Here is a 57,671-nt window from a genome sequence, read left to right as displayed (position 1 = left end):
TTTCTTCTATGATGCCCGCCGTAACCCAAATGATTTATGATATGGGTTTAGAACACATGCTAAACGGAATTACTTTTGAGTGTCCGCAACAAGCTTTGCAAGAAAAAGAGGTAATGGTGCGTTGTGTTTTAGAAGATAAAGAATATACAAGTGATGAAATAAATACGTTGTTTTCTGAAAGCAAAGCTACCGGAAAAAGTTTGTATTATGTAGATGAAGAAATAATGCATAAGATAAATCCGTCTTTAGTTTTTACACAAGATGTTTGTGATGTATGCCAAATTGATACAGAAAGTGCAGAAAGATCTTTGTCTAAGTTGCCGGTAGTTCCTAAAACAATTTCTATTACTCCACAATCTTTAAACGATGTATTTAACGATGCCATAACAATTGCAACCGCCATGGGGTTTCCAGAAAAAGGGGAGGCTTACGTATTGCGTTTACAAGATGAAATTAAAAATATAGTAGATGTTTTAAGAGCAGGACTAACCTTGTCTAAAAGTGTAATGTTGTTAGAGTGGATAGATCCATTGTTTAACTGTGGACACTGGATTCCTCATCAAATAGGATATGCAGGTGGGGTAGATTTGTTGTCACACCCATCTGGAAATAGTATTGTGATAGATTGGGATAAAATTGTAAAATACAATCCCGAGGTATTGGTGATTGCTCCTTGTGGATACAATCAAAAAAGAACTTTGGACGATATGAAGTTTTTAGAAGCAAAACCAGAGTGGAAAAACTTAAGAGCTGTGCAAAACAAGCAAGTGTATATTGCAGATTTTGATTTGTTTACGCAATCTTCTGCAGGTACTTTGGTAGATGGTATTAAAGTTTTAGCTAAAATATTTCATCCAGAACTATTTACAGAATCAATAGGTTTAGAGCATAAGTATTGTGCTTATTTTAAGTAATTAAAAAAAATATTTGTAATCAAAAAATAAGGTGTAGTTTTGCATCGATTTTGGTTTTTATGCTATTCAATGTAAGTTGAACCGTAAAATTAAAAGGGAATCTTGTTAAAATCAAGAACTGTACCCGCAACTGTAAGCTTAGCCGTAAAAGGTGCTTATTACATTCTTAAACCACTGTTTTAAATAATAGTAAAAACGGGAAGGTAGTAATAAGACGTAAGTCAGGAGACCTGCCAGATTCATAATATAAATTCTTTCGGGAGTAAAGGAAATTTATGATGAAACTATGTAAAGCGTTTTTTTTAATAAGCATATTTTGTTGTGCCAGAACTGTAGCTCAAAATGATTCTATCAATCGTTTAGAGAAAGTGGTCTTGTTGGCTGATGTAACTAAGAAACAAGAAGATTTAGGTTCCAAAAAAATAACGTTATCAGTAGAGCAAGTTGTAAAAAATCCAACAAATTTCACAGAATTATTAAGGTACAATAGTCCTATTGCTTTTAAAGATTATGGGAACGGAGGAGCTAGTTCTGCAAGATTTAGAGGTACTTCGGCAACCAATACATTGGTGTTGTGGAATGGAATCAGTATCAATGCTATAGGTAATGGTCAGGTAGATTTTAATGCCATATCTGCTAGTACTACAGATCAAATTGTGGTAAAAAGCGGAGGAGGAAGTGTGCAATTTGGTTCTGGTGCCATTGGAGGTGTTGTTCAGTTAAATGATGTACTCTCTTTTAAAAAGCATGAAAATTTTGATTTGTTTACCAGTTATGGTAGTTACAATACAAGTTCTAATTTTTTTAAAGCTAATATAGGTACAGGAAAATGGGCAATAAAGCTATCTTCTACCTATAATAGTTCGGATAATGATTATGTTTATTTAGACAAGAGATATAAAGATGAAAACGGAAACTTGTTGTATAATGAAAATGGGAACTATAAAAATTATGGAATAGATTTTAGTTTGGGATATCAATTTTCTAGAAGAAACAAACTTTATTTTTATACCACTAAATATTATGGAGATCGTCTTTTTTCTGATGGAATTCCCAATCCATCTAATGCAAATGAACGCAATGAAAATTTTAATCAACGTAATTTATTAAAATGGAATTTCTCATCTGGTGCTTTTCAACAATCTTTAAAATTAGCATATTTAACTCAGGAATTTAGGTATTATAGTAACAAAGCTTTTCAAAATTTTGGTTACGGAAAATCAAATAAAAAGTTAGTAGACTATGATGCTTCATATCGGTTTTCAAATGTTTTAAATGTGAAGTATTTGATGATGTATGAATCTACAGATGGTTCAACAGATCAAATTCAATCAAGAAATAGAGAAGCATTTTCTTTTGGAGGGATGATATTCTATATGCCTACTGCTTCATTATCTACCTCTTTTAATATTCGTAAAGAGTTTAATTCTAACTTTTCAGTTCCTATGTCTGTATCGTTAGCTGCAGAACAAAAATTAAATAAAAATATCATTTTAAAAACCAATTTATCTACCAATTATAGAGTACCCACATATAATGAATTGTATTGGCCTATAGTAGGAAATTTAAATTTGGTGCCAGAAAAATCAAAGCAGTTAGAGTTGGGAGCAGATATAGACATTCATCAATTACATGTCTCAGCTACTTATTTTTATATAGATATAAAAGATAAAATTATTTGGTTACCTACAGGAGGTACCAATTTGTGGCGACCTAAAAACATACAACATGTAGCCAATCAAGGAATTGAGGGAGCTTTGTCTTACAAAGTATTGCTGCCTAAAGAACAAAAACTTTTACTTACTGGTAATTATACGTTTACAAGTGCTTTTAACAAAAAAACAAATGCTTCTTTGCCTTTTGTACCACAGCATTTGCTCAATTATAATTTATCTTATACGTATAAAAGGTTAAGTGTGTATTTACAAGGCCTGCACCAAAGCAAAGTATACACAACAGAAGATACATTAAGCAATTATTCTATAGCTAAGGTTACAGTGTTTAATTGTGGAGTTAATTATAGTTTGTTAAATAAAAAACATCATAAATTAATTTTAGGCGGTAAAGTAAATAATGTTGGTAATAATCTATACTACTTTACCAATTTACGACCTATGCCCGGACGAAACTTTAATATAAATATTCACTATAAATTTTAAACTAAAAAAAATGAAAAAATACTCAATCTTTAAATTGCTAATACTGCTAAGTGTTGTTTTTGTTTCTTGTGTAAAAGAAGAAACTATTGTTCAAAATGTTTTTGAAGCAGTAGATACCAACATAATTGTTAGTTCTGAGGGAAACTTAGATGCAAAAGATGGTTCTGTGTCCTATTTCGGTAAAAATGATTCTGATATATTTTATTATGAAAATGTAAATGGAGCAAAAGTAGCAGGCTTAATTCAGTCTATTTGTTTTGGAATAGAAGATGCATATATTATCTTAAATGATGTAAGTCAAATTATAGTTGTTGATAAATACACTTTTAAGAAAAAAGCCATTGTACAAACAGGATTAGGGTTGCCAAGATATATGACAATTGTTGGAAGTAAAGGATATATTACCAATTGGGGAGATGGTACAGATGAAACAGATGACTATCTTGCAGTTTTAGATTTAGCAACAAATAAAATAGTTGAATCGGAAAAAATAGCAATGGCTAATGGTGTAGAAAGAATATTAGTTAAAGACAATAAATTATATGTGTCTCATAAAGGAGGGTATTCGTCTAACAATATTGTTTCTGTAGTAGATTTGTCTGATGCAAATAAAATAACAACTATAACTGTAAAAGACAATCCAGACGAAATGTTTTTTAACAATGCAGGAGAGTTGGTTGTATTGTGTCAAGGAAAACCTTTAAGTTATGGTAGTACTCCACCATATCCGGCATTAACAAACACACTGTCTTCTATAACTTTTATAAATACAGCTGATAATAGCATTAACAAAGAATTGGTTTTTGCAGAAAATACTAGAGCTACTTTAATGGATTATGACAATGGAAATATTTATTATTATAAAGATGATAAAGTTTTTACAATTAAAGATGATGCTACTAAGATTTCAACTACAAACGGTATTACTGTAGGATCAATTTATGGAATGAGTACCAAAGACAATCATTTGTTTACCGTCTCTTACTCATTTACATCATTGTGTAAATTAAAAGTGATAAACATATCGGATAAAACAACAGAATATACTAGCGCTGTAGGTTTAGGAGCTGCTAAAATATACTTTATAGAATAAGAAGTATAGTTGCTGTGAAGAAGAGAAAAGCCGATGCAAAATTTTGTATCGGCTTTTTAAATTAAAATAATTGATGAACTTCTTGTTGAATAAACTGTTGTGCAATTGTTGTTGGAGAGTCTGAATTGCTCATTTTTAACAGAGCTATTTGTAATTCTTTTCCAGAATTTATTTCTTCTTTCATACTATGTGCTGTAATAGTGTTTAAGGTAGTTTGTTTGGCATTTTTAATTAGTTTCCAACTATCTTCACTTATGTATATTTGTTGTACTAAATTGTGCTCAAATTCTGCATTAATCTGTGTAATTAATAATTTTGCATACTCAATTTTGTTGCTGTTAAGAGGTTCTATTCTGTTTAAAAGATTTGTCAATTCAATTCGTTCTAAAAACAAGGTCATTCTTTCATATGCTTGTAATCTAATAGGCAAACTTTGTTTTTTCTTTTCTTTAAAAGCGTTAAATTTTCTTTTATTGCTTTCGTTGGCTAATATTTGTTTAAAGAAATAAGCTGCTACACCACCTGTAACTATAGAGGGGATGGTATATTTTAAAAGTTCTATAAATTCGTTCATTCTAAAAGATTTTTAGCGAATATAAATCTTAGTTTTTTGCTGTCAAAATAAGAGTTTCTTTAAAAATGATTACTTTTAGGCAACTATACATAAATACAAGTCTGTGTTCCAATTTTTAGAGTTTAGTTTTATAGATGTTTTAGATATTCTTCTGGTTGCTTTTTTACTATTTAACGTATACAAGCTGCTAAAAGGTACGGTGGCTATTAATATTTTTATAGGTATTGCTATTGTTTTTTTAATTTACAAAGTAACAGCAGCACTACACATGGAAATGTTTAGCTCTTTGTTGGGAAATTTAATTAGTGGTGGTGCTATTGCATTGATTATTATTTTTCATCCTGAGATGCGAAAGTTTTTGTTAATGTTAGGGTCTACCAATTTTAAAACTAAAAGGAATTTTATCAAGCAACTAAAGTTTTTAAAAGCAGAAATTTCTATCGATTTAGATGTAGAGGCTTTGGTAAATGTTTGTGAAAAATTTGAAGTAAGTAGAACAGGAGCTTTAATTGTAATAGAAAGAAATAGCAATCTTGAGTTTTTAACAGAAAGAGGTGATGCTATGAATATTCAAATAAACGGACCTATTTTAGAAAGTATTTTTTATAAAAATAGCCCTTTACACGATGGTGCTATTGTAGTAAAAGAAAATCATATTATAGCGACTAGAGTGGTGCTTCCTTTGTCGGATAGTAAATTGCCAAGCAGATTTGGACTAAGGCACAGAGCTGCTATTGGAATTACAGAAAAAACAGATGCTATGTGTTTAGTGGTTTCTGAAGAAACAGGAGAAATTTCTTTTATTATTGATGGAGCGTTTGAGTTGTATAACTCCTACAACGAACTACAAGAAAAAATAAGAATGTATTTGTCTTAATTAAAAGTCTCTGTTAGTAGCTCTTTTATCCCACTTTAAATCGCTTAATACAGAAGATTTAACCCCTATAAAAAAGTAATAAGAACTGTTGGTTCCTAAAGGGACCCAGTTAAAGTTCATACTCCAACTACTAAGATCTCTTGTGAAATTTAAGGTGGTGTATGTAAAACCGTTGTTTACAAAATCGTATCCAGAAGAGGCTCCTACTTTCCAACCTGGACTTAATTCTACATCTCCAGAAAACACTAAAGAGTTAGAACTTACTTTTCCTTTTCCAGTAGATTGAATTACAGAATAATTAGTTGAATAAGAAAAACGAATATTCCAAGGCATTGATGAGATGTATTGAGGAAGTGATTTGCTTTCTTTTTTAGAGTCGTCTTTTTCTTCTGGTTTGTTTTGAATATCGTTTGTGTTTTGGAACCCTTGTCCAAACATATTTTGGTCATATGCTGTGCTTTCTTCTTCTTTGTCGTCTTTTTCTCCGTTTTTCTTTTTATCAAAATCTTTGCTAGAAAAAGAATAATCTGTACGAAAACGAGCACTTGTTAACCTAGCAATAGGACCGCCGTTGGTGTAGCTTAAAGTATTAATTCTTTTAAAAGTTCCAGTACCATCATCTTGCAAAGCATAAGGGTCAAATGTAGCACCAAAGTTTAAATTCATCTTCTTAAAAATAGTGGTTCCTGCAGTAAGGTTTATGTTAGATAATTTAAACTCATCTTTGGTAAAATCATACCCAGTACTTAGGTTAAAGGAGTTTAAAATAGTAATTTTTTTATCTTCTCCATCAGGATCTTCTTTGTTAGCAACTTTACCCTCTAAGGTGTTGGCTAAACTAAAACTTAAGGCATTAGAAACACCTCTTGTAGGACTTCCATAAATACCTGTTTCAAAAGGAGAGTAGGTAGTAGTATTACCATCAATGTCATTTTGAACTTCTTTGTAATAAGAACCAAAATCAGGTCTATAGCTATAACTAACAGAAGGTCTCATGGTATGTCTAATGGCTTTTAAGTTTTTTCCTTTAAACTTAAACATACCATAAACTGTGGTACCTAAAGAAGTAGATAAGCTATAATCTCTAAAAGTAGAAAAACCAGAAATGGTATCGGTTACTACATCATCATCAGTAGCATTGTATTCTTTGTTCACTTTTTCGGTATACCAAACTTCTCTATAGCTAGCACTAGGTGATAAAGAGAAATATTTTAAAACTTTCATGTTAGTACTTAAACTTACGTTGTGTTTGGCACCGTTTCTAGCATCTTCAAAAATTTCACCAGCAAAAAACTTTTCTTCTGTAGTTTCTACTTGATTTTTGGCTTCAAAAGAGTAGGTAAGTCCTATGTTTTGAAAAGCATTCTTTTTACTTCCACTTTTAGGAGCAAACGGATAAAGTCTATCCATATTTAATCTTAAAGATGGCAGTGTTGCGGTTACAACTTCTGTATTTGTGTTTTGTTGGTGATTGGCAGACACAGTCATGTTAAAAGGAGTGTCTACAAATTTTTTGTAATAGTTAATAGAAGAACTTAAAGTGTTTTGTAATCCTAAACCTGTGTTAGATTCGTTAACAGATTGTTTAAAATATTGACTACTACCAATGTTTACAGAAGAAGAAAATCTGCTATTAGGTGAGCCTTTACTGTCTTGATTGTGTGACCATCTAAGGTTAAAGTTTTTACGAACACTATAATCAGAAAAACCTTCAATACCACTAATAAGATTATCATAGTTAAAGGTAAAGTTTCCGCTAAATTTATATCTAACTTTATAGCTAGAGGCTGCATTTATACCCCAACTACTGTTAGAATAAATATCTCCTGTTAACTTTAAATCAAAATAATCACTAATCGCAAAATAGTATCCCCCGTTTTGTAAAAAGAATCCCTGACTAAAAGACTCTCCATATGTAGGAAAAATAATACCCGAAGTTCTGTTTTTAGTTAAAGGAAAATAAGCAAAAGGAAAAATTGCAGGTGTAGGAACATCAGCAATAACCAAATTGGTAGGTCCTGTAATAATTTTTTTTCCAGGAACAATTTTTGCTTTGGTAGTTTTTAAATAGTAATCAGGATGTTTAGTGTCTGAAGTTGTAAAAATTATGTTTCTTACAAATATGGTAGAATCGTTTACTCTCTTTGTTTTTTCTCCTAAAGTATTAATTCCGTCTTGTTCCGTTTCTAAACCATAAATAATGGCTTTTTTAGTTTTGTAATTAAAAATTAAGGAGTCTTGCGTGGTTTCGTTTGCTTTTGTTTTAAAAACAGGTAGTTGAGAATATTTTCCATCTTCATCTGGAATTCCTCTAGCTTCAACAGTATTGGTGCTGTAGTCAATTAGCATTTGTCCGGCTGTAATATCATATTCATCATATATTACATGTGCCTCGTTGTACAGTTTTACTTTTTTATTTACTACGTCTTCTAGAATATAATCTTCGGCACTGTGTTCTATAATATACTGAACAGCTGCTTTGTTTTTTTTAACTGGAGGAATGCTATCGTTTTGTACAATAGAATCGTTTGCTACCGTTATATTGTTAGCATTGTCTTTTTTATCTTGAGCAGTCACAGTTAAACTGCTTATGCACAAGAATAAAACTGAGAAAAGAAATTGAAGTCTATTTGTTTGCAATGCTTTTAGTCCTATTTTTGTATAGTCAATGTAGGCAACAAAATAGATGCCAGTTTGAAAGCCCAAAAATAATTAAATTTTATAGATGAAATTGATTCCCGTATTTAAATGTCATAAGTTTTCCTTACTATTTTTAACCGTCTTAATTTTATCACTTACAAATCTAGGGTTTACTAGGGTTTATGCTCAAAAAAACAAACCCTTTATAGTTGTCTTAGATGCTGGTCATGGAGGGAAAGATCCAGGTAAAGTTGGTTATAAAGGTGCAAAAGAAAAAGATGTAGCGCTTAATATTGTATTAAGCACGGGTAATGCTTTGTCTAAAATTCCCGGAATTAAGGTAATGTATACTCGTAAAACCGATGTTTTTGTGGATTTATGGAAGCGTGGAGATATTGCCAATGATGCTGATGCCGACTTATTTGTATCAGTACACTGTAATGCACACACGAGTCAGGCTATTGGAGCAGAAACATGGGTGTTAGGATTACATGCAAATGAAAGAAACTTTAGAGTTGCTAAAGCAGAAAACGAAGTAATACTACAAGAGGAAAATCATCAAGAACGTTACCAAGGTTTTGATCCTAAATCTCCTACTTCAGTCATTGGATTGTCTTTAGAACAGGAAGAGTATTTAGATCAGAGTTTATTGTTAGCTAGTTTAATTCAGCAAGAGTTCGAAAAAACATTAAAAAGAGTTAACAGAGGGGTTAAACAAGCTGGTTTTGTGGTTTTGTATCAAACCTATATGCCAAGTGTGTTAATAGAAACAGGTTTTTTAACCAACAGAATAGAAGGAAAGTATTTGTATTCTAAAGCAGGACAAGCACAAATGTCTAAATCTATAGCCAAGTCTATTTTAGATTATTACAAAAGACAGCAAATGAATGTGGCCGAAAGTGGATATACTCCTACTCCAGATGTAATTGCTTATAAAGATGTAGATGAAGTTTCTGTAAGTAGTGGTTCTACTTATAATAATGGTGTTGCTTATTATAAAGTTCAGATAGCTTCTGGTAGAAGTAGAATAAGTACCTCTTCTTATAATTTTAAGGGGTTTAAAAATGTAGAAAGAGTACAAGTAGAAAAGTTCTATAAATATTATTTAGGAAAATATATGTCTAGATACGAGGCTAATCAAGCATTGGCTAAAGCCAAAGCTAAAGGATATACTTCGGCATTTATAGTTCCTTTTACAAGTAATGGAGATTTGGCAACAGCTACAGCATCAAAAGTTGTTAGCGTTAAAAAAGAAGTTAAGGAGGTTTCTAATGTTTATTATAAAGTTCAAATAGCATCATCTGCCAAAAAAGTAAGTACATCACCTGCAAATTTTAAAGGATTAAACGAGGTAGAAGCTGTAAAAGTGGGAGTTTATTACAAGTACTACTTAGGGAAAACAAACAGTTATAGTAAGGCTAAAGAATATTTAGCAGCTGCAAAAAATAAAAAGTACAAATCGGCTTTTGTTGTAGCGTTTCTAAATAATAAAAGAATCACCTTAAAAGAAGCCTTGAAAAGACAAACAAATTAAATATTTTGTATTTTCGTTCCATGATAAAAATTTCAAAAGAATTTAAGGCAGGAATCGTTGCTTTACTAGTGTTAGGTCTTTTTTACTGGGGATTTAGTTACCTTAAAGGTAAGAACTTGTTAAAAGGAGGTTTAAGTAGTTATTATACGACGTATCAAAACATCAACGGTTTAAGAAAATCGAGTCCAGTTACCGTAAATGGTTTTGCTGTTGGATCGGTGATTGATATTTACTTTAGCAAGGATCCCGCAAAAAAAGGAGAATTGGTTGTAGAATTTACCATTAAAGAAGATTTTTCGTTTTCTAAAAAAAGTATCGCCAAAATATACAGTGCAGGTTTAATGGGAGGAAAATCCTTAGCAATTGTACCTGCTTATGATGGAGAATTTGCAGAACCTGGAGATTTTATTAAAGGAGAAGTAGAGTCAGACATGCTTTCTTCTTTAACCAATAAATTAAATCCATTACAGTCTAAAATAGAAAGTGCTATTACCAATATAGATTCTGTAGCGCATAGTGTAAATGTTTTGTTAAGTGATGATATGATTGTTGATATGCAACAAAGTATAGAAAACATCAATCAGATTTTAGGGACTTTAAAAAACACATCTGCAACAATTGATCATGTAATTTCTAAAAACGAAAAAAACTTAGATGCTACTTTAAAAAGTATGAATGCGACTACACAAAATTTAAAAGTGTTTTCTGATTCTTTAGCTCAAGTTAAAATTTTATCAATCTCTAAAAAGATTAACAATACTGCTGCAAGTTTAGATAGTATTACTGCTGGAATTCAAGCAGGAAACGGAACCATTGGAAAGTTAGCTAAAGACGAAAGTCTTTATAATAACCTAGAAGCTGCTAGCAAAGAATTAGAGGAGTTGTTAAGAGACATGAAAGAGCATCCTAAAAGATTTGTTCACTTTTCTTTATTTGGAAAAAAAGAAAAGCCTTATAAAGAAAACACTGATAAATAAGAATTATGCAATATATTCCAAACCTTATTTTTGCCCTATTATTAGTGGCTGGAGTTTATTTTTTTGTAGGTAATGTAAAACGAATAATTCGTAACATTAAACTAGGGAAAGATGTAGATAGATCAGATCAGAAATCTGAAAGATGGGCAAACATGGCACGCATTGCTTTAGGGCAATCTAAAATGGTAAGAAGACCTGTTTCAGGATTGTTGCATATTATTGTATATGCCGGTTTTATTATTATAAATGTTGAGGTTTTAGAAATAATTCTAGACGGGTTGTTAGGAACACACCGTTTGTTTTTACCTATACTTGGTAACGGATTCTATGGATTTTTAATTGGTACTTTTGAGGTGTTAGCTTTATTAGTATTGGTAGCTGTAATAGTTTTCTGGATTCGAAGAAATGTAATTAAAATAAAACGTTTTTTAAATAAAGAAATGACAGGTTGGCCAAAGAACGATGGAAACTTTATTCTTTATTTTGAAATGGTCTTAATGTCTTTATTCTTAATCATGAACGCTACAGATGCACATTTGCAAGCAGCAGGAATAGGGAACATAGTTAGTCAATTTATAGCTCCATTGTTTTCAGGAATATCACCAGAAGGGTTGCATACAATAGAGCGTGTTTCTTGGTGGATTCATATTACAGGAATTTTAGTATTCTTAAATTATTTATACTACTCTAAGCACCTACATATTTTATTAGCATTTCCAAATACGTTTTACGCAAATTTAAAAGCTAAAGGACAGTTTTCTAATAACAAGAACGTTACTAAAGAGGTACAGTTAATGATGGATCCCAATGCAGATCCTTATGCAGCTCCTGCCGAAGATGAAGGAGAACCAGAAAAATTTGGAGCTAGTGATGTTACCGATTTAAACTGGGTGCAATTAATGAATGCTTATACCTGTACAGAATGTGGACGTTGTACTTCTGTGTGTCCAGCTAATTTAACAGGGAAAGAATTATCACCTAGAGCTATTATGATGAAAACTCGTGATCGTTTGCAAGAGGTAGGAAAAAATATAGAAGCTAACAATGGAACTTTTCAAGATGATGGAAAGCAGTTGTTAGGAGATGATTATATTACTCAAGAAGAAATTTGGGCTTGTACAAGTTGTAATGCATGTGTAGAAGAATGTCCTGTAAATATTGATCCATTGTCTATTATTATGGATATGAGACAATATTTAGTGATGGAACAATCTGCAGCTCCACAAGAGCTAAATGCTATGATGCAGAATGTAGAAAACAACGGAGCTCCTTGGCCATATAGCCAAATGGATAGGTTGAATTGGGTAAACGAAGAATAAATACAAACAAAAAATTATGAGTTTAATAGTTCCAGTAATTGCAGATTTGTTTGCTCAAGGAAAAGAACCCGATATTTTATTTTGGGTTGGTTCTGCGGGAAGTTTTGATGATAGAGCTAAAAAAATTACAAGAGCTTTTGTAAAAATTTTAAACAAAGCTAACGTGAATTTTGCTGTGTTGGGAACCGAAGAAAGTTCTAGTGGTGATGCTGCTAAAAGAGCTGGAAACGAATTCTTATTTCAAATGCAGGCCATAACCAACATAGAGGTGATGAATATGTACAATGTTAAAAAAATTGTAACAGCTTGCCCTCACTCATTCAATACAATTAAAAATGAGTATCCAGAATTAGGAGGAAACTATGAGGTTTTTCATCACACTCAATTTATTCAACAATTGGTAGAGAATGGAGAGTTAGATTTGTCTAATGCAAAATTAGATGCAGCTACTATTACATTTCACGATCCTTGTTATTTAGGAAGAGCCAATAATGAATATGATGCTCCAAGGTTTTTATTAAAAGCATTAGGAGGAACTAACTTGGTAGAAATGAAAAGGTCTAAAAAAGATTCTTTGTGTTGTGGTGCAGGTGGTGCTCAAATGTTTAAAGAGCCAGAAAAAGGAACAATGGATGTAAATGATTTACGTACTCAAGATGCCTTAGAAACTAATCCTAATGTAATTGCTACAGGATGTCCGTTTTGTAATACCATGTTAACAGACGGAATTAAAAACAAGAAAAAAGAAGCTGAAGTTCAAGTAAAAGATGTGGCCGAGTTGGTTGCAGAGGCTTTAGGATTGTAATTAAAAAAATCAAAAAATATAAAAGTGACTATGCAGTACTTGTTTAAGTGGAATAGTCACTTTTTTTATGTTTAAAAATATGAAACATTGGATACAAGCAGCAAGATTAAGAACCTTGCCTTTATCGCTATCGGGTATTATTGTAGGTAGTTTTTTAGCGGCATCAAAAGGAATGTTTCGTTGGGATATTTGTGCATTGGCTTTGTTAACCACGGTAGGTTTTCAGGTGCTTTCTAATTTTGCCAATGATTACGGTGATGGTGTAAAAGGAACTGATAATGAAAATAGAGTAGGGCCACAGAGAGCTTTGCAAAGTGGTGCTATTAGCCCACAGCAAATGTTAAAAGGAATTTATATTACCATTTTAATTACCTTACTTATTGCTATAGGTTTAATTTATGTTTCTTTTGGTAGTGAGAATTTTGTGCTTTCTATTGTTTTTTTCGTGCTAGGATTGGCATCTATTGGAGCAGCAATTAAATATACCATGGGTAAAAAAGCATATGGTTATTCTGGTTTTGGAGATGTATTTGTCTTTTTGTTTTTTGGATTGTTAGGAGTTGTAGGTTGTGAATTCTTATTTATTCAAAAAGTAGATGTATTGTCTTTTTTACCAGCCATTAGTATTGGATTGTTTAGTGTAGCCGTTCTAAATTTAAACAATATGAGAGATAGAGCTTCGGATATTTTAGCCAATAAAAATACTTTGGCAGTTAAGTTGGGGGTGCAAAAAGCAAAAATTTATCATTACTTTTTAATTTTTGGAGGAATGCTAACTGTTATAACTTATACTGTTTTAAATACCGGTTCTTATCAAGAGTTTTTATTTTTAGTAGCTTTTATTCCTTTAGCAAAACACATAAAAGTAGTAATGCATAATAATGAAGCTGTATTAGATCCAGAATTAAAAAAAGTAGCGTTAAGTACGTTTCTCTTTGCTATTTTATTTGGAATAGGTTTATTATAGAATTTTATATCTCATCAATAGAATAACAGGAAGCCTAGGTTTAAATACAGAAAAAGAGATTATTTTTTTATCTTAGATTAACAATTAAAAGAAGAATATTATGAAAAAGTTTTTCCTATACGGATCAGTAGTAATTATAGTTGCCATTATCATTGTAGGAATTATGGCTCCAAAAGAAACAACAGTACAACGCTCTGTAGTTATAGAAAAACCTGTAGATGTGGTGTTTGATTATTTTTTGTCTTTGCAAAACATGGAAGAATATTCTCCTTGGCAAGCAAGAGATCCTAAAACTGTTCACGAATATAGAGGAGCAGGAAATACTGTAGGTTCTGTACACAGATGGGTTTCTACACACAAAGAAGTGGGAACTGGTGAGCAAGAGATTACAGATATTAAGCAAAATAAAGAAATTATATCTGAATTAAGATTTGAAGAACCTTTTGAATCTACCTCTCAAGGATTTTTAAAGTTTAAATCCGTGCCAAATGGTACAGAAGTTATATGGGGATACAATGGAAATCTTGGTTTTTTAGAAAGCATTTTTATGATGTTTGTAGATATGGACAAGATTTTAGGGGATGATTTTACAAAGGGTCTAACCACAGCAAAATCTAATTTAGAAAACTAAGAAGAGTAACAAATAAAATAGAAGCCTTTTGATGAAAGTCAAAAGGTTTTTTTAGTGTATGAAAGCAAGCTATAAAAAATATATTTTAAATTTTAAGCAAGCCTCAGGAACCTCAAGAGGAGTGTTAAGAACCAAAGAAACTTATTTTATCATTTTAGAAAATGAAGGAAAAATAGGTTATGGTGAAACAGGATTGTTTAGAGGCTTAAGTGCTGATGATAGACCAGATTACGAAGCTAAACTTGTCTGGGCATGTAATCATATTCATTTAGGACTTTCGGAGTTATTAGTGCAATTAATAGAATTTCCATCCATCCAATTTGGATTGGAGCAGGCTTTTTTGTCTTTAGGCAGTACTACAGGTTTTGATTTGTTTCCATCGGATTTTACCAAAAAAAAAGCAAGTATTCCTATTAACGGTTTGGTTTGGATGGGAAGTGAAACTTTTATGCAAGAGCAAATAGCATCAAAATTAAAAGCAGGATTCACCACTATAAAAATGAAAATTGGTGCCATTGATTTTGAAACAGAACTTAAATTATTAAAAGCAATAAGAAATCAATACTCATCAAAAGAAATTACTTTAAGAGTTGATGCTAATGGAGCTTTTACTCCAGAAAATGCCCTAACCAAGTTAGAGTCTTTGGCCAATTTAGAAATCCATTCAATAGAACAACCCATTAAACATGGGCAGTTAAAAGCCATGAAAGAATTGTGTAAGCAGACTCCTGTTCCTATTGCTTTAGATGAAGAGTTGATTGGAGTTTTTAATGCTGAAGTCAAACAACAAATAATAGAAGAAATAAACCCTCAGTACATTATTCTAAAACCAAGTTTGGTTGGAGGAATTAAAGGAAGTAATGAGTGGATTGATTTAGCGAATAAACAGAATATTCCTTACTGGATCACATCTGCCTTAGAGAGCAATATAGGGTTAAATGCAATTAGTCAGTATACCTATACTTTGGGGGTTACATTGCCACAAGGTTTAGGAACCGGAAGTTTGTATACCAATAATATTCAGAGTCCTCTAGAAGTTGTTCATGGAAACATTCAATACAATACTAGCAAAGCATGGAAAATAAATATATAACACAAGCAGGTAAAGGAAAAACACATCCGTTACTATATATTGCTGGAATTGTAATTGTAGTAATTGTTACAGGTTTGTTCTCTTTACCTTATAATTTAGTAATCGCATCCAAAGTAAATACAGGTGAAGCTGATGGTTCTAGAATAGAAGATTTTACTTATTTAATGACCTTGTTAGATAGCAATGTAAGTTTAATTTACATGATGTTACCTTTTGTAGGAGGTCTTTTGGCTTTGTATTTTGTAGTGACTAAAATACATAAACTTAATTGGTCTCTGTTTAGTACAAGTAGACCTAAAATTGATGTGAAAAGAATTCAGTTTTCTTTTTTATTGTGGGGTTTTATAAGTGCTGTCATTATATTGTTAGGAGTGTTTTTAAGTCCGGAAGAGGTTGTACTAAACTTTAAACCTGTAAAATTTGTCATTCTTTTTTGTGTAGCTATCATTATGATTCCTATCCAAACAAGTTTTGAAGAATACGTATTTAGAGGTTACTTAATGCAAGGTTTAGGTTGGATAAGTAAAACCAATTGGTTCCCATTATTAGTTACTTCTGTTACTTTTGGATTGATGCATATTGCTAACCCAGAGGTTGCTAAATTAGGAAATGGTATTATGGTTTTTTACATAGGAACAGGTTTGTTGTTGGGGATTATAACTTTAATGGATGAGGGAATAGAGTTGTCTTTAGGTTTTCATGCAGCTAATAATTTAATTACCGCATTGTTGATTACTACAGATTGGACAGCTTTTCAGACTTATGCGATTTTTAAAGATTTTTCGGAACCTAATTTAGCAATAGAATTATTGTTGATTGCTGTTTTATATCCGTTTTTACTTTTTCTTTTTGCTAAAAAATATCAATGGAACAACTGGAAAGAAAAACTACTCTAAATATTATTGTCTCTTTTTAAATTGTTCTGTACTTTTAAAATAAACCAAAACTAACGAATGACTAAAGAATACTTTGCACATGAAACATCTGTAGTGGATGATGGATGTAGAATAGGAAAAGGAACCAAAATTTGGCATTTTTCACACATTATGTCTCATGCAGATATTGGAGAAAGATGTAATATAGGACAAAATGTTGTTGTTTCTCCTTTTGTAAAATTAGGGAGTAATGTTAAAGTACAAAACAATGTTTCTATATACACAGGGGTGGCTTGCGAAGATGATGTGTTTTTAGGTCCTTCTATGGTGTTTACCAATGTAATCAATCCACGTAGTGCTGTTGTTCGTAAAGATGAATATAAAGAAACCTTAGTTAAAAAAGGAGCAAGTATAGGGGCAAATGCAACTATTGTTTGTGGGAATTCTATTGGAGAATATGCTATGATTGGTGCGGGAGCAGTAGTTACCAAAGAAATTTTACCTTATGCATTAGTGGTAGGAAATCCATCAAAACAAATAGGATGGGTAAGTGAATATGGTCACAGATTAAATTTTGATGCTGATGGCTTTGCTGTTTGTTCAGAATCATTACAAGAATATAAACTAGAAAACGGAAAAGTATCAAGAATCAACTTATGAAAAAACTACTTTCAATAATTATTTTAAGTGCAGGATTTGTTCAAGCACAAGAAAAACAAGAATTTCCAGAACATTCAAGTCAGTTAAGAATTCCTTTTAATCACAATAATTACAGTGTGTTTGAAAAAGGAATTTATGAGGCAGAAAATAGTCACACGTCTATAAAACCATATATATACAATGTAGTTAGCAAAGATGCAGGCTTAGATGCTTACAAATCGTCTTTGTTTAAGTCTAAAAAATCTTGGGGAGGTAGAAAGTTGTGGAATGAACATTTGGCTGAAATAAGAGGAAACGATTATTGGGTAAATTTAGATGCTTTGCTAGATGTTGGTATAGGTAAAGAAAACGGAAACATTGGTACAACTATTAATAATACCAGAATTTTAAAAATAGAAGGTCAGTTAGGAAAAAAACTATCTTTTTCAGCATCTGCTTTTGAAACACAAGCCAAATTTCCTCAATATATTTATGAGTATATAAAAATTCAACAACCAGAAGATGGAGCTGGAATTATTCCAGGTAGAGGAAAAGCTAAAGGTTTTGGAGAAACAGGGTTTGATTATGGAATTTCTACAGGTTATATTTCTTATACACCTAACAAGTTTTTTAATGTTCAATTTGGACACGGACAAAACTTTATAGGAGATGGATATCGCTCTTTGTTTTTGTCAGATGTTGCAGCACCTAGTACTTATGCAAAATTAACTACCACTGTAGGAAAGGTACAGTATACAAACATTTGGACTTGGTTACGAGATTTTAATTCTTCTATAGATAATGATCCTGCAAACAATGCTGCACATAAAAGAAAATATGGAGTCTTTCATCATTTAAGTTGGAATGTAATTCCCGAGTTGAACCTTGGTTTCTTTGAAGGAATTATATCAGACAATTCAGGAACTTCAGGTTCTATGCAAGCAGAATATTTTAATCCAATTATTTTTTATAAAAACATTGAATTTGCAAATGGGGAAGATGCTGGAAGTGGAGTAGTTGGTATGGATGCTAAAGTAAAAATTGGAAAAAACAATTATGTGTATTCTCAGTTTTTGTTAGATGAGTTTTCTGCAGATGAATTCTTTAAATCAGATGGTTATTGGGGAAACAAATATGCGTTACAGCTTGGAGCCAAATTTTTTGATGCTTTTAAAGTAGAAGGATTAATGTTACAAGCAGAATACAATAAAGTAAAGCCTTTTACATATTCTCATGAAGAACAACATAATTATGCACATTTTGGGCAGTCTTTAGCGCATTTATGGGGAGCTAACTTTTGGGAGGCTATTTTTATAGCTCGTTATAACAAAAATAGATGGGGAGTAAATACCAAATTAGTCTTAGGTCAAAAAGGATTTGATTTTGATGTAGCGGATGATGTTAACCAGATTTCTTATGGAGGAAATATTTTTGTAGATTCAGGTAATAGAAGTGAAGATTATAACCAAAAAAATAAACAAGGAAATTTAGCAGATATTTTAAATGTAGATGTAGAGGTTAGTTATTTGGTAAATCCATCAAACAATTTAAAAGTATATTCAGCAGTTTTGTTAAGAAACTTTAGTTCAGACAGTGCTATCACAAGAGTTGGAATTGCACCAGAGTCTACTGGTTTTACTTTTAATACAGAAAATACGCAATGGTTTACCGTAGGAGTAAAAGCAGATTTATTTAATAATTATAGAGATTTTTAAATGTATGAATAAGAGTCAAATTAAAGAAATGCCTTTTTTCTATGATCGATACATCGATTTAATAGCTGATGGAATTGATGTTGTGGAGGAGTTAAAGGCTACAGAAAATGAACTAGAAGTTTTAAAAGCAGATTTTATTAAAAATCAAGATTATCAATATAAGCCAGGTAAATGGACTCCTAAAGATATTTTACAACACTTAATTGATACGGAAAGAATAATGGCTTATAGAGCCTTAGCATTGGTTAGAGGAGAACAACAAGAGTTGTTAGGCTTTGAAGAAGACAAATATGCTAAAAATACGAACGTAAAAAACAGAACTGTAGAAGATTTGTTAGAAGAGTTTAAAGTAGTTAGAAAAGCTACAATATATCAGTTTCAGAACTTTACAGAAGAAATGTTTTTAAAAACAGGAGTATGTACAGGTATTGATGTGAGTCCATTAATCTTTGGGTTTATTTGCATTGGCCATGTAAAACATCACGTTTCTTTTTTAAAAGAGAACTACTTTATAGCATAAAAAAAAAAGCAACTCTTAAGAGTTGCTTTTTTTTTTAGTCTTTATATCCAAAACGTTTTAACTGTCTGTCGTTAGATCTCCAGTTTTTGTTCACTTTTACATATAGTTCTAAGAAAACTTTTTTATCAAAAAAGATTTCTAAATCTTTTCTAGCCTCCATTCCTACTTTTTTAAGAGCAGCTCCTTTGTGACCAATAATAATTCCTTTTTGTGTTTCACGCTCTACCATAATAATAGAACGAAGACGGATAATGTTATCTTCTTCAAAAAATTCCTCTGTTTCAATTTCAACAGCATAAGGAATTTCCTTTTTATAGTTTAATAATATTTTCTCGCGAATAGCTTCGTTTACAAAGAAACGTTCTGGCTTATCCGTTAACTGATCTTTAGGATAAAATGCTGGAGAAGCTGGTAAAAGCTCCTTTATTTTTTCAAAAACAGGTTCTATATTAAATTTTTCCAAAGCCGAAATTAAATACACGTTTGCTCTAGGAACTTTTTCTTCCCAGTAAGCTAACTTTTCTTCAATTTCTTCTTGGTTAGAAGTGTCAATTTTATTGATCAACAACATTACAGGAACTTTAGAGCTTTGAATTTTATTAAAGAAGGCTTCATCTTTTAATTCTTTCTCTCCAATTTCAACCATATAGATTAAAACATCGGCATCTTCAAAGGCAGATTTTACAAAATCCATCATAGAAGTTTGCATTTCGTAGGCAGGCTTAATAATCCCTGGAGTGTCAGAAAACATAATTTGGTAGTCATCTCCATTAACGATTCCTAATATACGGTGTCTAGTCGTTTGTGCTTTTGAGGTTATAATAGATAACTTCTCTCCAACAAAGGCATTCATTAAGGTAGATTTCCCAACATTAGGATTTCCAATAATATTTACAAAACCGGCTTTGTGTGTCATGTGTGTTAATTGAACTGCAAAGTTACGTAAACCAATATTAAGAATAAAGAGGTATTTGTTAAAGTATTATTTTGTACGGCATTAAGCTATGTTGATACTAAAACAATTAGTAAATTTGTTGGTATAAATAAAATTTAGATCATGAGTCAATTTGATAACGAGAAAATTCAGGAGTATTTAAAGAATGGAGCTGTAGTTTTAGATGTTAGAACTAATGAAGAATTTGCAGAAGGACATGTTGCAGGTTCTGAACACATTATTTTACAAACTTTACCAGGAAAAGTAAGTGTGGTAAAAGATTATGGTAAGCAAGTTATTGCAGTTTGTAGAAGTGGAGCAAGAAGCCAACAGGCAACAGATTTTTTAAAACAACATGGTGTAGATGTTATTAACGGAGGACCTTGGGAAAATGTAGATCAATACCTATAGATTTAGGTTGCCTTTAGATATAAAAAAAGCTTTCTGAAAATACTCAGAAAGCTTTTTAACTAACTACCAACCTCAATTTTTTTAAATCATTTTTTTGGTTTAAATGAATACTGTGTGTTACATTCTTTTTTTTATCTCATATATAGCCCTATATATTTCAAGTAATCTTTCTGTTAATTGAATTCGTCTTTCGGGAGATTTTGTTTTTTGTAACAAAAGCTCCACAGGATCTATTCTTCGGGTATACATTTCTAAAAGTTCGTCCATTCCTTTAGTGTCTATCTATCTTTTTTTTCTTAGGTTGTATAGAACACTATTTTTTCCAAGGCTTATAGTTCTTGTATGCTGGTCCTTGTAAGTTGTTTCTTCTGTTGTCTGTAACAATAGCATAACTTTTTTGTTCTGCGTTGTCTTTCCAAGGTTTGTAGTTTTTATACGCTGGACCTTGTAAATCTTTTTGACTAGAGGTGCTAACTACGGTTGTGCTTTTAGCTTTGTGTTGCCAAGGTTTATAGTTTTTTGCTTCTGGCCCCGTCAAATCATTTTTCTTTTGAGCGCATACACTACTTCCAACCATAATTGCTAAAACCCAAATTAAATTCTTCATAATACTATTCCTTTTATTGATTTATTTATGATAAAAATACAATCAAAAAGAGGGTTTTGAAATATGAGAAATATGGTATTTTTTTATGGTGGTTTTACGTATAAAAAACTACGTGTTTTTACGGATACATTCTAAATTAACTTTAAAGTAGTGGCTTTGTTAATTAACTCTACGGTGTTTTTTACTTCTAGTTTTTTTAACATGTTAGATCTGTGGGTTTCCACAGTTCTAGTGCTAATATATAATTTAGAAGCAATTTCTTTGGTGGTTAATCCGCTAGATAAAAAATCTAAAATTTCTGTTTCTTTTTTGGTTAGGTTTTTAACACTTCTTACCTCTGCCATGCTGTCTATCATTTTTTTAGACAAGTCTTGGTTGTAGTATTTAGAGCCATTGTGGACTTGTTTAATAGCATCAATAACCTCATCTTCATCGGTGTTTTTTAATAGGTAACCAAAAGCTCCATATTCTGCACATTTGGCAATGTAGTTTCCATCATCGTGCATAGAAATGGCAATGGCTTTTACGGTAGCATATTTTTTTCTGATGGTTTTTAAAACTTCAAAACCATTCATGTTTGGCATAGATAAATCTAGTAGGATAATATCTGGTAAAGTTCCTTGTTTTAGTACTTTAATCAACTCTAATCCATCTTCTACAGTGGCCAATACATTTAAAAAAGGATGTTTGTTTAACAGCGCAGTTAATCCATCTCTAAATAATTGATGATCATCTGCTACAATAAGATTGATTTTATTCATGAGTTAAAGGAATTTCTATTTCTACATTAGAGTTTTCAGGTTCAGATTCAAAAGTAATCAACCCATTTAAAATTTCTACACGTTCTTTTATATTGATGATTCCAGAACCTAAATTCACAGTTTCTGTATCGTAACCAATACCATCATCAAAATAATAAATAGAAAGGTAGTTGTCAAATTCTGTTATGGAAATTCTTATTTTACTTGCGTTTGCGTGTTTAACACTGTTGTTAATTAATTCTTGACTAATTCTAAAAATAGAAATAGCAATGTTGGTATTAATTTTAGATTTTTTGTCTTTAATAGAGTTGTTAAAATCTATATCTATTTGAGTTGTATTTTTAATTAATTTTACAAATGTTTTTAACGTTTCTCCTACACCAAAATCTATTAAAGAAGGTGGCATTAGTGCATAGGTCATTCTTCTAATTTCTGCAATGGTATGATCTATTAAGGCTTTCATTTTTTCTTTTTCCTCAATATCTATATTCATGTTTTCTACAAAAAAGCGAAGACTGGTTAATAAAGGACCAATACCATCATGTAATTCTTGAGCCAATCTTTTACGTTCGGTTTCTTGTCCTTCTATTAAAATTCTTTTTTTGTTGGTATTTGCTTGAGCTACTTTTTGTTGATATTCTACCAGTTTATCTTTCATTTTAACCAACGAATTTCCTAAAACATCGGCACTTGTTTTGGGTTGATAAGTACTGTCTAGTTTCATTTCTCCAACTTCATGAGAAAAACTAATTGCTTTGGTTAAGGATACTTTTAAAGAGTTTAAAGCTTTTAAAATATCGTTAATTTCTCTAAAGTGAGTCTTTTCACCAATATTTACATTGTAGTTTCCATCTGTCATGGCTAACAGTTGAGTTTCCATTGTTTTTAAAGGTTTTGATAGAAACTGTGTAAAATAAACACCTAATAAAAGTGCTATAATTAGAATAGAACAAGCAATAATTAGCAATTTAATTTGCATGTTTTGTAAAGGCTCCATAACCTCATCAACATCCATTTCCGACAGTATAGACCAATGAATGTTAGAAATAGTAATGTTGTGATAAGCACTATAAACAGGAATTCCTCTATAATCTTTATAAATTCCATTTTTTAAAACATTCTTAAAAGAGTTTTGAACACTTTTGGTTTTTGCTATGATGCTATAAGGAGTTTTGTTAGGGAAAAATCTAGAAGTAGATCTTAATTTGTAGTCTGTTCCAACCAAATAGGTTTCTCCACTTTTCCCCATTCCTGTACGTTCTAATAATATTTGCTGTATAAAATTATTAGATAGTGTTTTTATGCTTTTAATAACATTGTTTTTAACAATAACCAACCCAATTAAAAGAGTTCCATCTTTAGAAATAGGAGTAAAGTCATAAATTCCAGATTCATTAATTTTATAAGACAATTTCTCTAAATCCTTTAAATCAAAATTAATTCCATTGTCTATAGATTCATTTAGTTTAAAGTGTTTCCATTCAGCATCTAAGTACTTTTCTATCTGAACTCTTTTTAGTCGCTCAATAGAACTTAATTGAGATAGTATTTTTTCGTCTAATGTTTTTTCAAACTGATTGTAAAATGAGGTGGAAAGAGAAATAACAACTACAAATAGTAATGAGTTGATAATAATGATAATCCAAGTTCTAATGTTCATTGTTTAATGTATTGGGAGGTGTAAAAAACAGTGTTACGAATGTACATAAATTAGAGTTTATTATTAGAAGATGCAGTTTAAAAATTGTGATAGTAACGTTTAATAAAAGTCACAAAAAAAGCTCTTTATCTAGAGAGATAAAGAGCTTTTGTATTGTTGTTTAAGTGTAGTTTACCAACCTCCGCTGGCACCACCACCACCAAAGCCTCCGCCGCCAAAGCCACCTCCACCGGAAAAACCTCCGCCAAAGCCACCTGAAGACGAACCTCCTCGGTATCCTCTACTACTTCCTAAACTACCTAGTAAAATAGCTGTAAAAATATCAGAAGAATCTAGTTTACCGCCTTTGTTATTAGAGCCTCCATTTCCTTTTCCAGAATTGTTTCCTCTACTCATAAAAAAGATAACAGCTCCTACAATTAGTACAAGAATTAAAATATTTCCTTTTCCTTTAGAAGTTTTTTTCTTAGGGTTTGCTTTGTATTCTCCTGCTAAAATTTTAATAATTCTATCTGCAGCACTATTTAATCCGTAGTAATATTGTTGTTGTTTAAAAGCTGGAGTAATAAGCTCTGTTATAATCTGTTTACTTAAATAGTCAGTTAGCAAGTGTTCTACACCGTAACCTGTAGCAATGTGTACTTTTCTATCGGTTTTAGAAACCAAAATAAAGACTCCATTGTCTTTTCCTTTTTGACCAATTCCCCATTCATGTGCTTTTTCTGTAGCTAACATAGCTATATCATTACCATTTAAACTGTTAATGGTTGCAATGGCAATTTGTGTAGAAGTGGTGTCTGCATATCTAATTAGTTTTTGTGCTAATGTGCTTGCTTCTTGTTTGGTAAGCATGTTAGCATAATCATACACTCCCTTAAAGCTAGTTTCTTTTTTAGCTAAAGGATCTTGTGCGTTTGCTACTAATATTGAAAAAAAAGCCAGTCCAAGGACTAGCTTTGTAATGTGTTTATACATATGTTTTTATTTTCTGTCTCCGAATAAACGTAATAAGTATAAGAATAGGTTAATAAAGTCTAAGTACAATGTTAAAGCACCCATAATGGCACCTTTTTTAGCATCTTCCTCAGAGTTCATCTGACCAGCCATTCTTTTAATTTTTTGAGTATCATAAGCGGTTAATCCTACAAATACAAGTACACCTACATAATTTAAGATGTAAGCCATTACAGAAGATTGTAGAAACATGTTTACCACAGTTGCTATAATCAATCCAATTAATCCCATAAATAATAAGTTCCCCCAGCTAGTTAAATCTTTTTTAGTGGTGTATCCATAAAAACTCATAGTTCCAAACGTACCTGCTGTAATAAAAAAGGTAGTAGAAATAGAAGCTGATGTATACAATAAAAAGATAGTAGACATGGTTAATCCATTTAATACGGAATATAAAATAAACAGTAAGCTAGCTCTTTCAGCCGTCATGCTTTGGATTCTTGCCGATAACCAAACGACCAAACCTAGTTCAGCACCAATCAAACCATAAAAAAGGATTTTGTTAATACCTCCTTGGGGTGGATATAAAATTTCTAAAAAAGCTGGAGTAGTGGCAGCCCACCAAGCTACAAATGCAGTAATTAATAAAGCACCGCTCATCCAAGCGTATACTTTGTTCATAAAGACAGCTTCCTTTGCTGTGCTAGATTCAATTGAAAATGGGTTCATAATATTATCCTTTAGATATTTCGTCTGACAATTCGTTGGTATCGTTACTTTGGTATTTAAAATAGGTTTTTAATTGCTGTCCTGCTTCTTGAATACCATCAACCAAACCTTGTGCAAATTGTCCTTGTTTAAATTGATTGATTACTTTGTCTTTTGTGGTTTCCCAAAAATTGGTTGGAACCACATCGTTAATACCATCATCACCTAAAATAACAAATTGTTTTGCTTCGGTGGCAACGTAAAACAAGACTCCGTTTCTTGCTTCGGTTTCATGCATTTTTAAATCGTTAAACACAGCTATAGCTCTGTCCATAACATCTCCTTCAAACGTAGGTTCTAAATGAACTCTAATTTCACCAGAGGTGTTTTTTTCAGCTTCTTTAATTGCGTTTACAATTAGTGTTTCTTGTTCTTTAGTAAAAAAACTAGGTTTGCTCATGCTTAAAATTTTACTTCAGGAGCTTTACTGCTCGATGGATCTGCTTGAAAATAATCTAACTTTTCAAAAGAAAACATACTTGCAGTTAAGTTTTTAGGAAACTTTCTAATCATAGTATTGTAATCTTTTACCAAGTTGTTAAAGCGATTACGTTCTACGTTTATTCTGTTTTCTGTTCCTTCTAACTGAGATTGTAATCCAATAAATTGCTGACTAGCTTTTAATTCTGGATATCTTTCAGAAACTACCATTAATTTGTTTAGCGCTCCTGTTAATCCTTGTTGTGCTTCTTGAAATTTAGCAATGCTATTGGCATCTAATTTACTAGCATCAATTTTTACAGAGGTTGCTTTGGCTCTGGCTTCAATTACTCCAGTTAATGTTTCTTGTTCATGGCTAGCATATCCTTTTACAGTAGCTACCAAGTTTGGTATTAAATCTGCTCTACGTTGGTAAGAACTTTCTACGTTTGCCCATTGACCTGTTGCAGCTTCTTGTGCTGTAACCATGCCGTTGTATCCGCAAGAACTTAATGTGATGGCTGTAACAATTACAGCTAAATACTTTACAATTTTTTTCATGATATAATTTAATAATTACAAGTACTAAAGTACATAAACTATACCAATGTAGTAATATGACAGAATGTCTTTTTACAATTGATTCTTAATCTTTAAGAGTTCTGTTTTAATCGCTTCTAAGCGGTTAATGGTGGTAATGGTGGTAATGGTTTTTTTAGGCTGATCTCGTAATTTTTTACGAACACCTTCTAAAGAATAGCCCTGTTCTTTTGCTAAATGATATACAAGCTTTAGTTTTTCAATATCTACTTCTGTAAACATTCTATCGCCCTTACTATTTTTTTTAGGCTTAATCATTTCAAACTCTTGTTCCCAATAACGAATCATGGTAATAGGCACTCCAAAAGCTTTGGCAACCTCACCAATTTTATAATATCGTTTTTTAGGTAGTTCTATATGCATTAGTCTAAAGATTGATTTTCTTGAGAAGATAAAATCAACATGGTCTCATATTCCTCCGGAGTTAAATCATTATGATAAAAATACACAGGATTCATTTTCTGATTTCCTTTTTTTACTTCGTAATGCAAGTGTGGTGCAGTAGAAGATCCTGTAGAACCTACCAAACCAATTAAGTCTCCACGTTTTACTTTTTGACCTCTTCTTACAAAAAACTTATTCATGTGGGCATAGGTGGTTTCGTATCCAAATCCATGATCAATCACAATATGATTCCCAAATCCTTTTCTAGATTTTTTAGCAGATTTTACAACTCCATCTCCGGTTGCATAAATATTAGAGCCTTGCGGTGCAGAAAAATCCATTCCCCAGTGCATTCTTCTAGTTTTATATATTGGATGAATTCTCATACCATAACCAGAAGCCATTCTTTTTAAGTCTTTATTAGCCACAGGTTGTATGGCTGGAATAGAAGCTAACATTTCTGCTTTGTTTTTTGCCAATTTTACAATTTCGTCTAAAGATTTAGATTGTACTACTAAACGTTTGGCTAAAATGTCCATTTTTTGAGTAGCTTCTTTTACCAAGTCACTATTTTTATATCCTTCTAAGTTTTTGTATCTGTTTACACCTCCAAAACCAGCACTTCTTTCTTCTTCGGAAATAGGTTTGGCTTCAAAAATAATGCGATATACGTTGTTATCACGTTGCTGAATTTCTTCTAAAATAGCGGTAGATTCACCCATTCGCTTTTCTAAAAGTTCATAATTAAACTTTAAATTGTTTAATTCTCTTAAAGTTGCGCGCTCAGATGGAGATTTTAAAATGGTGCTAAAGGCAACAAAACCTAGTAATCCAATCAGTAAAATAGCCATAATATAAAGAATTGTATTCCTTAGAATTCTCTTTTTATTCTTCTCAATAGGCTGATAAGATAAGGTATCGGAATCGTAATAAAATTTTGCTTTCGCCATGAAACTAATTTAACTATTTTTGTGACCAATTAAATAAAAGCAATTTAATTGAATGTTACCAACGCACAAAACTACAAAATGTTTTATTAAGGTACTTAAATAGATTGCTTAACCCAATTTACAATATGAAGTCTCAGGATATTAGAAAGAAGTTTTTAGAGTTTTTTGAATCAAAACAACACAAAATAGTACCGTCAGCCTCTATGGTTTTAAAAGACGATCCTACTTTAATGTTTGTAAATGCAGGAATGGTTCCTTTTAAAGAATACTTTTTAGGGCAACGTAAAATTGTAAATACAAGGGTTACTGACTCTCAAAAATGTTTAAGAGTTTCTGGAAAACACAACGATTTAGAAGAAGTAGGTATAGATACTTATCACCATACTTTGTTTGAAATGTTAGGAAACTGGTCTTTTGGTGATTACTTTAAACAAGAGGCTATAGATTGGTCTTGGGAATTGTTAACAGAAGTTTTTAAAATAGATAAAGATATTTTATATGTAACTATTTTTGAAGGAGATGAGTCTGAAGGTTTGGTAAAAGACACCGAAGCTTACGATATGTGGAAGAAACATATTTCTGAGGATAGAATTTTATTAGGAAATAAAAAAGATAACTTTTGGGAAATGGGAGCGCAAGGACCTTGTGGACCTTGTTCTGAAATTCACGTAGATATTCGTTCTGCAGAAGAAAAGGCAAAAACTCCAGGAGCTGATTTGGTAAATATGGATCATCCACAAGTGGTGGAGATTTGGAACTTGGTATTTATGCAGTTCAACAGAAAAGCAGATGGTTCTTTAGAGAATTTACCAAACCAACATATTGATACAGGAATGGGATTTGAACGCTTGTGTATGGTATTACAAGGGGTTCAATCTAATTATGATACAGATGTATTTACTCCATTAATTCACGAATTAGAATCTAAAACAGGAGTTGTTTACGGAAAGTCTGAAGAAATAGATATTGCTTTACGTGTAATATCAGATCACGTAAGAGCGGTTGCCTTTGCTATTGCAGATGGACAATTACCATCTAGCACAGGAGCAGGATATGTAATTCGTAGAATTTTAAGAAGAGCTATTCGTTACGGATTTACTTTCTTAAATCAAAAAGAAGCATTTATTTATCAATTGGTAGATGTGTTGAGTAATCAAATGGGAGATTATTTCCCAGAGATTACCGCTCAAAAACAATTGGTGAAAAATGTAATTAAAGAAGAAGAGGCATCTTTCTTAAGAACCTTAGGTCAAGGATTAGGATTGTTAGACAATGTAATTGCAGGAACAAAAGGAAAGGAAGTTTCTGGAGATAAAGCATTTGAATTGTACGATACTTTTGGTTTTCCTATTGATTTAACAGCTTTAATTTTAAGCGAAAAAGGATATTCATTAAACGAAGCTGAGTTTGAGGCTGCATTGCAAAAGCAAAAGAACAGATCTAGAGCAGCAGCAGAAATGGATATGGATGATTGGGTAATTTTAAAAGAAGATGCAGAAGAAGAGTTTGTAGGATACGATTATTTAGAAACTCAAGTTAAAATTACAAGATACCGTAAAGTGACCTCTAAAAAAGACGGGGAGTTGTACCAATTGGTATTTAACTTAACTCCTTTTTATCCAGAAGGAGGAGGGCAAGTAGGAGATAGAGGTTTTCTAGAGGCTAGTAATGGTGATGTTTTACATATTATTGATACCAAGAAAGAGAATAACTTAATTATTCACATAGCTAAAGACTTACCAAAAAACCCTACAGATACTTTTAAAGCTGTGGTAGATGCTAAAAACAGAGCATTGTCTAATAACAATCACTCTGCAACGCACTTATTACATCAAGCATTAAGAGCTGTTTTAGGAACACATGTAGAACAAAAAGGTTCTTTGGTAAATGCTAAATATTTACGTTTCGATTTTTCTCACTTTTCTAAAGTAACAGCAGAGCAAATAGAAGAAATAGAAGAATTTGTAAATGCTCGTATTCGTGAAAAATTAGACTTACAAGAGTTTAGAAACATTCCAATGCAACAAGCAATAGACAAAGGTGCTATGGCTTTGTTTGGAGAAAAATATGGAGATACGGTTCGTATGATTCAGTTTGGAAACTCTAAAGAATTGTGTGGAGGTACGCATGTAGAAAACACAAGTTCTATTTGGCATTTTAAAATTTCTGGAGAAGGGGCAGTAGCTGCTGGAGTTCGTAGAATTGAAGCAATTACAGGAACTGTTGCTATGGATTTCTTTTTAAAACAAGATAAAGAGTTGGTAGCGGTTAAAGGTTCTTTAAAAAATGCTAAAGATCCCGTAAAAGCAATTACTTCTTTACAAGATGAAAATGCAGCTTTAAAGAAAGAAATTGAATCTTTGTTAAAAGAAAAAGCAAAGAATATTAAAGGAGATTTAAAATCTAGCATTCAAGAAATCAACGGAATTAATTTCTTAGCAACAAGAATAGATATGAATGCAGGTGCTATTAAAGATATTGCGCATGAATTAGGTGGAGAGGTTGATAATTTATTCTTTTTTGCAGGAGCAGAAAATGATGGAAAAGCAACATTAACATCTTACATTGCTAAAAATTTAGTAGAAGAAAAAGGATACGATGCTGGTAAAATAGTTCGCGAATTGGGTCGATTGATTCAAGGAGGTGGTGGAGGACAAAAGTTCTTTGCAACAGCGGGAGGTAAAAATCCGGCAGGATTGTCAGAGGCAATTGATAAAGTAAAAGAATACCTATAATAGCTGTTAATTGTTAGCTATTGCCTTTAGATTACCAAGGTGCCAAAAGCTAATCAAAGGTTTGAGGTTTAGAATATAAATAAAACTAGCATCCCAATAACAAAACTAAGGTTTCTGTTATTGGGATGTTGTTTTAAAGCAAAGTATAGAATCATAGAATTTAAGTTTTAATCCTAAAGTTAATAACAACATTACAATGCTTACAATCATTCAAATAATAGCTTTACTACAAGGTGTTTTTGTGCTTTCTGTTTTGTTAGTAAATAGAAAAAAATATAGACAAACTCCTTTTTGGTTGTTGTTTGGAAGTTTATTATCTATTTTAATTTATATTATTTGCGATGATGAGAATAATATTTTTATCAAAAATTCAGATTGGTTTCTTTTTGATAATTCTCTTTTCATCACTTTTTTATTTCTTTTTGTTAGGTATTATAAAAATGGGAAAGAGGTTTTTTCTAAAAGGGATGCTCTTTTTTTTATTCCCAATCTTATCTATTTTATTGTTGAAGCGATAGAAATAAAAATGGGATACGATCACTTAGTAGTAGAAATAGTAGAAACGCTAATAGAACTAACTTTTGCGGTTTATTTATTCTTGATGATTTATTCCATAGTTACAACCAAAATTAAACATTGGGCTCTTTATTTTGCAATTCCTATTATGTTATTGTTTGCGTTTTCAATAGTAAATGAAATTATAGGATTAATAAACCCCGCTACAGCAATAACTATAAGTAATCAATATTTTAACACCAGTCTTTTATTAATTGTTGCGTTTCTGTTTTATTTTATAGCCTTTAAATTAATTACCAAAGACAATCAATTGCTTCCAGGTATAAAAGTGAATAAGTATAAAAACTCCAATCTTAATCCAGAGTTAATTCAGAAATACAAAGCTGAAATTATTCATGCAATGGAAATAGAAAAATTGTATTTAAATAATCAATTATCGATTCATGAATTTTCAAAAAGATTAAATATTCCTCGTCAATATATTTCGGAGATTTTAAATGTTCACATGAATATTAGTTTTCAAGATCTCATCAATCAATATAGAGTAGAAGAGTTTATTATTAGGTTAAAAAACGACCAAATTAATCAGTTTACACTCTTGGCTATTGCCATGGATGTTGGTTTTAGTTCTAAATCATCTTTTAATTCTACGTTTAAGAAAATCAAAGGTTTAACTCCGTCTGAATACAAGAAGACTCAACTAAATAAGGTTTAATTTAGTGCAATACAATTAGTTTGGACGAACTTAAAACTACAAATACACAAAAATCCTTTTTCTTTGTGTCGTTAAGTTTAACAAACAAAATAGAGCATCTATAAATAGGAATAATTAAGATACTATATTTGTTGTGAAATTATAAAACGACTCACTTTTGAAGTTTAGAACAGAAATAAAATTAGAATCACAAAAGGAGAACCAATTAGATCATACGTCTAAGGTTCTGTTGTTGGGGTCTTGTTTTTCCGAAAATATAGGAAATCAATTAGCGTATTATAAGTTTGATACGCTGATAAATCCTTTTGGAGTTTTGTTTAGTCCCACCGCTATTGCAAAAGTTTTAAAAGATACGGTACATCAACAAATATATACTAGTAATGATTTGGTGTCTCAAAATGGTTTGTATCATTCTTTACAGCATCATTCAGATATTTCTAATGTAGAGGACAATCAAGTTATTGATAATATTCACAATGCTCAAAAAGAGTGTTTACAGCAGTTAGAAAACGCTACACATATTATAATTACATTAGGTACTTCTTGGGTGTACGGACACTTGTTAAGCAATCAGTTGGTGGCAAATTGTCATAAAATTCCACAGACGGAGTTTGAGAAACGAATGTTGTCTATTCAGGAAATAGAAACGGCATTGACAGAAATAATCAAAACCATTAGAAACGTAAATTCATCAACCCAAATTATTTTTACAATAAGTCCTGTAAGGCATACCAAAGATGGATTGATTGAAAATTCGTTAAGTAAAGCCCAACTGTTAACCGCTACACATAAAATTAAAGAAAGCCACAATGTGGCCTATTTTGGTAGTTATGAAATAATGATGGATGATTTACGAGATTATCGCTTTTACGAAGCAGATTTAATTCATCCTAACAGTGTTGCTATAGATTACATTTGGGAAAAATTTACTGAAGTATGGATTTCAGAAAAAGCAAGAGGTTATTTTAAAAGAATAGCATCCATTCAACAAAGTAAATTGCACAAACCTTTTCAGCTAGATTCTTTAGCACATCAAGAGTTTTTAAAAAAGTTAGCCACAAAACAATCACAATTAGAAAAAGAACTGAATGTCAAATTTTAGTATACATCCCTCATTTTTACTAAACGGAGAAAGTTTTGAAACTCCTTTAGAGTTAATTTCTTATTCAGAAAGTGTTTCTGATGATTTGTATTGGTTTTTGCAAGAATGGTTTTCAGATTCTGAAACCTTAATAGTTCAAACATCGGGTTCTACAGGAACTCCAAAGTTAGTGGCTATTAAAAAAGAGTTTATGGAAAACTCCTCCAAAGCCACTGGTTCTTTTTTTAATTTACAAGAGGGTACCAAAGCTTTGTGTTGTTTGTCTACAGCCTATATTGCAGGAAAAATGATGGTGATTAGAGCTTTAACCTTGGGTTGGGAGTTAGATGTAGTAGCACCTGTTAGTAATCCGTTAGAAAATGTTTTTGAACCGTACGATTTTTGTGCCATGGTTCCCATGCAAGCAAAAGCAAGTTTATGGGATTTGCATTTGGTTAAAAAATTATTGATTGGTGGGGGAGTAGTATCGCAAAGTTTACAAGAAAGTTTAGAAGGCTTGTCTACGCAATGTTATGCTTCTTATGGAATGACAGAAACGGTTTCTCATGTTGCTGTTAAAAGGTTGAATCATTACATCTCGACTCCGCTCGATGACCAAAATCACGAGAATTTTGATTCAAATGGTTTTCGAAAGTCTGTGCAGAGCGGAGTCGAAGTAGAGTCGAGAAGCTATTTCAAATTATTACCCAACATTACCATTTCTCAAGACGACAGAGGTTGTTTGGTTATAGATGCACCTTTACTAAGTGATGAAAAAGTAATTACCAATGATATTATAAAACAGCACTCGGCTTCCGAGTTTGAGTGGCTAGGACGTTTTGACAATGTAATCAATTCAGGAGGAGTAAAATTACATCCAGAACAAATAGAAAAAGAATTGTCTAAATGCATTCAACAACGTTTTTTTGTTGCGGGTGTTTCTGATGAGGTTTTAGGAGAAAAGTTAATTCTTGTTGTAGAAGGAACTTCTTCTGAATTAAACCTTACGGGTTTGAATTTATCTAAATACGAATTGCCTAAAGAAATTTATTTTTTACCCCAATTTATAGAAACTACTACTAATAAAATTCAAAGACAAAAAACACTGTCTATGCTAAACTAAACAAAAACTTTATGAAAAATTACATTCAACTATTTTTATTGTTGATGGTAGCTACGGTATTTGGTCAACAAAAAACGGCTATTTCGGGAACTTTAAAAACAGAAGGTAATATTGCAATTCCTTATGTAACGGTTACGTTAAAAAATATTGAAACAGCCAATTTAAAACAAGGGTTTTCTGATGAAAATGGTTTGTTTGTTTTTGAAGATGTGAATCCTGGAAAGTATGGATTGTTATTCAATGCCATTGGGTTTAAACAAATCACTAAAAATGTTTTTGTAGGTGGAATTAATTCTTATTTAAATGTTGGGACTATTGTGTTGGTAGAAGATGCTACAGAGTTGTCAGCCGTAGAAATTAAAGCTCAAAAATCAGTCATAAGCCAAGGACTGGAAAAGAAAACGTTTGATTTAGACAATGTAATCTCGCAAACAGGAGGTTCTGTGTTAGATGTTATGAAAGGAATGCCTGGAATATCTGTAGATCAAGAAGGAAAGGTAATGCTAAGAGGAAGTGACAAAGTATTGGTGTTGATAGACGGACAACAATCTAGCTTAACAGGATTTGGAAATCAAAAAGGATTGGATAATATTCCTGCTACCAATATAGAAAAGATAGAAATCATCAACAACCCTTCTGCTAAATACGATGCTTCTGGAAATGCGGGTGCCATCAATATTATTTATAAAAAAGAAAAGAAAGAAGGTTTAAACGGTTCTGTAGGCTTTACGTACGGATTAGGTGTTTTATCAAAAAAGAAACAAGATTTACCTACCCAATTAGGAAGTTATGATTTTACCCCTAAGTACATTCCTAGTTTAGATTTAAATTATGTAAAAAAGAAAGTGGCCTTCTTTTTACAATCAGAAGTAATGAAGCAAGAAAAATTGCCCAATAATGAATTTACTACACGTAATTATAACGATGGAAGAAACACTATTTCTCAGGTTCCAGAAAACAGAAAACAAATTCATTACATTGTAAAAGGCGGAGTAGATTTTAACATTGATGAACAAAATAAATTAAAAATATCATCTATTTACGATTGGGAAAAACACACAGATACAGCTCAAGTTCCCTACATAAATATGGATACAGGAAACAGATACCGTTATACCAATTGGAGAGAAGAAGAAATTACAGGATATTTTAATGTAGCTGCAGATTATGAACATAAATTTTTAGAGCCAGGTCATCACATAAAAGCAAGAGTGCAATACATTAAAGGATGGGAAGATGAAACCTATTATGTAAACGATAGTTTAAACGCTACACCAAGTAGAGATATTACCAATATTTTAGCAACGGAGCATATTTTTGTAAACAATGTTGATTATACCAAACCTTTTGAAAGCGGTATTTTAGAAACAGGAGTAAAATTACAATACAGAGATTTACCTGTTGAGTATACGGTAACACCTGATGCTAATAATTCTATTGTTTTTGAAGGAATGGGAAACAACTCTAACTGGAAAGAAACTATTTATGCTGCTTATGCAAATTTAATTTATGAAACTCCTACCTATGATATTGAAGGAGGAATTAGAGCGGAGCAAACTTCTGTGGTTTACGATGTAGATCCTGCCAATATTTATTTTGATAAAAAACAAGATGCATACAACTATTTTGAATTGTTTCCTAACGTAAGGTGGACTTACAAATTAACAGGAAAGCAAAAAGTATCGTTGTTTTATAATAGAAGAGTAGACCGTCCTGGAGAACCAGAATTAAGAATGTTTGCCAAGTCTGATGATCATGAATTGTTAAAAGTCGGAAACCCTTATTTAAGACCTCAGTTTACACAGTCTGGAGAAATAGCATACAGAACCCGATGGAACAAAAGTTCTTTGTTTTTGGCAGCTTATTATAAGTATATAGACAATCCTTATATGAGAGTTTATGGTGCAGCAGAAAATAACGGAGTGCCTGTGGTTATTAAAAGTTATGCCAATACAGGAAGTGCTAGCAATGCAGGTTTGGAATTAATTTACGATCAAGAATTGTTTGATTTTTGGAAATTGTCTGGAAATATAAATGCTTATCAAAATAACATTAATGGGTATACAGGAACTATTTTGTTTCCAATAGAACAAACCTTTAATGTAGAAGATAGAAGTGAAATTACTTGGGATGCCAAAATAAATTCTACGTGGAGTTTAAAGAACGATTTGCAATTGCAGTTAAGTTATTTGTACATGGCTCCTAAAAACATTGCACAAGGTCGTCAGTTGTACAGAAGTTCTTTAGATGTTGGTGCTAAAAAGAAATATTGGAACGGAAAAGGAGAGTTTTCTTTTGCGTTTAGCGATATCTTAAATCAATACGCATTAAGACAAAACATAAAAGCAAATGGCTTTACGGCTTTGTATGAAAACTATTACGAAACACAAGTAATAAGAACGGGAGTAAAATTCTATTTCTAAACTCAAATAAAAAAGGCTTTCTAATATATAGAAAGCCTTTTTTATTTTATCTTAATAAGAAGTCAATACTCTCATTGGTGTTTAAAGGATCAAAACCTTTAATTCTGTTTTTAATTAATAAGGTATTAATCAACTTACGTTTTACATTGTCGTAAAAACTTGTTTGAAATTGACCAGGGTTTCTACCCGCTAAAATTTCTTCTCCAATTTTATCAGACAACCATTCAACAGGAGTTTCTGATTTTAATTTTTTAAAATCTAAACTTGGTTGTAATGTTTTTCTATCAATAGTTTCCAAAGAAAATTCTATGTTCTCAGGATGTGTTTCGTTGATGGTATAATTTAAAATATACTTTTTGTTAAATTCTTTTATGTCCATAATTGTGTGGTATTTTATTCAAATAAAAAATCGATGTTATTGTTAACATCTAAAGGATCGTATGCTTCAATTTCTATCTTGTCAAAGAAAGCTAAAATTAAGTTTCTTTTAACAACTTCTGTAAAATGTTCTGTTAATTCTGAACGTTTGCATTCGTGATGTTCTATACCATTGGCCAAAAAGCTCATACGGTCTATAGAGGTTAAGGTGCAAAGAACGGTATCTGTAGTTTTTAAATCTTTAACATTAAACATCATTAAGTTGGCTTTGTGGTATTCTTGAATGGTCATAATACCATCTTCATCATCATGGTGATGATGTTCGTGCTCATGTTTATGATTGTGTTCGCGGTTGTGGTGTTCGTGATTGCTCAAAATATCTATATTTATTTACCAACGGATATTGGTTTCTAATTGTTCTTCTAGTTCATCTGGCAAGATAGCAAAGAAATCTATACCTGTTTCTTGTTCTACTTTATTTACGGATGTTTGGTAATTGTGGTAAGCTTTTACCTCTTTTGTATGAGGCAATATAAAAGCCGTCATTTTCTGAGGTTGGGTTAAATCGTAAAGAACCTTATAATAAGCTCCAGGAACGGTGACTTTGTTTTTACCAATTTGGCCAATGTTATTTTTAAAGATGGGCCCGGTAATAACAATAATAGAATCTTCTTCTACAGCCCATTTTCTAACCTGACTTTCTAAACGTTTCCATTCTCCTCTGTTAAAACTAGGAAGCTGAGGTGACATGTTAGACATAAGAAAGGTCTCGCTCATGGCTTGATTGTTCAATTTCATATCTGCAGCAGGGCATAGGTGACCTCTATCATAACCACTCTTTTTATAATCGTTTAAACTAGCAGATTCTGTTGGAATACTAGTATCCGATTTAAAATTGTCTTTGCGTTTAGCGGTTCCGTTTACAAACTCAGCAGTTAATAAATAGTATACCCAATTGGCTTGCTCATGCGTTTCATTATATTCTAAAGAATAATACGTTTTATTGGCTATTGTACTTGTAGTACTAGGTTGATAAGTTTTGTAGTTAAAAGACAATCCATCACTCTTAATGGTATTTATGGAACTAGTAGGTTCTCTTTTGATAAAGACACTGCAAGCAATTAAAATTGATATTAATAAAAGTAGAAAGAAGTGTTGCTTTTTCATATTAATCAAAATATTTGTTGACTTCGTTTTCGGATAAGTTGATGTTTTCTACATTGTGTAGTTGTAAAACTTCTTCTAAAGAATCCATCTTAAACTTTAAAATGGCTTTGTTTAAATCTTTACCTTCTAAAAATTGTTTAAAGCAAGTGTTGTTTTCGTTTTCTAATACTTCGTTTATTACTTGCATAGTGGTACGATCTAACACCATTAAGCGGAACCTTTTGGTTTTAGAGTTTTTTTCGTAACCAAACCCAATAATATATTGTTCTCTAAATTGTTGTACTGTCATTTGTGTAAAATTAAAACCCTCTACAAAAGTAGAGGGTTTTTAGTTTTTGTAAAATAGTTATTATGCCATGGAATGATATACGTTTTGTACATCATCATCTTCTTCTAATTTTTCTAATAATTTTTCTACATCTGCTTGTTGCTCTTCTGTTAGCTCAGTAGTAGTTGTAGGAATTCTTTCAAATCCAGAAGATAAAATTTCTAATTCGTTTTCTTCTAAGTAAGATTGAATAGCTCCAAACTGTGTAAAAGGACCGTAGATTAAAATTCCGTCTTCGTCTTTAAAAACTTCTTCTACTTCAAAATCCATTAATTCTAATTCTAACTCTTCTAAATCTATGTCTTTTCCTTCTGCATTGATACGGAAGTTACAAGTATGATCAAACATAAAAACAACAGAACCAGAAGTTCCTAGGTTTCCATTGCATTTGTTAAAAGCTGCACGAACATTAGCAACAGTTCTATTGTTGTTGTCTGTAGCAGTTTCTACAACTACAGCAACTCCATGAGGAGCATACCCTTCAAACAAAGTTTCCTTATAGTTGGCAGTATCTTTATCGGTAGCTTTTTTAATGGCTCTTTCTACATTGTCTTTAGGCATGTTAGCTGCCTTAGCATTTTGTATAACAGCACGTAGTCTAGAGTTTGAATCAGGATTTGGTCCACCCTCCTTAACTGCCATTACAATGTCTTTCCCAATTCTTGTAAACGTTTTTGCCATTGCAGACCAACGTTTCATTTTTCTAGCTTTTCTAAATTCAAATGCTCTACCCATTTCTATGTTGTATTATAAAGTGTCGTAAAATTATTATTTTTTATATTCTGCTACAAGTTTTTATCAAACTTGAATAATTCCTAAGTTAAAAGGAGTTTGAATAGGAGCGTGGTTAGCTGCTTCTATTCCCATGCTAATCCAAGTTCTAGTTTCTAAAGGATCTATAACAGCATCTGTCCATAGTCTTGATGCTGCATAATAAGGAGAGGTTTGTTTGTCGTATCTGTCCTCAATATTCTTTAAGATTTCCGCATGTCTTTCTGGAGTAATTTCTTCCCCTTTTCGTTGTAAAGTAGCTTCTTCTATTTGAGCTAATACTTTTGCAGCTTGCACACCACCCATTACAGCAAGTCTTGCAGATGGCCAAGCAAAAATTAATCTTGGATCAAATGCTTTACCACACATGGCATAGTTTCCTGCTCCGTATGAATTTCCAATAACTACGGTGAATTTTGGAACTACAGAGTTGGCAACAGCGTTTACTAATTTGGCACCATCTTTTATAATTCCACCGTGTTCACTTTTACTACCTACCATAAAACCGGTAACGTCTTGTAAAAATACCAATGGAATTTTCTTTTGATTACAGTTGGCAATAAAACGAGTAGCTTTATCTGCAGAGTCAGAATAAATAACTCCACCAAACTGCATTTCTCCTTTTTTGTTTTTAATGACTTTACGTTGATTGGCTACAATACCAACAGCCCAACCTTCCATACGAGCATAACCACAAATAATACTTTCTCCATAACCTTCTTTATAAGGTTCAAAGTCTGAGTTATCAACCAAACGTTTAATAATCTCATTCATATCATATTGTTCTGAACGAGATTTTGGTAAAATTCCGTAAATATCATCTGGATTTTCCTTTGGAGCAATGGCTTCTTTACGATTAAAACCAGCTTTATCAAAGTCACCAATTTTATCCATAATGTTTTTAATAGTATCTAAACAGTCTTTATCGTCTTTAGATTTGTAATCTGTAACACCAGATATTTCACAATGTGTGCTTGCTCCTCCTAAAGTTTCGTTATCAATACTTTCTCCAATGGCAGCTTTAACCAAATAACTTCCTGCTAAGAAAATACTTCCTGTTTTGTCTACTATTAATGCTTCATCACTCATAATTGGCAAGTAGGCACCACCAGCAACACAACTTCCCATAACCGCAGAAATTTGAGTAATTCCCATACTGCTCATTTTGGCATTGTTTCTAAAAATTTTACCAAAATGTTCTTTGTCCGGAAAAACTTCATCTTGCAAAGGCAAATACACACCAGCACTATCTACCAAGTAAATAATAGGAATTCTGTTTTCCATGGCAATTTCTTGCGCTCTTAAGTTCTTTTTACAGGTAATAGGAAACCATGCACCTGCCTTAACAGTAGCATCATTAGCAACTACAATACATTGTTTACCGCTAACATATCCTATTTTAACAATAACACCTCCTGAAGGGCATCCTCCATGTTCGGTGTACATATCATCACCTACAAAAGCACCAATTTCTATAGCTTTTGCTTTTTTATCAAATAAATAATCAATTCGCTCTCTGGCAGTCAGTTTTCCTTTTTCGTGTAACTTTTCTATTCTTTTTAAACCTCCACCCACTTCAACTTTTGCAAATCTTGATCTTAAATCAGACAAAGCTAGTTTATTGTGGTCTTCGTTTTTATTGAATTTGATATCCATCGTATATTTTTTGCAGTGCCAAATGTACAAAAACCCTTAGATTATTGATGCTTAACAATTCAATAATATTAAAGAAGAAATTTATTAACCCTGTTTTTATTTACCATGGTAGATAATTAAAAATAATTTATATCTTTGTCTCATAAAATTTAAATAGATAAAAATGAAAACAATTAAAATTTCTTATTGGGCTACAACAGGTTTGTTAAGTGCTCTATTCTTATTCTCTGCAGGTATGTATTTTTTTAATTACGACCATGTTTCGGCAGAATTTATCAAGTTGGGACATCCTACTTATATTGTTTATCCTTTGGCTGTATTAAAGGTAATAGCAGTAGTTGTGTTGTTAAGTCAAAAGCAATCTAGTATTAAAGACTGGGTATATTCAGCATTATTTTTTGATGCTTTGTTGGCTTTTGCAGCTCATACACATGTACAAGATGGAGAGCAAGGAGCAGCTTTAATAGGAATGATATTGGTTTTGAGTTCTTTCTTTTTAGGAAAGAAATTATATGCAACTAAAAAATAAATCAAATGAAAAAAGTAATAGTATTTGGAGCAAGTAATAGTAAGGTGTCTATTAACCAGCAATTGGCTATGTATGCAGGTAGTAAGTTAACAGATGTAAGGGTAGAAAGTTTAAACTTAAACGATTTTGAAATGCCTATCTATGGAATGGATAGAGAAGTTGAAAACGGAATTCCTGAACAAGCTACAGCTTTTAGTGAGTTATTAGGTACTGCAGATGGATTTATAGTTTCATTTGCAGAACATAATGGAGCTTATTCCACAGCGTTTAAAAATATTTTTGATTGGGTGTCTAGAATCAACCCTAAAATGTGGAATAATAAACCAGTAGTTTTAATGGCAACATCACCAGGAGCAAGGGGAGGGCAAACAGTTTTAGACATTGCAAAAGGAAGAATGCCTTATCATGGAGCTACTGTTGTAGGAAGTTTTTCTGTACCTTCTTTTGGAGAAAATTTTAAAGAAAATAAAATTATTAATAAAAGTTTAGATGCAGAGTTGGATATAATCATTCAAGATTTTATAAAAGCATTATAATATAAATAGTATGGCTGAATTTTCTAAAGAGGTAAACACAACGTTTGAATCGGAACATGTAAAAGCTGTGTTAAACTTAAAGTACACAGCTAATTTTATAAATACAATTACTAATAAAGAGTTAGAGCCCTATCAAATATCAGTTGCACAATACAATATTTTAAGAATACTTAGAGGAGCTAAAAAAGCGATTCCTATGAAATTGGTAAAGGAACGTATGATAGAAAAATCTCCTAACACCACTAGACTTACAGATAAGTTATGTGACAAAGAATTAATAGAACGTGTAAGATGTGAAAATGATAGGCGAGCAGTCTATGTATCTATTACAGCTAAAGGTTTAGGACTTTTGTCTAATGTAGTGTTTACAGAAGTGCCAAGGTTGATGGAGAATTTAAATCAAGAAGAAACTGTTTTGTTAAATACCTTATTAGATAAAATAAGAGGATAAAAAGAAAGTTATGAAAAATAATAGCATAAAAAGTACCAGTAATTCTCCATTTACTTTGATGGGACCTATTGAGTTAAGACAGCCTATTCCTAGTCAAAAAATACAAAGAGTAGATCCGTTTTTGTTATTACATCATTATGGACCATATCCTATCAACAAACAAAGTAATCCTTTTGATCTGGGAGCACATCCGCATAGAGGTTTTGAACCTATTACTTTTTTAATTGAGGGAGAGCAAAAACACAGAGATTCTTTAGGTAATGTACAAACCATTAAAAGTGGAGGTGTACAATGGATTACTTCTGGTAAAGGAATTTTGCATGCAGAGGGACCCACTCCAGAATTTGTAGAAAAAGGAGGGAGTTTAGAGGGGATTCAATTGTGGTTAAATTTACCTAGGAGTAAAAAAATGATGGAACCCAATTATCAGCAAGCGGACCTAGAACAAATGGAAACTATTGATTTTAATAAAGGAACGCTTACGGTTATTGCAGGAGAACAAAAAGGAAAAAAGGGAGTGATTAAAACACAAACTCCTGTAAATGCTTTTTGGGTAGATTTAGAAACTAATGGAGAAGTTTTTGTAGAAATTCCAAATAATCAAGATGCTTTGGTTTATTTAATTAAAGGTGCAGTTACCGTAAATACTTTGGAGGAATTAATCTATGGAGAAACAGCTATGGCAACTTTTAATAATAATGGTGATGGTTTTACGCTAAAAGCAAAAGAAGTTTCTAAATTATTAGTGTTATCTGGAGAGCCTATTGATGAACCTGTGGTGATGGAAGGACCTTTTGTAATGAATTCTAGAAGAGAAACCTATCAAGCTTTTATTGATTATCAAGAAGGAAAAATGGGAAATTTAAGTTGATCAAATAACCGTGTGATGTATTGTTATTATAATTAAGATATTCAGATTATGCATAAAACAGTACAATTTATAAACTTTGACTGTTGTTTTTTAAAACATGTAAAAACTTATCTGTTAGCTGATTTAAAAAATAGTATTTTTGCCTATTCATAAAATAATTTTAAATATGTCAGACGATAAGAAAGTAATTTTTTCCATGTCTGGATTGAGTAAGACCTATCAATCTACAGGAAAACAAGTATTAAAAAATATTCATTTAAGTTTTTTTTACGGAGCTAAAATTGGAATCTTAGGATTAAACGGTTCTGGTAAGTCTACTTTAATGAAAATTATTGCAGGTGTAGAAAAAAACTATCAAGGTGATATTACTTTTTTAGATGGGTATTCAGTTGGTTATTTAGAGCAAGAGCCTCAGTTAGATGATGACAAAACCGTAATGGATATTGTTAAAGAAGGAGCTGCAGAAACGGTTGCAATTTTAGAAGAATACAACAAGATTAACGACATGTTTGGTTTAGAAGAAGTATATTCTGATGCCGACAAAATGGATAAATTAATGGCTCGTCAGGCTGAATTGCAAGATCAGATTGATGCTTCTAATGCTTGGGAATTAGACACCAAGTTAGAAATTGCCATGGATGCTTTGCGTACTCCAGAAGGTGATACTCCAATTAAGAACCTGTCAGGAGGGGAAAGAAGAAGAGTTGCTTTGTGTAGATTATTATTACAAGAACCAGATGTGTTGTTGTTAGATGAACCTACCAACCACCTAGATGCAGAATCTGTACATTGGTTAGAAGATCACTTAGCTCAATACAAAGGAACCGTTATTGCAATTACGCACGATAGATATTTCTTAGATAATGTTGCTGGATGGATTTTAGAATTAGATAGAGGTGAAGGAATTCCTTGGAAAGGAAACTATTCTTCTTGGTTAGATCAAAAAGGACAGCGTTTGGCTAAAGAAGAAAAAACAGCCTCTAAACGTCAAAAAACTTTAGCAAGAGAATTAGAATGGGTTAAGCAAGGAGCAAAAGGACGTCAAGCAAAATCTAAAGCTCGTTTAAAGAATTACGATAAATTAATGAACCAAGACCAAAAACAGGTTGAGGAAAAATTAGAAATATACATTCCAAACGGACCTCGTTTAGGAACCAATGTAATTGAAGCTAAAGGAGTGGCTAAAGCTTTTGGAGATAAATTATTGTACGATAATTTAGAGTTCAATTTACCACAAAACGGAATTGTAGGTATTATTGGACCAAACGGAGCTGGTAAGTCTACCATTTTTAGAATGATTATGGGAGAACAAACTCCTGATAGTGGTGAGTTTGTGGTTGGAGATACAGCTAAGATTGCATATGTAGATCAAAATCACTCAGATATAGATCCAGAAAAATCTATTTGGCAAAACTTTTCAGATGGACAAGAGTTGGTAATGATGGGAGGTAAAATGGTAAACTCAAGAGCTTACTTATCTCGTTTTAACTTTAGTGGATCAGAACAAAACAAAAAAGTATCTACATTGTCAGGAGGGGAGCGTAACCGTTTGCATTTAGCAATGACACTTAAAGAAGAAGGAAACGTATTGTTATTAGATGAACCTACCAACGATTTAGATGTAAATACATTAAGAGCCTTAGAAGAAGGTTTAGAAAATTTTGCAGGTTGTGGTGTTGTAATTTCGCACGACAGATGGTTTTTAGATAGAGTATGTACACATATTCTTGCTTTTGAAGGAGAGTCAGAAGTGTATTTCTTTGAAGGATCTTTCTCTGAATACGAAGAGAATAAAAACAAACGTTTAGGAGGTGATGGAGTTCCAAAACGAATCAAGTATAAAAAACTAATCAGATAATAAATTAGTTTTTTCAATAAATTAAAAGGGCTTTATCATTTCTGATAAAGCCCTTTTAAGATCTTATAATATTTTAACGCTAGGGTACTTTTGTCGAATAATAATGGCAATCCTTTCAGCTTCTAAACTTGAACTGTAAGCATTTGTTAGTACTTTCCAGTCAGGACTAACGTATCTAAGGTTAATATCAATGTCTTTAAACTCAGTTTTAAATTCATTGTAGATTTCTCTCGCTTTTTCCTCGGAACCATTATATAATAGTACGCTTACTCCATTTTTACTGTTCTTATTATAGTTTTTCTTTTTCTCTATAAACGTGTTCAAAGAAGAATTAGTTTCTTGAGCCTGAATGCGGTTTGAGAAACAAAATGCCACAGTAGCAAATGTAATAAGAAGTGATTTTCTAAGCATATGAGTAAATTTATTTTGTTGTACAAAAGTAATAAAACTAAATGATATTATCACGTTATTTAGAATATGTATAAATTAACTTTTCGTACGTATATCTGTTCTCCAATTGAATGCATAATATTACTTTTGTGGCAACGTTTAAAAATGGCTTCTATTATTTGTAGGGTCTTTTTTTACTGTTAGAACAATATTAAAACTTATTATACAACTGTATGAAAATTGTGAAATTACACAGAAAACTATCTAGTGTTTTAAAGTTAAGTCTAGTGCTTTTCTTCTCTTTTTCTTTGAGTTTATCGGCACAAGATACTCCATCGGACGAGCAAGTTAAAGCGGGTAAAGCATTGTTTAATATGCATTGTGCATCTTGTCACAAGTTAGACAAAAAGGCTACGGGGCCTGCTCTTGGAAAAGTAGCAGAACGTCGTGAGTTGGATTGGCTAAAAGCATGGATCAAGAACAACAACAAATTAAGAGCTTCTGGTGATGCAGATGCAAAAGCGATCTACGAAGAGTATGGTGGGGTTGCAATGAGTACTTTCGAATTCTTGTCAGACAAGCAAATCGAAGATATTATTGCATACACAACAGTTGGAAACGTTAAAAAAGGAGGAGCTGCTGTAGCGGTTGCTCAAGCTGCTGAAGTAGACTCTACTGCTGGTGAAATTTTACCTGTTGTTGCAACGGTAGTTGTAGTGTTGGTGTTGTTATCACTAATAGGATGGGTTTTCTTAAAAAGCGATAACGGTTTCTTAAAGATTGTTTCTGTAATCGTGTTAGTGTTCTTAGGTGTTTATTTTGGATTTACAGCGTTAATGTCTGTAGGTGTAGATGAAGGATATCAGCCAGTACAGCCAATTGCTTTTTCTCACAAAATTCACGCAGGAGATAATAAAATCGATTGTCAATATTGTCACTCTTCAGCTAAGCATTCTAAAACTTCTGGAATTCCATCGGTAAATGTTTGTATGAACTGTCATAAGAATATTTCTGAAGTAGCAGAGGATACTAAGATTGATACAAAAGGAAAGGCTTATTTAGATAAGGAAATCCAAAAAGTATACGATGCAGCTGGATGGGATGCGGAAAACTTAAAATACACAGGAGAAACAAAACCTGTAAAATGGGTTCGTATTCATAATTTACCTGATTTCGCATACTTTAATCACTCACAACACGTAACTGTTGCAGGTGTTAAATGTCAAAAATGTCATGGACCTGTTGAAGAAATGGATGAAGTATATCAATACTCTCCATTAACTATGGGATGGTGTATAGACTGTCACAAAGATACAGAGGTGAATATTGAAGGTAACGGATACTACAAGAAAATACACGAACAATTATCTCATAAATACGGAGTAGAGAAGGTAACGATCGCTCAATTAGGAGGTAAAGAGTGTGGTAAGTGTCACTACTAGAATACAAAGAATTTAAGCTAAGTTTTTAGTTAGCATCAACTATATAGTAAAAACAAATAAACATGGCATCAAACAAGAAATACTGGAAAAGTGTTGAAGAACTAAATGAAAATAGTTCTATTGTTGCTTCGCTTGAACAAAACGAATTTAACGAAGGACAAGCTCCTGAGTCGTTTTTAGGTGATAAAGAGACTTTAGAAACGTCTAGTACAACAAGACGTGATTTCTTAAAATACGTTGGATTTACAACTGCAGCTGCATCTTTAGCAGCTTGTGAAGGACCGGTAATTAAATCGATTCCTTACGTTGTAAAGCCAGAGGAGATTACTCCTGGAATAGCAAACTACTATGCATCTACAATTGCAGATGGATTTGATTTTGCAAATGTGTTAGTAAAAACAAAAGAGGGTCGTCCTATTTTTATTTTACCAAACAAAGAAGCTAAGGGTACTACTAATGCTCGTGTAAACGCATCTGTATTATCTTTGTACGATAGTTTAAGATTACAGGGGCCAAAAGTAAAAGGTAATACTGCTTCTTGGTCGGATGTAAACGGGAAAATTACAGCGCAGTTAGAAGAGGTTTCTAAAACTGGTGAGAAAATTGTTTTCTTAACAGGTACTTTAGCAAGTCCATCTACAGAAGCTTTAATTGGAGAGTTTTCAAAAAAATACAATAATGTTTCTCACGTAGTATATGATGCTATTTCTGAATCAGCAGCTTTAGATGCTTTTCAAGAAGTATACGGAGAAAGAGCTTTACCTAACTATAAGTTAGAGGATGCTAAAGTAATTGTATCTATTGCAGCAGATTTCTTAGGAGACTGGCAAGGTGGAGGATTTGAAGCAGCATATGCTCAAGGTAGAGATGCTAAAGCTGGAAAGTTTTCACGTCATATTCAAGTAGAAGCTAATTACTCTTTAACAGGAGCAAATGCAGATAAAAGAATTGTATTAAAGCCATCTGAGCAATCTTACGCTTTAATTAATTTATACAACGCTGTTACGGGACAAAACTTACCGTCTAAGAAAACTCCAGAAGATGCTGCTATTAAAAAAGCTGCAGCTCAACTAAAGAAAGCTGGAAGTAAAGCGGTTGTTGTAACCGGAATTCAAGACAAAAATGCTCAATTAATTACTCTAGCAATCAACAACTTTTTAAGTTCTGAAATATTAGACGTTGCAAACGTAAAATACACTAGAGCTGGAAACGATGCTGAGGTTGCTAGTTTAGTTGCTGAATTAAAAGCAGGTAAGGTAGGAGCTTTAATTACATACAATACAAACCCAGTATATACATTAGCAAATGCTGCTGATTTTAAAGCAGGTTTGACGAAAACAAAATTAACGGTTGGATTTTCTTCTAAAGAAGATGAAACGTTAAGCGAAATGCAATTTGCACTACCAACTCCTAGTTATTTAGAAGCTTGGGGAGATGTAACTATTTCTGCAAATCAATACAGTTTAACACAACCTACTATCAAACCTTTGTTTGATACAAAACAGTTCCAAGATTGTTTATTAGCATGGACTGGACAAACAGTTTCTTATTACGATTATTTAGCAGCTTTTGCTAAGTCTGAAGTTTTAGGAGGTGCTTCTTGGAACAAAACCTTACACGATGGTTTTGCTGCGATCAGTACAAGTCCATTAAGTGGAAAAGATATTGATACTGCAAGTGCAGCTAAAGCTTTAAAAGCGAACACTAAAACAGGAGAGTTTGAATTAACTTTATTCTCTTCAGTAGCTATAGGAGATGGACAACAAGCAAACAACCCTTGGTTGCAAGAGTTACCAGATCCATTAACAAGAGCATCTTGGGATAACTACTTATTAATGTCTCAAGCAGATGCTGATAAATTAGGATTTACCAACCCTGTTCAAGATAACGGAGCTATCAACGGTCAATACGCTACTATTACAGTAAACGGTGTTACTATTGAAAACGCACCTGTATTAATTCAGCCAGGTCAAGCTCAAGGTACTATTGGTTTATCATACGGATATGGTAAAACAAAAGCCTTAAAAGAAGAAATGAAAGTAGGTGTAAATGCTTACGCTGTTGCTTTTGGAGGTACACAAATTGCTTCTGTTGCAAATGCAGGAGGAGAGCATTTATTTGCTTGTGAACAATTACAACATACAATTGCAGGTCGTCACGATATTTTAAGAGAAACTAGTTTCGAAGAATTTACTCATGGTGATGCAAAAGAATGGAACCCAAGACCAGAGGTCTCTTTAAAACACGAATCTGTAGATGTAACTTCTGTTGATTTATGGGAAGATCACGATAGATCTGTAGGTCATCACTTTAACTTATCTATTGATTTAACTTCTTGTACTGGATGTGGATCATGTGTAATTGCATGTCACGCTGAAAACAACGTTGCTGTAGTAGGTAAACATGAAGTACGTGTAGGTAGAGATATGCACTGGTTGCGTATTGACAGATACTATACATCAGAAGGAGATGCAGGTTCTGCTAACAAAAAAATAAACCAAGCTTCTTCTATTGATCAAGCAGCAGTTTATGAAGCTTTAGAAACACCTGAGACTGTAAACCCTCAAGTAGCTTTCCAACCAGTAATGTGTCAGCACTGTAACCATGCACCTTGTGAAACTGTATGTCCTGTGGCAGCAACTTCTCATGGTCGTCAAGGTCAAAACCAAATGGCATATAACAGATGTGTAGGTACTCGTTACTGTGCTAACAACTGTCCTTATAGAGTACGTCGTTTTAACTGGTTTAAATACAATAATAATGATGAGTTTGATTTCAATATGAATGATGACTTTGGTAAAATGGTATTAAACCCAGACGTAACTGTACGTTCTCGTGGTGTTATGGAAAAATGTTCTATGTGTATTCAAATGACACAAGCTACTATCTTACAAGCTAAGAATGAAGGTAGAGCAATAGACGTTAACGAATTCTCTACAGCTTGTTCTAGTGCTTGTGCTACAGGTTCTATTAAGTTTGGAGATATCAATAACCCAGAAGACGAAGTAACTGCATTACGTAAAGATAAACGAGCATACAGATTGTTAGAGTTCATTGGAACAGATAACAACGTAGTTTATCAAACTAAAATCAGAAACACAAACGAAGCTTAAAAAGGAATAACTAAAATTTAAAATTAATTATATGTCGTCTCATTACGAAGCACCCATCAGAGAACCTTTAGTTTTAGGGGAAAAGAGTTACCACGATATCACAATGGATATTGTAAAACCTATAGAGGGTAAGGCAAATAAAAACTGGTATATAGCATTTACAATTGCATTGATCGCATTTTTGTGGGGTGTTGGTTGTATTTTATATACTATCGGAACAGGAATTGGAGTTTGGGGATTAAACAAGAACATTGGATGGGCTTGGGATATTACAAACTTTGTATGGTGGGTAGGTATTGGTCATGCCGGTACATTAATCTCAGCAGTACTTTTATTGTTCCGTCAAAAATGGAGAATGGCCATTAACCGTTCTGCAGAAGCAATGACAATTTTTGCGGTTTTCCAAGCAGGTTTGTTCCCGTTAATTCACATGGGACGTCCATGGAACGGATATTGGGTATTACCTATTCCTAACCAATTTGGTTCGTTATGGGTAAACTTTAACTCACCTTTATTATGGGATGTATTTGCAATTTCTACTTATTTATCAGTATCATTAGTTTTCTGGTGGACAGGTTTATTACCAGATTTTGCTATGATTAGAGATAGAGCTGTTAAGCCTTTCCAAAAAAAGATCTACGCTTTGTTATCTTTCGGATGGTCTGGTAGAGCAAAAGATTGGCAACGTTTTGAAGAAGTTTCATTAGTATTAGCAGGTTTAGCTACTCCATTAGTACTTTCTGTACACACAATTGTATCTATGGACTTTGCTACATCTATCAACCCAGGATGGCACTCAACTATTTTTCCTCCTTACTTTGTTGCTGGAGCAATCTTCTCAGGATTTGCAATGGTACAAACGTTGTTAGGAATTATGAGAAAAGTATCTAATTTAGAAAGCTATATTACACGTTTACATGTTGAGTACATGAATATTGTAATTATGGTTACTGGTGGAATTGTAGCTGTAGCTTACGCTTCAGAATTCTTTATCGCATGGTATACAGGTTCTCCTTATGAGAATTATACATATATGTCTATTGGTGCTGCAACAGGACCTTACGGATGGGCATTCTGGTCATTAATCTTATTCAACATTGCTATACCTCAATTCTTGTGGATAGAAAAAGTAAGAAGAAGTTTTATTTGGTCATTCATAATTTCTATTGCAATCAACATCGGTATGTGGTTTGAACGTTTTGATATTATTGCAATTGTATTAAGTAAAGGTCACTTACCATCAACTTGGACACGTTTTGAGCCTACTTTTGTTGATGTAGGTGTATTTGTTGGAACTATTGGGTTCTTCTTCGTATTGTTCTTATTATATGCTAGAACATTCCCTGTAATTGCTCAGGCAGAAGTAAAAACAATTATGAAATCTTCAGGACAACATTATAAACAATTAAGAGACGGAAAAAATGAGCACTAATAAAGTTATACACGCATTATATAATGATGATGATGTTTTAATGGATGCCGTTAAAACAGTAAAAGAAGCAAATCATCATATTGAAGAAGTTTTTACACCGTTTCCAGTTCACGGTTTAGATAAATTATTAGGATTGCCACATACGCGTTTAGCGATTTGTGCTTTCATATATGGATTACTAGGATTGTCTTTTGCAATTTGGATGACAAATTACATGATGATTGAAAACTGGCCCCAAGATATTGGAGGTAAACCTAGTTTTTCTTGGATTGTAAACATGCCTGCCTTTGTGCCGATTATGTTTGAATTAACAGTTTTCTTTGCAGCTCACTTAATGGTAATTACTTTTTACATGAGAAGTAGATTATGGCCTTTTAAAGAAGCTGAAAATCCAGATCCAAGAACTACAGATGATATTTTCTTAATGGAAATTCCTGTACATAATAATGAAGAAGAATTAACAGCTTTGTTAAATACTACAAATGCTGTTGAGATTAAAGTAATTGAAAAGCATTAATAACCATGAGTAGATTATTTAAAATTACAGCAGTTTTAGCAGTAGTAACATTAGTGTTTACTTCATGCGATAAAACACAACGTAACTTACAATACATGCCAGATATGTATGAGTCAGTTGCTGGAGAGCCTTACGCAAAAAGTGTAGTTTTTGCTGATGGTATTGAAGCTCAACAACCTGTAGCAGGTTCTATTTCTAGAGGTCACATTCCTTACGAATATCCTGATACAAATGAAGGTTATGAAGAAGCTAAACAAAACTTAAAATCTCCATTAACAGCAGCAGATTTAGATAGCGAAAACGCTAAGCAATTGTATACAATCTATTGTTCAGTTTGTCACGGTAAAAAAGGTGATGGACAAGGAGACTTAGTGAAAAGAGAAAAATTCTTAGGAATTCCTAACTACAAGGATAGAGATATTACTGAAGGAAGTATTTACCACGTAATTATGCATGGTAGAAACATGATGGGATCTCACGCTTCTCAATTAAATGAAAAAGAACGTTGGTTAATTGTTCAACACGTTCAAGAATTAAGAAACAACTTGTTAAAATAATTACCAAACACTTAGATAGATTATGTATCAATTTTCAAGTAAATTAAAAATATCAGCTATTGCTTTAATGGTAATAGGTTTAATAGGTATTATTATCGGATTTGTTTCTGCTCCAAGTACGGAAGCGGAAGTGGCAGAGATCTTAGCGCACCAAGAATCACATGGTGCTCATGGAAATACTCATGCAACTAAAGAAATAGCTCATCACGATGCACATGCAGAAGAAGCTTCTCATGATGCTCATCATGAAGTTGCAAAACACGATGCTCACGAAGCAGGTGCACATACAGAAGGACATAGCGACCATCACTTAGCACATGTACTACATCAATTACAAAACAGACCTTGGGCTGCATTTTATGTTGCTTTGTTCTTTTTTACTTTTGTAACAGTTGTTGTGTTTGCATTTTTAAACATTCAAAGAGTAGCGCAAGCAGGTTGGTCAATCGTATTATTTAGAGTTATGGAAGGAATTTCAGGATTCTTACCATATGTATCAGCAATTTTTATTGTATTCTTAGTTATTACAGCTTTCCATGGAAATCACTTATTTGTTTGGATGGCAGATGGAACAGTAGACCCAACATCAGCTAACTATGACGAATTAATTGCAAATAAATCAGCATGGTTAAATACTCCAAGATGGTTAATCTCAGGGATTATTTATTTAGTAGGTTGGAATGTATTCCGTTACTTAAACAGAAAGTATTCTTTACTACAAGATAATGCAGGAGACTTAGTTAACTATTACAAGAATTATAAAATTGGAGTTGCTTTCTTAGCATTCTTTATTTTTACAGAATCAATGTCTGTATGGGATTGGATTATGGGATTAGATCCACACTGGTTCTCTACACTATTCGGATGGTATGTATTAGCTACAGGATTAGTATCTGCTTTAACAGTTATTGCAATGGTAACAGTTTATTTAAAGTCTAAAGGATACTTAGAAGTTGTAAACAATAGTCATTTACATGATTTAGCTAAATTCATGTTTGGTTTCTCTATTTTCTGGTCATACTTATGGTTTGCTCAGTTTATGTTAATTTGGTATGCAGATATGCCAGAAGAAACTGTATACTTTGTACAACGTTTTGATGATTACAAATTATTGTTTTTAGGAATGATTCCTTTAAACTTTATTTTACCAGTATTGTTATTAGTTAATAGTGACTTTAAACGTATTCCTCAAATTGTTTTAGGAGTTGGTACCATTATATTAGTAGGACATTATATTGATGTTTTTGTAATGATTATGCCTGGAACTGTTGGTGATCAATGGGGATTCGGAATTACTGAAATTGCAAGTATCTTATTTTTCTTAGGATTATTTATATATGCAGTATTTACTACTTTAAGTAAAGCTCCATTAATTGCAAAAGGAAATCCTTTCTTACATGAAAGTGAACACTTCCATTATTAATATATATCATTACATTTGCAAAAAACTTAAAACAAAATTATGTTAGCTTTATTTTATTTTTTCGTAGCTGTTGCTTTTGCCATTGGTGTTTGGCAAGTAAATAAACTACTTACATACAGAGTTATTTTTAAAGAAATTAAAGACGGTAAAAAGATCATCACTTTCGAGAATGATGACAATCCCGTTGCAACAGAAAAAGACAATGACCTACAAGGTAAATTGTTCTTAATCTTTTTAATTGGTTTTTACCTTTTAATGGGATACTGTTTAATTTTCTTACAAGACATTATGTTACCTGATTCAGCTTCAGTAGAAGGGGAAGATTATGATAACTTATACAGAATTTCTTTCTGGTTAATTGGAATCGTTCAATTCATCACACAAGCTTTATTGTACTTCTTCTCTTACAAGTACAGAGGTATTAAAGGAAGAAAGGCAAGTTTCTTTGCAGATTCTCATAAGTTAGAATTAATTTGGACTACAATTCCTACAGTTGTTTTAGCGGTATTAATTTTATACGGACTATCTATTTGGAATGACGTAACTGATTTAGAAGGAGACGATGCTATTTTAGTAGAAGTTTATGCAAAACAATTTGCATGGGAAGCTAGATATGCTGGTAGAGATAATGAATTAGGGCGTGGAAACGTACGTAATATAGAAGGAGCTAATTCAATAGGTATTGATTTAACAGATGCTAAATCTGCTGATGATATTCCTGTACGTGAATTGCACTTACCAGTAGGTAAAAAAGTTGTTTTCAAGTTCCGTTCTCAAGATGTTTTACACTCAGCTTACATGCCTCACTTTAGAGCCCAAATGAACTGTGTTCCTGGTATGATTACTGAATTTGGATTTACTCCAAAATTTACTACCGAAGAAATGCGTCAACAAAAAGATGTTATTCGTAAAGTTGCTAGTGTAAACGCTGTAAGAACTGCAAATGGTGAAGAGCCATATGAGTTTGACTATTTGTTATTATGTAACAAAATTTGTGGTCCTTCTCACTACAACATGCAAATGAAAATTATTGTTGAATCAGAAAAAGATTACTTAATCTGGTTGAACCAACAAAAGACAGCAAAAGAATTATTTAAGTTATAAGATCTGTTTTTAGAATCACAAAAAGAAAAATTTATTATGTCAGAACATCATCATAAAGAAACTTTCGTTACTAAATATTTATTTAGTTTTGATCACAAAATGATTTCAAAACAGTTTTTAGTAACTGGTATGATCATGGGAGTAATTGGAGTTTTAATGTCTTTATTATTTAGACTTCAAATTGCTTGGCCAGAACAATCATTCTCTATTATTGAAGCTTTTTTACCTGAACGTTTCCAATCAGAAACAGGGGTAATGAAACCAGATATTTACTTAGCCTTAGTTACAATTCACGGTACTATTATGGTATTCTTTGTATTAACAGCAGGATTAAGTGGAACGTTTTCTAACTTATTAATTCCATTGCAAATTGGAGCACGTGATATGGCTTCTGGGTTTATGAACTGCTTATCTTATTGGTTGTTCTTTATATCTAGTGTTATTATGGTTGTATCATTATTTGTTCAAGCTGGACCAGCTTCTGCAGGATGGACAATTTACCCACCTTTATCTGCTTTGCCTCAAGCAATACCAGGTTCAGGAGCAGGAATGACATTATGGTTGGTATCTATGGCTATCTTCATTGCTTCTTCTTTAATAGGATCATTAAACTATATTGTTACGATTTTAAACTTAAGAACAAAAGGAATGAAAATGACAAGATTGCCATTAACAATGTGGGCATTCTTTATTACTGCAATTATTGGTGTAGTATCTTTCCCAGTATTATTTTCAGCAGCATTATTATTAATTTTCGATAGAAGTTTTGGAACATCTTTCTACTTGTCTGATATTTTTATTGGAGGAGAGGTATTAAACTACCAAGGAGGTTCACCTGTATTATTTGAACATTTATTTTGGTTCTTAGGTCACCCGGAGGTATATATTGTATTATTACCTGCATTAGGTTTAACTTCAGAAATTATATCTACAAACTCTCGTAAACCAATTTTTGGTTATAGAGCAATGATTGGTTCTATTATGGCAATTGCATTCTTATCTACAATTGTTTGGGGGCACCACATGTTTATTTCAGGAATGAATCCATTCTTAGGATCTGTATTTACATTTACAACGTTGTTAATTGCAATACCTTCTGCTGTAAAAGCTTTTAATTATATTACAACTTTATGGAAAGGTAATTTACAGTTTAACCCTGCAATGTTATTTTCTATTGGTTTAGTTTCTACTTTTATTACTGGAGGATTAACGGGAATTGTATTAGGAGATTCAGCTTTAGATATTAACGTTCACGATACTTACTTTGTAGTAGCTCACTTCCACTTAGTAATGGGTGTATCTGCAATTTATGGAATGTATGCTGGTATATATCACTGGTTCCCTAAAATGTATGGTAGAATGATGAACAAAACCTTAGGGTATGTACACTTCTGGATTACAGCTATTGCTGCATACGGAGTTTTCTTCCCAATGCACTTTATCGGATTGGCAGGTTTACCTCGTAGATATTACACAAACACAAACTTTCCATTATTCGATGATTTAGCAAACGTAAATCAAGTGATGACTATTTTCGCTATCATTGGAGGAATTGCACAGATTGTATTCTTAGTAAACTACTTTATGAGTATTTACAAGGGAAAAGTAGCAACGCAAAACCCATGGAGATCTAATACTTTAGAGTGGACTACACCAGTAGAGCACATTCATGGTAACTGGCCTGGAGAAATTCCAGAAGTACACCGTTGGCCATATGATTACAGTAAAGTTGATGAAAATGGAGAATACATTTTCGGAGAAGATTACATCATGCAAACTGTTCCTTTGAAAGCAGGAGAGCAAGAATCTTAAAATACATAAACATAAAAAAACTCGATTGGTTTCCCAATCGAGTTTTTTTATGTTTATTCTTAGCATTAAGCACTACATTATATATTGTTTTATCAAAATTATAAGTTGATTAATATCAGTATTTACAAAACCTATTTTGTTTTTCTATCACAATAAAGATGTGTATTTTTGCCAACAAACATAAAAATAGATATAGTATATGATTTCAGCAAACGAATATTTTGACGGAAATGTAAAGTCTTTAGGATACCAATCAGCAACAGGAAAATCTACATTAGGTGTAATGGAGGCTGGAGAGTATGAATTCGCTACATCATTACATGAAACAATGAATGTTGTAGAGGGGGAAATGTTAGTTAAGTTACCAGGATCAAGCGAATGGGTTACTTACAAAGCTGGAGAAGCGTATGAAATAGAAGCAAATGAAAAATTCGAAGTAAAAGTATCAGGACAAACTTCATATTTGTGTCAATATAAATAAGAAATAATCCTTTATATTAAAAAAGCAACCTTAGTTAAGGTTGCTTTTTTTGTTTTATTTAATTACTACTACTATGTTGAATTTCTCTAGGATTGTTATTCATTAGTATTATCTATTATTTATAGCTGAATAAAAGAAATGTTATTTTATCTAAAAGACCAATACTATTAGTTAGTATTGATAGATAATAATATAAATTTAACTTTTAACCTGCGTAAAACAAGGTAGTTAAGAAAAGTTGATAAAAAAGATAAAAAAAAGGTTAAAAAAGATAGTTGATAAAGGGAAAAGGTTGTGTATCTTTGCACCCGCAACAGCAACTAGGTAACTGGTTAGAGGAGCAAAAAAGTTCAGATACATTTAAGGGGTTTATTTCGGTTATTAGTTTAACAAATTTGGGGCAAAAAAGATTTAGAATTTATTTTAGATTTATTTGTTTTAGAAGAAATAAAGTTCTTATATTTGCATCCGCTTAGCGCAT

Annotated in this window: 54 protein-coding genes and 1 riboswitch (1 of these 55 running past the window's edge); of the genes, 35 read left to right on the top strand and 19 right to left on the bottom strand. The window is 32.3% G+C overall.

The features are described from left to right. The 3 genes from GGR97_RS13625 to GGR97_RS13615 all read left to right on the top strand — a co-directional run. Positions 1 to 914, top strand: partial view of an ABC transporter substrate-binding protein gene (locus tag GGR97_RS13625; RefSeq protein ID WP_167899085.1) — the 3' portion only. It extends 7 nt beyond the left edge of the window; 914 of the gene's 921 nt are visible here — the last part of the coding sequence; its start codon lies off the left edge, out of view; its stop codon occupies positions 912 to 914. Between the two features lie 34 nt (positions 915 to 948). Next, positions 949 to 1,166: riboswitch (cobalamin riboswitch) on the top strand. A gap of 26 nt (positions 1,167 to 1,192) precedes the next feature. Beyond that, complete coding sequence (locus tag GGR97_RS13620) at positions 1,193 to 3,073, top strand: TonB-dependent receptor plug domain-containing protein (RefSeq protein WP_209272388.1); 1,881 nt, start codon at positions 1,193 to 1,195, stop codon at positions 3,071 to 3,073. A gap of 10 nt (positions 3,074 to 3,083) precedes the next feature. Next, positions 3,084 to 4,166, top strand: a complete 1,083-nt coding sequence (locus GGR97_RS13615; RefSeq protein WP_167899083.1) for a YncE family protein — start codon at positions 3,084 to 3,086, stop codon at positions 4,164 to 4,166. A gap of 61 nt (positions 4,167 to 4,227) precedes the next feature. On the opposite strand, the gene GGR97_RS13610 is transcribed toward GGR97_RS13615, so the two are convergent. After that, on the bottom strand, positions 4,228 to 4,740 hold the full coding sequence (locus tag GGR97_RS13610) for a DUF7935 family protein (RefSeq protein ID WP_167899082.1): 513 nt from the start codon (positions 4,738 to 4,740) through the stop codon (positions 4,228 to 4,230). 103 nt (positions 4,741 to 4,843) lie between these two features. Here GGR97_RS13610 and cdaA point away from each other — a divergent pair, with 103 nt between their 5' ends. Next, a complete protein-coding gene (gene cdaA / locus GGR97_RS13605; protein WP_167899081.1) occupies positions 4,844 to 5,617 on the top strand; it encodes a diadenylate cyclase CdaA in 774 nt (257 codons plus the stop codon). Here the strand turns inward: cdaA and GGR97_RS13600 are convergent, their stop codons facing one another. Further along, complete coding sequence (locus GGR97_RS13600; RefSeq protein ID WP_167899080.1) at positions 5,618 to 8,194, bottom strand: putative LPS assembly protein LptD; 2,577 nt, start codon at positions 8,192 to 8,194, stop codon at positions 5,618 to 5,620. A gap of 148 nt (positions 8,195 to 8,342) precedes the next feature. Here GGR97_RS13600 and GGR97_RS13595 point away from each other — a divergent pair, with 148 nt between their 5' ends. The 11 genes from GGR97_RS13595 (at position 8,343) to GGR97_RS13545 (ending at position 19,332) form a co-directional block, all read left to right on the top strand. After that, on the top strand, positions 8,343 to 9,791 hold the full coding sequence (locus tag GGR97_RS13595; protein ID WP_167899079.1) for an N-acetylmuramoyl-L-alanine amidase: 1,449 nt from the start codon (positions 8,343 to 8,345) through the stop codon (positions 9,789 to 9,791). Between the two features lie 20 nt (positions 9,792 to 9,811). After that, positions 9,812 to 10,768 carry an MlaD family protein gene (locus GGR97_RS13590; RefSeq protein WP_167899078.1) on the top strand — a complete coding sequence of 319 codons (957 nt, stop codon included), beginning with the start codon at positions 9,812 to 9,814 and terminating at the stop codon, positions 10,766 to 10,768. 5 nt (positions 10,769 to 10,773) lie between these two features. Further along, positions 10,774 to 12,087 (top strand): 4Fe-4S dicluster domain-containing protein, encoded by a 1,314-nt coding sequence (locus GGR97_RS13585; RefSeq protein WP_167899077.1) that lies wholly within the window; start codon positions 10,774 to 10,776, stop codon positions 12,085 to 12,087. A 16-nt stretch (positions 12,088 to 12,103) separates the two neighbouring features. Beyond that, on the top strand, positions 12,104 to 12,892 hold the full coding sequence (locus GGR97_RS13580; protein ID WP_167899076.1) for a (Fe-S)-binding protein: 789 nt from the start codon (positions 12,104 to 12,106) through the stop codon (positions 12,890 to 12,892). Between the two features lie 79 nt (positions 12,893 to 12,971). After that, on the top strand, positions 12,972 to 13,859 hold the full coding sequence (menA, locus tag GGR97_RS13575; RefSeq protein WP_167899075.1) for a 1,4-dihydroxy-2-naphthoate octaprenyltransferase: 888 nt from the start codon (positions 12,972 to 12,974) through the stop codon (positions 13,857 to 13,859). 100 nt (positions 13,860 to 13,959) lie between these two features. Continuing rightward, positions 13,960 to 14,490: an SRPBCC family protein gene (locus GGR97_RS13570; protein ID WP_167899074.1), complete on the top strand. Its 531-nt coding sequence runs from the start codon at positions 13,960 to 13,962 to the stop codon at positions 14,488 to 14,490. 58 nt (positions 14,491 to 14,548) lie between these two features. Beyond that, entirely contained in the window at positions 14,549 to 15,583 is a 1,035-nt protein-coding gene (locus tag GGR97_RS13565) for an o-succinylbenzoate synthase (RefSeq protein ID WP_167899073.1), read from the top strand. Then, the gene (locus GGR97_RS13560) at positions 15,565 to 16,479 is read left to right on the top strand and encodes a CPBP family intramembrane glutamic endopeptidase (RefSeq protein WP_167899072.1); all 915 of its coding nucleotides are present in this window, start codon (positions 15,565 to 15,567) and stop codon (positions 16,477 to 16,479) included. The genes GGR97_RS13565 and GGR97_RS13560 overlap by 19 nt, the downstream gene beginning before the upstream one ends. Before the next feature lie 57 nt (positions 16,480 to 16,536). After that, positions 16,537 to 17,118 carry an acyltransferase gene (locus GGR97_RS13555; RefSeq protein ID WP_167899071.1) on the top strand — a complete coding sequence of 194 codons (582 nt, stop codon included), beginning with the start codon at positions 16,537 to 16,539 and terminating at the stop codon, positions 17,116 to 17,118. Next, positions 17,115 to 18,812: a gliding motility protein RemB gene (locus GGR97_RS13550; RefSeq protein ID WP_167899070.1), complete on the top strand. Its 1,698-nt coding sequence runs from the start codon at positions 17,115 to 17,117 to the stop codon at positions 18,810 to 18,812. The genes GGR97_RS13555 and GGR97_RS13550 overlap by 4 nt, the downstream gene beginning before the upstream one ends. 4 nt (positions 18,813 to 18,816) lie before the next feature. After that, positions 18,817 to 19,332 carry a DinB family protein gene (locus tag GGR97_RS13545; protein WP_167899069.1) on the top strand — a complete coding sequence of 172 codons (516 nt, stop codon included), beginning with the start codon at positions 18,817 to 18,819 and terminating at the stop codon, positions 19,330 to 19,332. A 34-nt stretch (positions 19,333 to 19,366) separates the two neighbouring features. On the opposite strand, the gene era is transcribed toward GGR97_RS13545, so the two are convergent. Further along, positions 19,367 to 20,248, bottom strand: coding sequence for a GTPase Era (gene era, locus GGR97_RS13540; protein ID WP_167899068.1), 882 nt, complete (start codon positions 20,246 to 20,248; stop codon positions 19,367 to 19,369). A gap of 141 nt (positions 20,249 to 20,389) precedes the next feature. Between era and GGR97_RS13535 the strand changes: the two genes are divergently transcribed. Further along, positions 20,390 to 20,677, top strand: a complete 288-nt coding sequence (locus GGR97_RS13535; RefSeq protein WP_167899067.1) for a rhodanese-like domain-containing protein — start codon at positions 20,390 to 20,392, stop codon at positions 20,675 to 20,677. A 313-nt stretch (positions 20,678 to 20,990) separates the two neighbouring features. Here the strand turns inward: GGR97_RS13535 and GGR97_RS13525 are convergent, their stop codons facing one another. From GGR97_RS13525 to GGR97_RS13485, 9 genes are all read right to left on the bottom strand, one after another. Beyond that, on the bottom strand, positions 20,991 to 21,284 hold the full coding sequence (locus tag GGR97_RS13525) for a hypothetical protein (RefSeq protein WP_167899065.1): 294 nt from the start codon (positions 21,282 to 21,284) through the stop codon (positions 20,991 to 20,993). Positions 21,285 to 21,415: 131 nt separating this feature from the next. After that, a complete protein-coding gene (locus GGR97_RS13520) occupies positions 21,416 to 22,045 on the bottom strand; it encodes a response regulator (RefSeq protein WP_167899064.1) in 630 nt (209 codons plus the stop codon). Continuing rightward, positions 22,038 to 23,705, bottom strand: coding sequence for a sensor histidine kinase (locus GGR97_RS13515; protein WP_167899063.1), 1,668 nt, complete (start codon positions 23,703 to 23,705; stop codon positions 22,038 to 22,040). The genes GGR97_RS13520 and GGR97_RS13515 overlap by 8 nt, the downstream gene beginning before the upstream one ends. A 171-nt stretch (positions 23,706 to 23,876) precedes the next feature. Further along, the gene (locus tag GGR97_RS13510; protein WP_167899062.1) at positions 23,877 to 24,680 is read right to left on the bottom strand and encodes a TPM domain-containing protein; all 804 of its coding nucleotides are present in this window, start codon (positions 24,678 to 24,680) and stop codon (positions 23,877 to 23,879) included. A gap of 6 nt (positions 24,681 to 24,686) precedes the next feature. After that, a complete protein-coding gene (locus GGR97_RS13505; protein WP_167899061.1) occupies positions 24,687 to 25,388 on the bottom strand; it encodes a Bax inhibitor-1/YccA family protein in 702 nt (233 codons plus the stop codon). Between the two features lie 4 nt (positions 25,389 to 25,392). Continuing rightward, the gene (locus GGR97_RS13500; protein ID WP_167899060.1) at positions 25,393 to 25,827 is read right to left on the bottom strand and encodes a TPM domain-containing protein; all 435 of its coding nucleotides are present in this window, start codon (positions 25,825 to 25,827) and stop codon (positions 25,393 to 25,395) included. A gap of 2 nt (positions 25,828 to 25,829) precedes the next feature. After that, positions 25,830 to 26,408 carry a LemA family protein gene (locus GGR97_RS13495; protein WP_167899059.1) on the bottom strand — a complete coding sequence of 193 codons (579 nt, stop codon included), beginning with the start codon at positions 26,406 to 26,408 and terminating at the stop codon, positions 25,830 to 25,832. Between the two features lie 72 nt (positions 26,409 to 26,480). Continuing rightward, positions 26,481 to 26,810, bottom strand: a complete 330-nt coding sequence (locus tag GGR97_RS13490) for a MerR family transcriptional regulator (RefSeq protein WP_167899058.1) — start codon at positions 26,808 to 26,810, stop codon at positions 26,481 to 26,483. After that, positions 26,810 to 27,781: a M23 family metallopeptidase gene (locus tag GGR97_RS13485; protein WP_167899057.1), complete on the bottom strand. Its 972-nt coding sequence runs from the start codon at positions 27,779 to 27,781 to the stop codon at positions 26,810 to 26,812. Before GGR97_RS13485 ends, GGR97_RS13490 begins: the two co-directional genes overlap by 1 nt. 125 nt (positions 27,782 to 27,906) lie before the next feature. Between GGR97_RS13485 and alaS the strand changes: the two genes are divergently transcribed. The 5 genes from alaS to GGR97_RS13460 all read left to right on the top strand — a co-directional run bounded on the left by alaS (position 27,907) and on the right by GGR97_RS13460 (position 36,374). Continuing rightward, positions 27,907 to 30,516, top strand: a complete 2,610-nt coding sequence (alaS, locus tag GGR97_RS13480) for an alanine--tRNA ligase (protein WP_167899056.1) — start codon at positions 27,907 to 27,909, stop codon at positions 30,514 to 30,516. Between the two features lie 196 nt (positions 30,517 to 30,712). After that, positions 30,713 to 31,747, top strand: a complete 1,035-nt coding sequence (locus GGR97_RS13475) for a helix-turn-helix domain-containing protein (RefSeq protein WP_167899055.1) — start codon at positions 30,713 to 30,715, stop codon at positions 31,745 to 31,747. Positions 31,748 to 31,904: 157 nt separating this feature from the next. Next, on the top strand, positions 31,905 to 32,849 hold the full coding sequence (locus GGR97_RS13470) for a GSCFA domain-containing protein (RefSeq protein WP_167899054.1): 945 nt from the start codon (positions 31,905 to 31,907) through the stop codon (positions 32,847 to 32,849). Beyond that, positions 32,836 to 33,951, top strand: a complete 1,116-nt coding sequence (locus tag GGR97_RS13465; RefSeq protein ID WP_167899053.1) for an AMP-binding protein — start codon at positions 32,836 to 32,838, stop codon at positions 33,949 to 33,951. Before GGR97_RS13470 ends, GGR97_RS13465 begins: the two co-directional genes overlap by 14 nt. Positions 33,952 to 33,962: 11 nt before the next feature. Next, positions 33,963 to 36,374: a TonB-dependent receptor gene (locus GGR97_RS13460; RefSeq protein WP_167899052.1), complete on the top strand. Its 2,412-nt coding sequence runs from the start codon at positions 33,963 to 33,965 to the stop codon at positions 36,372 to 36,374. A 46-nt stretch (positions 36,375 to 36,420) separates the two neighbouring features. Here GGR97_RS13460 and GGR97_RS13455 read toward each other — a convergent pair whose 3' ends face one another. The 6 genes from GGR97_RS13455 to GGR97_RS13430 all read right to left on the bottom strand — a co-directional run bounded on the left by GGR97_RS13455 (position 36,421) and on the right by GGR97_RS13430 (position 40,674). Next, positions 36,421 to 36,753, bottom strand: a complete 333-nt coding sequence (locus tag GGR97_RS13455) for a hypothetical protein (RefSeq protein WP_167899051.1) — start codon at positions 36,751 to 36,753, stop codon at positions 36,421 to 36,423. A gap of 14 nt (positions 36,754 to 36,767) precedes the next feature. Further along, positions 36,768 to 37,127, bottom strand: coding sequence for a hypothetical protein (locus GGR97_RS13450; RefSeq protein ID WP_167899050.1), 360 nt, complete (start codon positions 37,125 to 37,127; stop codon positions 36,768 to 36,770). A gap of 15 nt (positions 37,128 to 37,142) precedes the next feature. After that, on the bottom strand, positions 37,143 to 37,919 hold the full coding sequence (locus GGR97_RS13445) for a DNA/RNA non-specific endonuclease (RefSeq protein ID WP_167899049.1): 777 nt from the start codon (positions 37,917 to 37,919) through the stop codon (positions 37,143 to 37,145). A 1-nt stretch (position 37,920) separates the two neighbouring features. Further along, positions 37,921 to 38,208 (bottom strand): hypothetical protein, encoded by a 288-nt coding sequence (locus GGR97_RS13440; RefSeq protein WP_167899048.1) that lies wholly within the window; start codon positions 38,206 to 38,208, stop codon positions 37,921 to 37,923. A gap of 60 nt (positions 38,209 to 38,268) precedes the next feature. After that, on the bottom strand, positions 38,269 to 38,982 hold the full coding sequence (locus GGR97_RS13435; protein ID WP_167899047.1) for a YebC/PmpR family DNA-binding transcriptional regulator: 714 nt from the start codon (positions 38,980 to 38,982) through the stop codon (positions 38,269 to 38,271). Positions 38,983 to 39,045: 63 nt separating this feature from the next. Further along, entirely contained in the window at positions 39,046 to 40,674 is a 1,629-nt protein-coding gene (locus GGR97_RS13430; protein WP_167899046.1) for an acyl-CoA carboxylase subunit beta, read from the bottom strand. 163 nt (positions 40,675 to 40,837) lie between these two features. Here GGR97_RS13430 and GGR97_RS13425 point away from each other — a divergent pair, with 163 nt between their 5' ends. From GGR97_RS13425 to ettA, 5 genes are all read left to right on the top strand, one after another. Then, positions 40,838 to 41,203, top strand: a complete 366-nt coding sequence (locus tag GGR97_RS13425; RefSeq protein ID WP_167899045.1) for a DoxX family protein — start codon at positions 40,838 to 40,840, stop codon at positions 41,201 to 41,203. A 5-nt stretch (positions 41,204 to 41,208) separates the two neighbouring features. Further along, the gene (locus tag GGR97_RS13420; protein WP_167899044.1) at positions 41,209 to 41,739 is read left to right on the top strand and encodes an NADPH-dependent FMN reductase; all 531 of its coding nucleotides are present in this window, start codon (positions 41,209 to 41,211) and stop codon (positions 41,737 to 41,739) included. A 10-nt stretch (positions 41,740 to 41,749) separates the two neighbouring features. Next, positions 41,750 to 42,190: a MarR family winged helix-turn-helix transcriptional regulator gene (locus GGR97_RS13415; protein ID WP_167899043.1), complete on the top strand. Its 441-nt coding sequence runs from the start codon at positions 41,750 to 41,752 to the stop codon at positions 42,188 to 42,190. A gap of 10 nt (positions 42,191 to 42,200) precedes the next feature. Then, a complete protein-coding gene (locus tag GGR97_RS13410; protein WP_167899042.1) occupies positions 42,201 to 43,061 on the top strand; it encodes a pirin family protein in 861 nt (286 codons plus the stop codon). Between the two features lie 166 nt (positions 43,062 to 43,227). After that, entirely contained in the window at positions 43,228 to 44,919 is a 1,692-nt protein-coding gene (gene ettA / locus GGR97_RS13405) for an energy-dependent translational throttle protein EttA (protein WP_167899041.1), read from the top strand. Positions 44,920 to 44,982: 63 nt separating this feature from the next. Here the strand turns inward: ettA and GGR97_RS13400 are convergent, their stop codons facing one another. Beyond that, positions 44,983 to 45,330 carry a hypothetical protein gene (locus GGR97_RS13400; protein WP_167899040.1) on the bottom strand — a complete coding sequence of 116 codons (348 nt, stop codon included), beginning with the start codon at positions 45,328 to 45,330 and terminating at the stop codon, positions 44,983 to 44,985. A gap of 212 nt (positions 45,331 to 45,542) precedes the next feature. Here GGR97_RS13400 and GGR97_RS13395 point away from each other — a divergent pair, with 212 nt between their 5' ends. The 9 genes from GGR97_RS13395 to ppnP all read left to right on the top strand — a co-directional run bounded on the left by GGR97_RS13395 (position 45,543) and on the right by ppnP (position 57,190). After that, complete coding sequence (locus GGR97_RS13395) at positions 45,543 to 46,751, top strand: c-type cytochrome (RefSeq protein WP_167899039.1); 1,209 nt, start codon at positions 45,543 to 45,545, stop codon at positions 46,749 to 46,751. A gap of 62 nt (positions 46,752 to 46,813) precedes the next feature. Further along, positions 46,814 to 49,864, top strand: coding sequence for a TAT-variant-translocated molybdopterin oxidoreductase (locus GGR97_RS13390; RefSeq protein WP_167899038.1), 3,051 nt, complete (start codon positions 46,814 to 46,816; stop codon positions 49,862 to 49,864). Between the two features lie 31 nt (positions 49,865 to 49,895). Further along, positions 49,896 to 51,296: an NrfD/PsrC family molybdoenzyme membrane anchor subunit gene (gene nrfD / locus GGR97_RS13385; protein ID WP_167899037.1), complete on the top strand. Its 1,401-nt coding sequence runs from the start codon at positions 49,896 to 49,898 to the stop codon at positions 51,294 to 51,296. Beyond that, a complete protein-coding gene (locus GGR97_RS13380; protein ID WP_167899036.1) occupies positions 51,286 to 51,813 on the top strand; it encodes a DUF3341 domain-containing protein in 528 nt (175 codons plus the stop codon). The genes nrfD and GGR97_RS13380 overlap by 11 nt, the downstream gene beginning before the upstream one ends. A 5-nt stretch (positions 51,814 to 51,818) precedes the next feature. Further along, a complete protein-coding gene (locus GGR97_RS13375) occupies positions 51,819 to 52,370 on the top strand; it encodes a c-type cytochrome (protein ID WP_167899035.1) in 552 nt (183 codons plus the stop codon). 22 nt (positions 52,371 to 52,392) lie between these two features. Further along, positions 52,393 to 53,793 (top strand): quinol:cytochrome C oxidoreductase, encoded by a 1,401-nt coding sequence (locus GGR97_RS13370; protein ID WP_167899034.1) that lies wholly within the window; start codon positions 52,393 to 52,395, stop codon positions 53,791 to 53,793. A 39-nt stretch (positions 53,794 to 53,832) separates the two neighbouring features. Next, positions 53,833 to 54,897 (top strand): cytochrome c oxidase subunit II, encoded by a 1,065-nt coding sequence (locus GGR97_RS13365; protein WP_167899033.1) that lies wholly within the window; start codon positions 53,833 to 53,835, stop codon positions 54,895 to 54,897. Positions 54,898 to 54,933: 36 nt separating this feature from the next. Beyond that, positions 54,934 to 56,709, top strand: a complete 1,776-nt coding sequence (locus GGR97_RS13360; RefSeq protein WP_167899032.1) for a cytochrome c oxidase subunit I — start codon at positions 54,934 to 54,936, stop codon at positions 56,707 to 56,709. A gap of 199 nt (positions 56,710 to 56,908) precedes the next feature. Beyond that, on the top strand, positions 56,909 to 57,190 hold the full coding sequence (gene ppnP, locus GGR97_RS13355) for a pyrimidine/purine nucleoside phosphorylase (protein WP_167899031.1): 282 nt from the start codon (positions 56,909 to 56,911) through the stop codon (positions 57,188 to 57,190). Positions 57,191 to 57,671 lie beyond the last annotated feature (481 nt).

Source organism: Wenyingzhuangia aestuarii, from assembly GCF_011927765.1.
Taxonomy (GTDB): domain Bacteria; phylum Bacteroidota; class Bacteroidia; order Flavobacteriales; family Flavobacteriaceae; genus Wenyingzhuangia; species Wenyingzhuangia aestuarii.
The sequence above is the reverse complement of the archived record's forward strand: the minus strand, read 5'-3'. Positions and strand labels throughout refer to the sequence as shown.

Coding starts and splice junctions, on each gene's coding strand:
- GGR97_RS13620 (WP_209272388.1), top strand. CDS start 1,193: ATGAAACTATGTAAAGCGTTTTTTTTAATAAGCATATTTTGTTGTGCC.
- GGR97_RS13615 (WP_167899083.1), top strand. CDS start 3,084: ATGAAAAAATACTCAATCTTTAAATTGCTAATACTGCTAAGTGTTGTT.
- GGR97_RS13610 (WP_167899082.1), bottom strand. CDS start 4,740: ATGAACGAATTTATAGAACTTTTAAAATATACCATCCCCTCTATAGTT.
- GGR97_RS13595 (WP_167899079.1), top strand. CDS start 8,343: ATGAAATTGATTCCCGTATTTAAATGTCATAAGTTTTCCTTACTATTT.
- GGR97_RS13590 (WP_167899078.1), top strand. CDS start 9,812: ATGATAAAAATTTCAAAAGAATTTAAGGCAGGAATCGTTGCTTTACTA.
- GGR97_RS13585 (WP_167899077.1), top strand. CDS start 10,774: ATGCAATATATTCCAAACCTTATTTTTGCCCTATTATTAGTGGCTGGA.
- GGR97_RS13580 (WP_167899076.1), top strand. CDS start 12,104: ATGAGTTTAATAGTTCCAGTAATTGCAGATTTGTTTGCTCAAGGAAAA.
- menA (WP_167899075.1), top strand. CDS start 12,972: ATGAAACATTGGATACAAGCAGCAAGATTAAGAACCTTGCCTTTATCG.
- GGR97_RS13570 (WP_167899074.1), top strand. CDS start 13,960: ATGAAAAAGTTTTTCCTATACGGATCAGTAGTAATTATAGTTGCCATT.
- GGR97_RS13565 (WP_167899073.1), top strand. CDS start 14,549: ATGAAAGCAAGCTATAAAAAATATATTTTAAATTTTAAGCAAGCCTCA.
- GGR97_RS13560 (WP_167899072.1), top strand. CDS start 15,565: ATGGAAAATAAATATATAACACAAGCAGGTAAAGGAAAAACACATCCG.
- GGR97_RS13555 (WP_167899071.1), top strand. CDS start 16,537: ATGACTAAAGAATACTTTGCACATGAAACATCTGTAGTGGATGATGGA.
- GGR97_RS13550 (WP_167899070.1), top strand. CDS start 17,115: ATGAAAAAACTACTTTCAATAATTATTTTAAGTGCAGGATTTGTTCAA.
- GGR97_RS13545 (WP_167899069.1), top strand. CDS start 18,817: ATGAATAAGAGTCAAATTAAAGAAATGCCTTTTTTCTATGATCGATAC.
- era (WP_167899068.1), bottom strand. CDS start 20,248: ATGACACACAAAGCCGGTTTTGTAAATATTATTGGAAATCCTAATGTT.
- GGR97_RS13535 (WP_167899067.1), top strand. CDS start 20,390: ATGAGTCAATTTGATAACGAGAAAATTCAGGAGTATTTAAAGAATGGA.
- GGR97_RS13525 (WP_167899065.1), bottom strand. CDS start 21,284: ATGAAGAATTTAATTTGGGTTTTAGCAATTATGGTTGGAAGTAGTGTA.
- GGR97_RS13520 (WP_167899064.1), bottom strand. CDS start 22,045: ATGAATAAAATCAATCTTATTGTAGCAGATGATCATCAATTATTTAGA.
- GGR97_RS13515 (WP_167899063.1), bottom strand. CDS start 23,705: ATGAACATTAGAACTTGGATTATCATTATTATCAACTCATTACTATTT.
- GGR97_RS13510 (WP_167899062.1), bottom strand. CDS start 24,680: ATGTATAAACACATTACAAAGCTAGTCCTTGGACTGGCTTTTTTTTCA.
- GGR97_RS13505 (WP_167899061.1), bottom strand. CDS start 25,388: ATGAACCCATTTTCAATTGAATCTAGCACAGCAAAGGAAGCTGTCTTT.
- GGR97_RS13500 (WP_167899060.1), bottom strand. CDS start 25,827: ATGAGCAAACCTAGTTTTTTTACTAAAGAACAAGAAACACTAATTGTA.
- GGR97_RS13495 (WP_167899059.1), bottom strand. CDS start 26,408: ATGAAAAAAATTGTAAAGTATTTAGCTGTAATTGTTACAGCCATCACA.
- GGR97_RS13490 (WP_167899058.1), bottom strand. CDS start 26,810: ATGCATATAGAACTACCTAAAAAACGATATTATAAAATTGGTGAGGTT.
- GGR97_RS13485 (WP_167899057.1), bottom strand. CDS start 27,781: ATGGCGAAAGCAAAATTTTATTACGATTCCGATACCTTATCTTATCAG.
- alaS (WP_167899056.1), top strand. CDS start 27,907: ATGAAGTCTCAGGATATTAGAAAGAAGTTTTTAGAGTTTTTTGAATCA.
- GGR97_RS13475 (WP_167899055.1), top strand. CDS start 30,713: ATGCTTACAATCATTCAAATAATAGCTTTACTACAAGGTGTTTTTGTG.
- GGR97_RS13465 (WP_167899053.1), top strand. CDS start 32,836: ATGTCAAATTTTAGTATACATCCCTCATTTTTACTAAACGGAGAAAGT.
- GGR97_RS13460 (WP_167899052.1), top strand. CDS start 33,963: ATGAAAAATTACATTCAACTATTTTTATTGTTGATGGTAGCTACGGTA.
- GGR97_RS13455 (WP_167899051.1), bottom strand. CDS start 36,753: ATGGACATAAAAGAATTTAACAAAAAGTATATTTTAAATTATACCATC.
- GGR97_RS13445 (WP_167899049.1), bottom strand. CDS start 37,919: ATGAAAAAGCAACACTTCTTTCTACTTTTATTAATATCAATTTTAATT.
- GGR97_RS13440 (WP_167899048.1), bottom strand. CDS start 38,208: ATGACAGTACAACAATTTAGAGAACAATATATTATTGGGTTTGGTTAC.
- GGR97_RS13435 (WP_167899047.1), bottom strand. CDS start 38,982: ATGGGTAGAGCATTTGAATTTAGAAAAGCTAGAAAAATGAAACGTTGG.
- GGR97_RS13430 (WP_167899046.1), bottom strand. CDS start 40,674: ATGGATATCAAATTCAATAAAAACGAAGACCACAATAAACTAGCTTTG.
- GGR97_RS13425 (WP_167899045.1), top strand. CDS start 40,838: ATGAAAACAATTAAAATTTCTTATTGGGCTACAACAGGTTTGTTAAGT.
- GGR97_RS13420 (WP_167899044.1), top strand. CDS start 41,209: ATGAAAAAAGTAATAGTATTTGGAGCAAGTAATAGTAAGGTGTCTATT.
- GGR97_RS13415 (WP_167899043.1), top strand. CDS start 41,750: ATGGCTGAATTTTCTAAAGAGGTAAACACAACGTTTGAATCGGAACAT.
- GGR97_RS13410 (WP_167899042.1), top strand. CDS start 42,201: ATGAAAAATAATAGCATAAAAAGTACCAGTAATTCTCCATTTACTTTG.
- ettA (WP_167899041.1), top strand. CDS start 43,228: ATGTCAGACGATAAGAAAGTAATTTTTTCCATGTCTGGATTGAGTAAG.
- GGR97_RS13400 (WP_167899040.1), bottom strand. CDS start 45,330: ATGCTTAGAAAATCACTTCTTATTACATTTGCTACTGTGGCATTTTGT.
- GGR97_RS13395 (WP_167899039.1), top strand. CDS start 45,543: ATGAAAATTGTGAAATTACACAGAAAACTATCTAGTGTTTTAAAGTTA.
- GGR97_RS13390 (WP_167899038.1), top strand. CDS start 46,814: ATGGCATCAAACAAGAAATACTGGAAAAGTGTTGAAGAACTAAATGAA.
- nrfD (WP_167899037.1), top strand. CDS start 49,896: ATGTCGTCTCATTACGAAGCACCCATCAGAGAACCTTTAGTTTTAGGG.
- GGR97_RS13380 (WP_167899036.1), top strand. CDS start 51,286: ATGAGCACTAATAAAGTTATACACGCATTATATAATGATGATGATGTT.
- GGR97_RS13375 (WP_167899035.1), top strand. CDS start 51,819: ATGAGTAGATTATTTAAAATTACAGCAGTTTTAGCAGTAGTAACATTA.
- GGR97_RS13370 (WP_167899034.1), top strand. CDS start 52,393: ATGTATCAATTTTCAAGTAAATTAAAAATATCAGCTATTGCTTTAATG.
- GGR97_RS13365 (WP_167899033.1), top strand. CDS start 53,833: ATGTTAGCTTTATTTTATTTTTTCGTAGCTGTTGCTTTTGCCATTGGT.
- GGR97_RS13360 (WP_167899032.1), top strand. CDS start 54,934: ATGTCAGAACATCATCATAAAGAAACTTTCGTTACTAAATATTTATTT.
- ppnP (WP_167899031.1), top strand. CDS start 56,909: ATGATTTCAGCAAACGAATATTTTGACGGAAATGTAAAGTCTTTAGGA.